The organism is Paenibacillus sp. FSL R7-277, from assembly GCF_000517965.1.
Taxonomy (GTDB): Bacteria; Bacillota; Bacilli; order Paenibacillales; family Paenibacillaceae; genus Paenibacillus_AQ; species Paenibacillus_AQ silagei.
The window spans coordinates 691,909-744,955 of the sequence record NZ_ASPX01000080.1 but is presented as its reverse complement, the minus strand read 5'-3'; the positions used below and the strand labels follow the sequence as shown (position 1 = coordinate 744,955).

Genomic DNA, 53,047 nt, shown 5'->3' with positions numbered 1-53,047 from the left:
GCCGTTGTTACCGCCGCCAGGATCACCGCCGCCGTTGTTACCGCCGCCAGGATCACCGCCGCCGTTATTACCGCCGCCAGGATCACCGCCGCCGTTGTTGCCGCCGCCAGGATCACCGCCGCCGTTGTTGCCGCCGCCAGGATCACCGCCGCCGTTATTGCCGCCGTCGTCAATCGCAAGCGTATGCCGCGCATAAATATCGAACCGGTCGAACGCAGGCGCGTATTGGCGCGGAACCGCTGTGTAAGGAGTGAAGCCTTGCGCCCCGGTTCCTCCATAAGGATTGGAGCCGCCGTCATACGTATTATTGTTGGAGAAACGGATGCTGTTGGTGCCTGCTTTCAGTTCAACATCAAAGGTCTGTGTGGCGAACTGCTGCCATGAGATGGTGTTCTTGAAGTAGACTGTCTGCGGCTCGCCGCCGTTGACGCTTACTTGCGCATAGCGTTCAACAACGTCATTGTTGTAGGCATGTGTCCCCGCACTTTCACCGTTCGCGTAGGTAACGACCAGTTTATAAGTGCCTGCTTTGGACACCGTGATGTCCTTAAGCTCCAGATACCGCTCTGCTCCGTCGAAGGAGGTAATGCCGTTCACATATTTGCCGCCGGAAGCGTATTTGGCAAAGGCATCCTCACGGATGAGCGGCAGCTCGGAGCCGGCCGGAGTACCTACGACCGTTGCCGCCTCTGCCTCAACGGAATATACAGAAGTCTGGCTGACGAAGGCTGCGTTAATATAATCGAGACTAAGCGCAGCGCTGGAACGTACATCAACCAGGTTAATGCCTGTGCGTAAGAAGGTTGGGACTGTAGCGGTCTGCCATTGTCCTCCAGTATCCGTAACAGGCAGATCCACGAGCGGCTTGCGGTCATGTTGAATTTGCATTTTGCCCGCGCCAGATGCGGCATAGCGGATCTGCAGATCATACATGCCGTCTTGCAGCACACTTACCACAAAGCGGGTATTGGCGTCCTGGCTGCTGCCGTAACCGGTCACATATCCGGCGCCCTCGAAGCCTTCAAGGCTGCTCTCTCTCGACAACCCCAGCGCAGGGTCGTAGTCGGCGAATTCAGCCTGCACACGGTAGTTGGGGTGTGCGCCCGGTAAGCCGCTATACGTTAGTTCGATTGCGTCAAGGGTGGATTCGCCCTGGCCTGCTTCTCCCGTATCCGGGTTGTATTTGCTGATGCCGATGGAATGCGTTCCTTGCGTCAGATCGGCAAAGATCGTATTGCCTCCCAGCAGCTGCATGTTGTAATCCGCACGCAGAACCACCTTCGTTGCCGGCTGATCGTCAATCTTGATGAACCATTCGGAATTGATGCGCTGATTCGCATCTCCGGTATTGGACTGATTGCGCAGGGTGGAGGTTGCGCCGCTGCCGCCAATCAGATCCAGACGGTAGCTCCCGTCTGCCGGAACCGTAACATCGGTCCACTTCACCAGGCTGTCCGCAGCCTTGATGCCTTGGACGTACTGGCCGTTCGAGGCGGAGCGTCCGGTACTCTTGCGCGGATAGTGATCCGTCAGGGTCACATTGGTCCGCACCTGCGCATTCTCAGCCTCGAAGCGCTTATAGAAAGTCTCCTTCGGGGCATGATCTACAGCCGGAGTAATGACTGCATAATACGCCGAGGTGTAATCGTTCAGGTTGACATCCAGTGTGACCGAGCCGTTCTTGACGGGATAATCACGGTCCAGGATCTGGGTAGGCTCTACGAGAAATCCGGTCAAGCCCGTATATCCAGCATGCCATACGGTGATATGCACCGCTTCTGCTTCTGTGAGGAAGGAGGGGCTGTCCCCATTGCCGGTCACGTTATTGAACACGATCTGGCCGTCTCCTTGTGTGCCTCCGAACGCGATACTGACCTGCTTTTTGTTGTCCTGAATGGAGCTTAGCCCGTACAAGCCGGGGCCGAAGGCATCATTCTCATGTCTGGCGTTGATGACCTCAATCTTGGCCATGTCGCCGCCCATCATATCGGCATACCACTTGTAGAGCCACCATGCCCCGTTAGGCTCGTTCTGCCCGGCGAGCAGGGACCCGTAGGAGTTGGCCGTGTTCCAATACGGCAGCATGCTGTTCATTTTCAGCTCATCATAACGTGCGATGTAATGAATCAGCGAGCCGCCTACGGCAATCTCCGAGGTAGCGGCATACTCGTTGATGTCCACCTTGATCGGGAAGGGAACCGTCCGGTCCGGGTACAGCTCTTTATAGCGCTGCACGGACCCCGCTTCCACCGTCCGGAAGGTGGCTACGTTCGAGGGAGCCTGGTTGAAGGCTTTGTCCCACAGCATATGCCAGCTGATAATGTCCGGAAGACAGTCATTCTCTACGCAGTAGGGAATGAAATCCTCGAATACCTTGGCTCCGTACTGGGTTAGATTCACACCTGAAATGACTGCGCCGGGGTCAATCTCTTTGATTTTCTTCGTTACCGCCAGCCAGTCGCTGTTGAATACGGATCTTGAGTTCTTGCCTGTCTGGTTATCCGCCAGCAGCTGGGGATAACGGGTATTGTTCTGCTCAGGCTCATTGAACGGGATATAGATGAATCTGGCATCCGCATCCCGCCCCGGATTCGCGGCCTCCCATTGCTGCTTGTAGGCCTTGACAGCTGTTGTAATCGGAATGACGGCTTCCTGAATATATTCGTCAGCCGTTCTGGACGGATAGTACCAATGCTGATAATAATCCTGCATGACGATATTGACAGCTTCCCCGCCGGCCTCGAAGAAGTAGTCCGACACCCGCAGCGCGTCGCCGGTCGGATGCTGGATGCCGTTCGGCGGCTTCTGGGAGATATGCGAGGGCTTAATTGGAATCAGTGTATTGATATCCGGCACATTCGGCTCGCTGATCGCATACAGTGCGCCGGAAGAGCCATGGAATACAGGTCCGAGCGAGCGGTCTGCCAGATCGACCGAGATTTTGGCCGGCTTGGCTGAAGTGTTCTCTTCATGCTTCGTCGCCGCATAGAGTGCGCTGACCTGAGTGGCATTTAACTGGACATTATAGATCCGCAGATCGTCGAATTTCCCCTTGATATCTCCATCCGAGGTATAGAGCGATCTGCCGAAATCGTTGAATTTCAGCGCGTTCAGATAATCACGCGAGAAGAAATGCTCCAGAACGGAGGGGATGGTCGCTCCTGATGAGCTTTTGCTCTGATCCAGACCTTTGATGCCAACAGGAACACCGTCCAGGTATACCTCATAGGCCCCGCTGCTGGTCATAGTGACGGTCACCTGCTGCCACTTGCCCTTGGCCGGGTTACGGTTCCACACGATATCGCCTTTGTAGCTGGCAATCTGACTTGGATTCGTGCCGGTATAGATCCGGTTGCTGAACGTGCCGTCCCCGGCGATGATAATGAACTCGGAGTCCTGCCAGCCGCTTACCCCGGCATTGCTCAGCCCCTTCTCGGCAATTGTGGAGGACAGCAGACGGTTATAGGCGTTAGCCGAAGAGTCGATGTTGGCCCAAAAGGAGATGGACAGTTCATCCTTGATCCTGCTGTAGAGCTGATCGGGCAGCTTCAGCCAGGCAGTACCGTTCCCGCCGCCGGGTAAAGAGAGGACGTCTCCGCGCTGGTCGTCATAGACAATGGCAGCTACACCCTTAAGCTCAGCGTGTTCAGTGGCCGCATCGGGGTAGACGCTGTTTACCACCGAGGTGCGGTCAAGCACCTGTCCGGGGCGAAAACTCCATTGGAACAGCGGGGCCGCTTCAGCAGCGGTCTTCATCTGGACTTGCTCAGGGGCAGTCTCCTGAACAGGAGCAACCTCCGGCAGTGCAGCAGCATCCGCCACCGCAGCAGCATCCGGCTCCGCCGGGGAAGCAGGGGTTTCATCGGAATCAGGTGCCGTAACCGGAGTGGTTACTAACTCCGAATCAGTCACCCATACAGAATCTTCCACAGGAACCGGGTCTGCGGCCGGAGCTGTGGAAGCGCTTGCCAAATTGGAGGGCAGGAGAGTCAGAATTGCCAGTATAGATATCAGTGAACGCTTAAGATATAGCCTCAATAGATACTCACCTCTTTTGTTTTTTGGGGATACCTGTCCTAATAGAACGGTCTGCGCACTTGAAACAATTCTCTATTCACTAACACTTATCTCCGCATAGGCACCGCAACCTCCCTGTCATGGCTGTTCGCTTCACCGAGAATGTTAAGTGAATGACCCTTACTATAAAATCAAGCTTTTTTACTGTTTTTGTTCCTTTCTTTACGTCTCTGGGTTACTGCCTGGAGCGGGCAGACAGGGAAGCTGAGGCGGGAGCCGTAGAATCCTGCCAGCCCTTTCCCTGTAATCCCCCTACATGTAAAAAAGGGAACGAAAAGAGTAAAAAAAAGACATGCAGAGCAGGGTGGCGGGAAAGCAGCCGGGAGTCTATCATTAAAGGTATTCTACAAAGGTATTCCACCAACTCTGCCGCCGGAGGTTATGACTTGAAAGCTCCCTTCACCTTGAAGCCCAGCCGCCGTTTTGTGAGCGTGAAGAACAAGATGCTGTTCTTTTTCCTGCTGGCCATTCTGATTCCGGTTGTGATTCTGTTCGCTAACTCCTATATCTCCTCCCAGCAGATGCTTGAACGTAAATATACGGACCTGCTGGCCGATGTGACGAGACAGTCGAATATCCGCATCGAGGAATTCCTGGAGGACACGAAGCAGATTTCGCTCATCGCAAGCTACGGGATTAACAGCTACATCTCAGCGGTCTCGCAGGAGAACTACCCGGTACAGAACTATCTGCACGACAGCTCCGTGACGAACGAACTGCAGGCCACGCAATTGCTGATGAATTACATCACTATGAAGGACCGCGCCATCTCTATCTATGTCTACAATCTGGTGAATGGCAGCGACCTCTATGTGGCCCCGAACAAACCTGTCGATTATACCTACAACCCCCGCAAGGAGGACTGGTTCACCGAATTCCTGCGTTCTGACGATATTACGCGCGATTTGCCGACCCGGCTGGACCTGCAGACCAAGGCGGACAGCAATTGGACGATCTATAATCTGCGCAAAATCTTCGATATGGAGAACGGCAAGCTGATCGGCGTAATGGCGGTAAGTGTAGACATAGATTTCATCAACCGGCTGAACAAGCGGATGGAGGCAGGCAACCGTTCGGCCTTCACCGTTACCGATGACAGCGGCATAATTATATTCAACAACAATTATAACCTGATCGGCAAGCCGTTCAGGACACTTTTCCCGGTCCGTGAGGAAGAACTTGCCGCAGGTTCAGGCAGGCAGATTGTCCGTGTATCCGGCAAGGACTATATTCTGATCCAGTCGCCATTTGAGGAACATAACTGGAAGACTTATATGTATATGCCCGTGGAAGAGCTCGCGGTGGAAGGTGATATCCTGAAGCGGAATCTGTGGACGATTGCTGTCGTGCTTATCCTGTTCGCCCTGGCCAGCTCGGTGTACATGTCGAATCTGATCACCCGGCCGATCAAGCAGCTGATCCGCAATATGACGCTGGTGGAGCAAGGGAAATTCGATAATCTCCCGGCGGTCCGCTCGAATGATGAGATCGGTGTCATGGCCAGCCGGTTCGAGCAGATGTCCGCTGAACTCAAGCAGCTGGTGGAGCGGATCTACGTGGAGCAGGAGCAGAAGGTCGAGGCTGAAATTCGCGCGTTGCAGGCCCAGATCAGTCCGCATTTCCTGTACAATACGCTGAATTCAGTCAAATGGATCGCCACCATGCAGCAGTCGGAGAAAATTGTTGAGATGACCGGAGCGCTGATCTCCATGCTCCGTTATACTGCCAAGACGGACAACCGGCTGGTGCCGATCCGTGAGGAGCTGGAGCACATCGGCCATTATATAATCATTCAGAAGGTGCGATATTTCAACCGGATCGAGTTCCATTCGGAAGTGGAGGAGACGCTTGCGGAGCAGGAGATTCCGAAGCTGAGCATCCAGCCGCTGGTCGAGAATGCGATCTTCCACGGAATTGCCGACCAGGAGGACGGGCTGCTGTCTATCGAGGTCAGGCGGGCCGGGAATGCTGAACTCACCATTACAGTCAGAGACAACGGTGCGGGCATGAGCGCTGAGGCGGCAGCGAAGCTGCGCAGCAGGCTGGGCGGTGCAGAGGACAGCGGCGGCATCGGCGTTATCAATGTGCATCAGCGGGTACGCCGGTTATACGGCGAGCCGTACGGGGTATCGTTCGAGAGCAGTCCGGGGCAAGGTGCAGTATTCGTAATCACAATTCCCATTCGGGACAGGAAGGGGGCCTATTGAGTATGTTAGGTGTGCTTATCGTGGATGACGAGCTGCTAATGCGTATCGGCCTGAAATCGATTATTCAATGGGAAGATGAGGGATTTACGATTCTGGGGGAGGCCGCAAACGGGCGCGAAGCGCTGGAACTGGCCGGGACGCACCGGCCGGATCTGATTATTACGGATATCAAAATGCCGGTGATGGACGGTCTGGAGCTGATCCGGGAGGCCCGGCGGCTGGACATCGGCGGGCAATTCGTCATCCTTAGCTGTCTGGAGGAATTCCAGTATGCCCAGGAGGCGCTCAGGCTCGGGGCGGCGGACTATCTGATCAAGAGCGATATGAAGCCGCAAGAGCTGGTGCATGTGCTGGAGACGGTTAAGAAGCGGGCGGTCCGCCTCTCCGCAGGCAGCTCCTCCGGAATGCCGCCCGGCTCCTACAAGGAGAGCATCGGGTATTTGAAGGAGACGCTCTTTAAGGAGCTGATCAGCGGCTTCAAGGCCGCCGGGGATGTGCGGGTTAACCGCGAATCTCTGCGCATCCGCCTGGCGGATGAGCCGATGGTGCTCCTGAAGCTGCGGATTAACCATTTTGAACAGCATAGACGCAAGTATGTGGAGCAGGATGAGAAGCTGCTGCGTTATTCAGTCACCAATATTCTTGAAGAGATTCTTCCGCGCAAGCGGGCGAAGGAGATCATTGTGATGAACTCTGCGGAATATGTGCTGCTGCTGGACCTCGGGCCGGAGGGGCGCATTGTCCGCGCGGAGATTGAACGCGCGGCCGCCAAGATTCAGGCGGCTATGAAGGATTTCCTGAAGCTGACGCTGTCCATCGGCGTCAGCGGTCCGGCTCCCGGCTTTGGCGGCCTGAAGCAGGCCTATCAGGAGGCGGACATGGCGCTTGACGAGCTGTTCTTCGCCAGCGGGAGCGGCCTGTCTTTCTATGATAAGGCCAGGAGCCGTCAGAGAAGGGGGGAGCGGCTGTTCATCGACAAGCCTTGCATGCGGAAGTTCAGGCAGGATACCGAGAGCGGAAGCGAAGGGGCGCTTGCCTTCCTGAACAGCCTGAAGGATACTATGCTGCTGGAGGGCTGCACGAAGCAGGCGGCGCGTTCGACCTACATACGGATGCTTGGCGCCATTCTGTCCTGCTTCCCGGCGCTTCCCGAGCCGAATGAAGCCGGGCTTACGGTGTACGAGAGCATTCTCCATGAAGAGAGTCTGGAGGGGCTGCACCAGACCGTCGCCGGTTATCTGGAGCAGTGCAGGGCGCAGATGTCGGAAGGCGAATCCTCCCGGAGCTATGCAGAGCAAGCGAGTGAACTCATCATGCAGCTGTATGCGGAGGATATCTCCCTGCAATCTGTAGCGGACCGGATCAACGTGAACGCCTCCTATCTCAGCAGGGTATTCAAGCAGGAGACCGGCGAGAACTTCGTCAGCTTCCTGACCCGGCTGCGCATGGAGAAGGCCAAGAGCCTGCTCAGGGACAGGAACATCAAGGTCTATGAGGTTGCTGAGCGTGTGGGTTATCCGAACACCGCGTACTTCAGCAAGCTGTTCAAGAAGCTGAGCGGGATGAGTCCCGAGGAATACCGGGGCTAGAAAAGTATTAGATTTAATTCAGTAAATAGGGTAAATCCCGCAGGTTCCGAAAAACGGAACTGCACTGGCCGGATGATTTGCTCCTAACGGACCTGAGAGACCCTATTCCCAGCAAAACGCCACCTTTTGCGGATTAACGGACCGAGGATCCCTTATCGTCTCTCTACGAGAGGTTTAGGAGTAGAGATTTCAAGAATAAGCTCCATGAGGTCCGTTACTTGCCCAAGTGGTAATGTTAAACCAGATTAAGCGCGCCTCAGTCCGTTACGCCGAGCTATTACGCCTTTAATGGACAACTCCCGTCTTCATCTGGGAATGGCACCTGAAGGGGCGCTCCACTCCTCTAGTCATTCAGGCAGGATAGTGGCCCATCCACCAGTATAAATCTGACGCTGTACTAGAACGGCAATTGTCAAAAAAAGAACAGAGTCTGTAAAAGAAGTGCATCCGCTGCGGGTGCACTTTTTGCCGCTTCCGGGGATTGGTCAAAAAAAGGAAATGTTCCGTAAAAAACAGCCATTTCGATACCTGCCCCCTTCACCTACTATTGGAAGTGCAGCAGATGCAGCACATCCTAAATGGAAGTTGGGGGTAATTCTAGTGAAGAAAAAAAGCTTAGCAACCGTATTGTCCATCCTGCTTGCAGCGGCCACCTTGACCGCTTGCGGCAGTGGCAACGGCAACGGCAACAGCAATACATCGGCTTCACCACCGGCAGAGGCAACGGATGCCGCAGCGGCCACCCAGGCGGCAAGCGGAGAGAAGGTCCAGCTGACCTACGCGATCTGGGATTCCAATCAGGAGAAGGGGCTGCGGACCATTGCCGATGAATTCGAGAGCAAGAACCCGGACATCAAGGTCGATATCGAGGTGACCGGCTGGTCCGATTATTGGACGATGCTTGAAGCGGGAGCCACCGGCGGCTCGCTGCCGGATGTCTTCTGGATGCATTCCAATGAGATCTACCGCTATGCGAATAACGGCATGCTGCTTGACCTGACAGACCGCATCAGTAAGAGCGAGGACGTCAAGCTGGAGAATTACCCGGAAGGACTGAACCAGATCTATAATCTGGGGGGCAAGCAATATGCGGTTCCGAAGGATTTCGACACCATCGGGCTGTGGTACAACAAGACGCTGTTTGACCAGGCGGGTGTGAAATACCCGGATGAGAACTGGACCTGGGATGATCTTCACAGCGCCGCGAAAGCGCTCACGAAGGATGGGGTATACGGCTTCCTCGCGCCGATGCACAACCAGGAGGGGTATTACAACTTCGTCTATCAGAATGGCGGCACCATTATTACAGCGGACAAGAAGTCAGGCTATGACGATCCGAAGACGATCGAAGCGCTGGATTTCTATATAAGCTTCGTACGTGACGGGCTGTCGCCGGAGGTGTACGGAGATGCCGAGCGTGCCGATCTGCTGAAGAACGGCAAGGCGGCGATGGGCCTGTTCGGTTCATGGAACCTGAGCGGGTTCACAGAGAACGAATTCATGGCGAAGAATTTCGATGTGGCCGTCCTGCCCAAGAAGGCTGCGCAGGCCTCCATCTACAATGGTCTGGGCAATGCGATTGACGCCAAGACGAAGCATCCGGAGGAAGCGTGGAAGTTCGTGGAATACTTAAGCTCCAAGACCGGCCAGGAGCGCCAGGCGGAGCTGGGCGTTGCCATCTCGGCGTACAAAGGTGCAGCTGACAAGTGGGTGGATTCGAACAAGACCTTCAACATCAAGGCATTCGTTGACATGGTCAGCTATGGCGTAATTCGTCCGTATTCCAATACAACGGCTGTCTGGGAAGACAAGGCTTATGAAGCGCTGAAGCCGGCGTTCTCCGGCAAGGTGTCCGTAGAGGAAGCAGCCCGTAATGCAGCGAAGGTGATGAATGAGAGTCTGGCGGAAGAGAAATAAGCAAGAGTCATATGCCTGCGGCAGCCTCAGGGCTGCCGCAAGTTTGATAGGAGAGGGAAGCAGATGAATCATACCGTCAAGAGGAAAATTGGAGCCAAAACCTGGAATGAATGGTCCTGGGGCTGGTTCCTGATTGCGCCAACGATGATCGGCCTTATCGTCCTCAACTTCATTCCAATAGTGCAGACCGCTTACCTTAGCTTCTTCAAGAGCGGAGATTTCGGCAGAGGCAATATTTACATCGGATGGGAGAATTACCGCAAGCTGATTCATGATCCCCAGGTATGGCATGCTGTCAGCAATACACTGCTCTACACCTTGCTGGTCGTTCCTGTCAGCATTGCCATCGCGATGCTGGTTGCCGTCCTGCTGAACGGTAAGCTCGCGGGCCGCTCGCTGTACCGCACGATCTATTTCATTCCGATGGTCGCCGCTCCTGCGGCAGTGACCATGGTATGGCGCTGGATGTATAACCAGCACTACGGCCTCATTAATTACGGGCTGTCCAAGCTGGGCCTTCCGGCCGTCAACTGGACGACGGACCCGAGGGTAGCGATCTTATCCATCGCGGTGATCGGAATCTGGAGTGTCATCGGCTATAATATGGTGCTGCTGCTCGCCGGTCTGCAGGAGATCCCGAAGGACTACTACGAGGCTTCGGATATCGACGGAGCCAGCCGGGTACGCCAATTTTTCGTGATTACCCTGCCGCTTGTAACGCCAACCCTGTTCTTTGTTGTGGTGACCACGATTATCCAGGCCATGCAAGTGTTCGATGTCATCTATATGATGATCGATGTGAGTAACCCGGCCTATGACCATACAGTATCGCTTGTGTATCTCTTCTATAATAACTCGTTCAAGTACTCGAACAAGGGTTATGGCTCAGCGATTGTAATGGTGTTGCTCGCGCTGATCATGATCATCACCTTCTTCCAGATGCGAGCGCAAAAAAAATGGGTCAACTACATGTAGGAGGCGGCATTATGGCCAAACATAAACAACTTAACCGTATCTTAGCCCACCTTGTGCTGCTCCTGGGAGCAGCCGCGATGATTCTTCCGTTCGTCTGGATGGTGCTGACCTCGTTCAAGTCGGTTACGGAGTCCACCTCGATGAATCCGTTTATCTTTTTCCCCAAGACCTGGAGGGCGGAGAATTATCTGGAGGTATGGCGGCAGAATAACTTCCTGATCCTGTACTGGAATACGTTTGCGATGATGGCTCTAAGGGTGCTGTGCGCGGTGATGTTCAGCGCGATGGCGGCGTATGCTTTTGCCAGACTAAGATTTCCGGGGCGTGACTTCTGCTTCAGTCTGGTGCTGTTCCAGATGATGGTGCCGACCCAGATCTTCATCATCCCGCAATATCTGATGGTCGATGCGCTGGGGATGCGCAATACGATCTTTGCCTTGCTGTTTCCAGGGCTGGTCAGTGCCTTCGGCACCTTCTTATTGAGACAATTCTTCATGGGCCTGCCTAAGGAGCTGGAGGAGGCGGCGAAGATCGACGGCTGCAATATCGGCCAGACCTTCGCCAGAATCATGCTCCCGCTGGTCCGCTCCGGTCTGGTGGCCCTCGGGATATTCACGGCCCTCTTCTCCTTCAAGGACCTGATGTGGCCGATGATCGTCAACACAAGCTCGGACGCGGCAACCCTCTCCTCGGCCCTGGCTAAGATTCAAAGCGCCTTCGCCGTGGACTACCCGGAGCTGATGGCGGCTTCCGTGCTGGCCATTTGGCCGATGCTGCTCATCTACATCCTGTTCCAGCGACAATTTATCGAAGGGATTGCAACTTCAGGGGGGAAGCTCTGATTGTCCGTTGACTGCAATCTATGGAATCGGTCAGAATATAACGATAGGGCAAGAACGTTACAGAAGCGAACGGAGAATAGATTAAGGAAGGGGAAGCGTCATGAAGAAGTGGAGACCCGGTATCGGGGGCAGCATTGTTCTGCTTCTGCTGCTGTTCATGATTGGCGGCTGTGATACCCGGAGCAGTACAGACGCTTCCCTGCTGTCTGGCGGAGGCGGAGCGGCAGACACCCGCGAACCCGTCATCCTCCGGTACTCCAGCTATCTGCTGGATACGGCGCAAGCAGGCAAAGTGTATTTTGATGCGATTGCCGAATTCGAGAAGCTGTATCCCCATATCCGGATCGATGCAGATTTCATCCAGAACAATAATTATACGGCGGGGATTAAGATCAGGCTGCTTGGCGGTGAGCCGATGGATGTATTCGATACGTGGTCGCCCAGCCTGTTCGAGGAATTCCGTGCTCTGCGGAGCGATATGTACCTGGACCTGACCGGAGCCGATTTTCTCAAGGAATTCTATCCGAACTCCCTGCTGCCGGTTACGGTGGGCGGCCGGGTATACGGAGCGCCGGAGGTCATGCACAGTGACGGGCTGCTCTACAACAAAACCTTGTTCGACTCTCTCGGGCTGGAGGTTCCGCGCACCTGGGACGAGTTCCTTGCGCTCTGCGTGAAGCTGAAGCAGGAAGGGCTTATTCCGGTGGCAATGGATGCGGAGTGGTCCACAGCCCAGTTCTTCTGGGGGTCTATCATGTCGGATAACGGGGCGGATGCCGCCTGGACAAAGAAGCTGGAGAGCGGGGAGATCCGGACCCATGATCCGGTGTTCGTGGATGCCATCCAGAAGCACCGGGAGATTATCGACCGGGGGTTCGTGCCGCCGAACTGGAAGAGCCTGAAGCATGAGCAGGCCAAGGATCTGGTCGGCACAGGCCAGGCGGCCATGATTATTACCGGAACCTGGGACATCCCCAGCATCAAGGAGCGGAATCCGGCTCAGGATATCCGCTTCATGATGGTGCCGGGCAGTGTGCGGACGGTGCCGAATATCAATGTCGGCACGTACCGGGTGATCAGCTCGCGGACGGAGCATCCCGAGGAGGCCAAGCAGTTCGTGGCGTTCATGAACGGCAGGGCTACGCAGGAGAAGCTGGCCGCAGGCGCTTTGGCAGTGCCTTCGGTCATCTCGGCCCCGACGGACCGGAGCGATTCGGTCTCGTCCATTGCCGCTGCGGTAACGCGCGAGGACGCCACGCTCTATTGGCCGCATACGGTATCGACCGAGTCGCTTCAGGTGAAGATTCTGGAGGGCGTCAACCAGTATCTTGCCGGACAGCCCTTGGAGACCGCACTGGCCAATATCCAGCAGGCGATTGATGAGGCTGCGGCCAAGCGGCGGAAATCTGAGTGACCTGAGCAGGAGATGGGAGATGCCTCTAGAATATAGTCAGGGAGGCAGTTGAATATATAGACTGAAAGGGTAGGACACAATGGTTAAATACAGAACGGCAGCTCCGCACGAACGCGAGGAATACATAGATTTGGCCAACCTTGCCTTCCGCTTTGATTTTGAGGTCCTGATGCCCAAGGCTTATGACACAAGTGTAGATTCTTCCGCCATGCATAAGGTTGCGGTGGACGAGCAGGGCAGGCTGCGTGCGCTGGTGGCTGTTTTTCCAGAGTCACTGACGGTATGTGATCATACGCTGCGCACCGGCTATCTGGGTACGGTATCTGTTCATCCGCGTGCTCGAGGCGAAGGGCATATGAGAGCGCTTATGAACCTGTGGCTTGAAGAGCTGCGGGGTACCTGTGATATGGTTGTATTATATGGACAGCGGCAGAGATATGAGTATTTCGGCTTCACGCTTGGCGGTGTCAAGTTCAAATATACCGTGGCAGAGGCCAATGTGCGCCATGGCTTAAGAGGGGTGAATGACACCGGAATAACCTTCAGTCCGTTGTTTGAGGTTGAAGGAGGAGCAGAATTTGCGCATAACCTGAACACCTCGCGGCTTGCTTATGTTGAACGCAGCTTAGAGCAACTGCCGCTGATTTTCGGTACACTCTGTCAAAAGGCACTTGGCGTTCTGGATCAGGGCAAGCTGATCGGGTATGTGGTTGTCAACGAAGCGGGCGATGATATAGCTGAATTCGCGCTGGAGAAAGCGGATGATATTCAGCGTACGATTAAGGCTTACATGGCCTACAGCAGAGCCGGGCGAATAACGTTGCATGCGCCGGAATATGACCTGCCGCTGAACACAGCGCTTGGCAGCATTGCCGAAGACTTCGTAATCGAGAATTCGGATATGTATCATATTCTGGATTTCGCCAATGTCCTGAAGGCTTACCTTACGCTGAAGTTCAAGACCACAGGCATTATCCCGGGAGAATTCTCTGCAGTAATGGACGGACAGCCGGTGACGGCGCGGGTGGACGAAGAGGGCGTGAGCGTCGAGCGGTCTGCCATGCCGGATGCAGTTGTCCTCAGCAAGCAGCAGGCTCAGACGCTTCTGCTTACCCAGCATGGCCGATATATGGCAGTGGAGGCACCCGCAGGCTGGTTCCCGCTGCCCCTGTTCTGGTACAAGATTGATAAATACTGAGTAATCATAGTTCTGGATAATCCTAAATAAGACAATGGACAAGCCGGGAGCGGACCCTTAGAGTCTGCTTCCGGCTTATTGTTATATACAAAACTAGTGCAGCATCAGATTTAAACTGGTGGATGGGGCGCTTGATGCCTGAAGGACTACAGGAGTGGAGCCACCCCTTCAGATGCTATTCCCAGACGAAGACGGGAGTTGTCCCTTAGTGGCGTTTGCCCGGCATAACGGACTGAGGCGCGCTTATTCTGGATGAAAGTCACCACCTGGGCAAAGGAACGGACCCCATGGACCTTATTTTTGGAATTTCTACTCTAAACATCTTGTAGAGAGACGATAAGGGCTACTCAGTCCGTTAACCCGCAAAAAGTGGCGTTTTCCTGGGAATAGGGTCTCTCAGGTCCGTTAGGAGCAAACTCGAACGGCCGGTGTAGTTTCGTTTTACGGAACCTCCGGGATCTGACCTATTCACAGAATTAAATCTGATGCTGTACTAGATGGACTTCCGGAATTCCGCCGGAGTCATGCCGGAGAAGTTACGGAACAGCTTGATGAAGTAGCTGACGTTGTCATAACCCAGCTGCTCCGCAATTTCAACGATGGTCAGGTTCGTCTGATTGAGGAGGTCACGGGCGTGCTCCATTTTCACCCTGGTTACATACTCAATGAAGGTCAGCCCGGTCTCCAGACGGAATAACCGGCTGAAATGGGTGGGGTTCAGGCCCAGACGCTTCGCCATCTCCTCCATGCCAACCTTCTCGCTGATATGATTCATTACATAACGTTTGGCTTCGGCTATTTCTTTGCGGACATTCTGCTTCCACATGGAGCTTAGCATGAGTATTTTATCCTTCAGGAATTCCTCCAGCCATTCCATGAGCTGCTCCAGCGTTTCGAATTCCTGGATCGAGCGCTGGAGCCGCTCACTGTTGAAGTTGCTGACGAAGTTCTGCATGACGACATATTTCAATTCCAGCTCCATCACCATCTTGAGCAGCCAGCTCTTCACACTCTCCACCGGATATTTCTGGTCCCCGATGTACTGCTTGATCTCCCTGACCTTGGCTGCAAGCTGTGAGCTGTCCTCCTGCTGAATGCAGTCCCTCAGCTGCTGAAGGATCTCCGAATAATGGATGAACAGGTCCTCGCCGCTGGTCTGGACAGGCGCAAGCTTCATAATCGCTCCCTCGGCGGTATAGAAGCGCAGGGCATGGGAATCCAGCAGCGCCTGAATCTGCTTCTTAATGTCGATCAGACTTGTAGTAGCCTCCCCGTAAAAGAAGGAAATTCCCATCCGCAGATGCAGCTTCGCCATTCTCTGGACATGCCGGAAGTGTTCACGGAACTCTTCATAAAGATTGCGGACGAGGATATGCGGCAAAGGAATGAACAGGATGAACTGCCTTTCCGTCAGCGCGAACTGGATAATGCCGTCTATCTCCAGGAATTCCTGCAGCACATTATCCATCACGAACTGCAGGTTCACCACTCCGCCGAACCGCCTCTCCAGCTCATAGGAGCGCTCCGGGACCGCCAGTACAGGCAGATACGGTGTGCCTGTGTGCAGGCTGATGCCCATCGCTTCGGCTTGTCCGTACCACTCGGCTTCATCCCAGACCGGCTGCTCCACGAACATGCGGATGAACCGGGTCCGGATGGCGGCATGGTTCTGGCTGACCAGCTTCTCCATCTGGAGATAGTGGTTACGGGATTTCAATTTCACCTCCAGCCGGGCCACCGCCTCCGTCAATACGGCAATCACCTGATCGATCTGCAGACTCTCCTTCAATATATATTCGGCCACGTTCAGTTTCACAGCCTTCTGGGCATATTCGAATTCCCCGTGGCAGGACAGGATAATCGTCTGCAGCTGAGGGTTCACCTCCCGCGCCTTCTGGATTAGCTCCAGTCCATTCATCGCCGGCATGCCGATATCCGTAAGCAGAATATCCGGCTGATGCAGCTGGCAGGCTTCCCAGGCCTGTCTGCCGTCCGAGCAGCAAGCCGATAGTTCAAGGCCGAGGGTGTCCCAGGGAATCGAAGTGCTTAAATACTCCAACACCGGATAATGATCGTCTGCCAGTACTACTTTATAGGTCATGATTATCTGCTCCTATCCGCTTCACGGGCATGATTAACTGTACGGTGGTGCGTAGCCCGTGAATGCTCTCAATGTTCATCTCGAAGCGCTCCCCGTAGATTAGCTTGAGCCGCTGGTAGACGTTGATTAATCCGATGCCGTGAGCGGACTCTGCCACTGGCGTCCCGTCAGCACTCAGGGCACCTAACTCCGCATCCTTCTGCCTGATGTGCTGAAGCAGGGCTGCGAGCGTATGCTCCTCCATTCCCGTGCCGTTATCCTCGATGGTAATGGTCAGCCTGGACTGAACGAGTCCGATGGTGATGACGACCCGCCCTCCGCTCTGCAAGAACCCGTGCTTGTAAGCATTCTCAATAATGGGCTGCAGGATGAACCGCGGCACCGTCTCCAGCAGCAGCTCTTTGTCCACATGCACTGCATATTCCGTAGGATATCTCATCGTGAACCGCATTAACTCCATATACTGCTTCGTGAAATCAAGCTCACTGGCAATGGAGACGAATTCCTCCCGGCTGGAGAAGCTGGCCCGCAGCATAGCGGAGAGGGAGCCGACGATCGCAGCATTCTCCTCATCCTGCTTCATCAGCAGCTTCAGCCGGATCGAACTAAGTACATTGAATAGAAAATGAGGGTTAATCTGGGCCTGCAGCATTGCAATCTCTGCCTGGCGCTTCAATTCCTGCTCCGTCTCCACCTGCCTGAGCATCAGCTGTACCCGGTCCAGCATGTTATCGAAGGAGTGCCCCAGGCTGCCGATCTCATCGGCTCCCCGGATGCCCGAGCGCACCATGAGATCCCCGTCCTCCACCCGGCGGGCCGCCTTGCCCAGGACAAGCACGGGCTTGGTGAATCTCCGCAGCAGAACCGTCAGCGCGAACAAGAAGCTGACCGCAAATATCGTCTGAATAATCAGGCCGGTCCGGTTAATCCCGTTCAACCTTTCCGTCAGCTGCTCATAGGGAGCGACACTGATGAGTCTCCATCTGGCAAACTTCAGCGGCAGTTCAAGGAGGAGCTGATTCTGCCCCTTGAACTTGACGATGTCAGGGAAGACCAGCTCATCTACAGGCAGCAGTTGATCAAAGCTTGTGCCTATCAGCTCCTGGTTCCGGTTCGACAGAATGTTCTCCTCTTCATCCAGCAGATACACATCCTCTTCCATTGAAGCAAACCGCTCACGGATCGAAGCCTCACTGCGGCTGACAATCAGGTAGGCGTAGGGAGCGGCAGTCGTTTCTTCTCTTAAGGCACGCGCTGTCATGAAGATATACGGCTGCTCAGCCTGCAGGGAGGTCAGGTAATTGTCTTCTGCTCCCATAAATAAGGTGTCATACGGCGGGAGCTGCTCCAGAGTGGAGAACCAGCGCCGCTTCAAAAATTGCCGGGGATCATAATCATAGAAGGAATAATCGGAATAGGCATGTCCTTCCTTATCCAGCAGAGTGATCCTCAGATCGATGGTGTCTCCGGCCACCTGCTCCAGGCGGCTGGTCAGGTTCCGCGCAGCTACGGGATTGGTCTTGGCATCCTCCAGCAGGGTCTTGATCTCCGGATCGAAATGGACGAAGTTCGACACCGAGACCATCTCTTCGAAGATTACATCAATTTGCGACTGGACAATCCTCAGGGACTGCGTGGACTTCTCCAGGGAATGCTCCCGGATAATCAGTTTGGAATAGACATTGGTAATATAGAGCATCCCCAGTGCCGGAATTACGAGGCAGGCAATGGAGGTAAGGATTAGCTTTTGCCGGAAGGAGAGCTGACTGAGCCTGTGCTTTTCTTTCATTAATATCCCTCCAGTAGTAGACCTTCACAGACTTATGGTACTTGATTCTGCGGTTCGGCTCATCCAATAATTTTTTCAATTTAGAAAAAATAATGCTATACAAAGTTTTCGCCACAGATAAATTCGTTGCATGTGCTATGAAATTTGCCCTTCTATAATAAAGCTACAAACATAAAAAGAGGTGGATAAAGTGGAGGTTATTACTGAAGAGGGGACGGCAAAACGGTCCGGCAGCCCCGGGATAAGCAAGATGCGCAAGCAATCCTTTTACGACAATATTGCAGGGTATTTATTCATTGCCCCCATGCTCATTCTGACCGTAACGCTGGTAATTATTCCGATTCTCCTATCCGGTGTGATCAGCTTCTCGAACTGGAACTTTGTATCCGGGCTGGACGGGTTTCAATTTGTCGGTCTGGATAACTACACCCGGCTGGTGCAGGACGAGTCCTTTCACCGCTCGCTCTATAACAATCTGATCATGATTGCCGTCGTTCCGGTCGCGATGTTCCTGGCGCTGGTGCTGGCGGTGCTGATCAACAAGGCAACGTATTTCAAAACCTTTTTCAAAGTGATCTATTTCATGCCCTTCATCTCGAGCTTCGTGGCCATCGCCCTGCTCTGGAGAGTACTCTATCACCCGAACAACGGTCCGATCAACGGCTTCCTCAGATCTATAGGGTTCGAGCATCCGCCCATGTGGCTGGCTGATCCCAAGTTCGCCCTGATCTCGGTCATGATTATTATGGTGTGGACTTCACTCGGCTTCAATATGGTCATCTATCTGGCGGGCCTTCAGAATATCTCACGGGATCTGTATGAAGCCGCCGATGTGGACGGGGCCTCACCGCTCAGACAGTTCTTCAGAATTACACTGCCGATGCTGTCGCCTACATCCTTCTTCCTGCTTATCACAGGAGTTGTCGGGTCCTTCAAGGTCTTCGATCTGATTATGGTGTTAACCGGCGGCGGCCCGGCAGGCTCAACCTCTGTCATTGTCTATTACCTGTATGAGGTGGCGTTCGTGAATCTGGAGTCGGGCTATGCTTCGGCGATGGGCATTATTCTGCTGATCCTCATCCTGCTGGTGACCTTGTTTCAATGGGTCGGACAAAAGAAATGGGTCAACTACTAGGAGGTATACACATGCGATCGATCAAGCTTAACCGTGTTATTGTTACCGTTTTCATGGGGGCTGCGGGCATCCTGTTCATCATGCCGTTCTTATGGATGCTCTCCGCCTCCTTCAAGCCCGAGCTGGATGTGATGAAATATCCGATAGAATGGATTCCCTCGAAATGGAATGCGGTGGAGAACTACAAGCAGGTATGGGCGGGAGCCGTGCCGTTCACACTCTATTACTGGAACACGACGAAGGTTACCCTGATGTCTACAGCGCTGTCGCTGATTATTTCCGCTATGGCAGCTTACGGCTTCTCCAAAATCATTTTCAAAGGGCGGGATATTCTCTTCCTGGTTGTCCTTGCCACCTTCATGATTCCGACGCAGGCCATTCTGGTTCCGCAGTTCATTATGTACCGCTGGCTTGGACTGTTCGACAGCCATTTCGGGCTGGTGCTGCTTGCCGCCTCCGGCGTGCTGGGAACCTTCCTGCTGAGACAGTTCTTCCTGGGAATCCATGATGAAATTATTGAATCGGCGCGGATTGATGCAGCGGGCCACTGGACGATCTTCATGCGGATTGCCATGCCACTGGTGCAGCCAGCCCTTGCTACCTATATGATTCTCCGCTTTATCTGGACCTGGAATGATTACCAGAATCCGCTGATCTTCCTTCGTTCCGATTCATTGTTTACCCTGCAGCTGGGCATCCGGAAATTCGCTGATTTCAGCGGCGAGTTCTACTCCTTGATGATGGCAGGTGCCGTATCAGCCATTCTGCCATTGTTAATTATTTTCATGATCGGCCAGAAGCAGGTGATTGAGGGAGTTGCGATGGGCAGTGTCAAAGGCTAGACTAATTACATTACAGGGGGCCAAATCATGTCAAAAGTAAAACGCAATCTATTCATCGCTGTACCGCTGTTATCTCTGCTGGTATCCGGTTGCGGAGGCGCGGGCAATGCAGAGAAGGAGCCGGCGGCAACAGGTGCCGGAACAGGTGCAGAACAAGCGGTAACCATTAAGCTTAGCAACTGGTATGCCAAAAAAATGGACAACTGGGATATCGTCATTGCCGAGTTCGAGAAGCAGCATCCGAACATTAAGGTGGAGTTCGCCTCTGCAGAGGACAACAACTCCAACGAGTATTATAAGAAGCTCGACCTGGCGGTGGCCGGGGGCGATGATCTGGATATCCTCATGTTCAGTAACATGACCTTCCTGTCCCAGCGTGCAGGGCTCGGCATGATCCAGCCGCTGGATGATTATCTGGCCAAGGACGGCATTAATTTCAAGGATGAATATACAGCCGATACCAGCATTGACGGCAAAATCTATGGACTGCCCGGCAAGTCCTCCCAGGGTCTGGTCATTATCAATGAGGATCACCTGAAGGAGGCCGGACTTGAGCTGCCTAAGGATTGGACCTGGGATCAGTACATGGAGTACGCCAAGGCGATGACGAAGAAAAACGGTGATAAAACCCGCTACGGCACCTACTTCCACAGCTGGATTCAATATGGATACATGGTGCAGAACTTCGGTCAATCGGTGAATGCGAATCTGACCACCGATGACGGCAAAAAAGCTAATATCGATAATCCATTCATGCGTAAGTCGCTTGAGCTGCGTCTTCAGGGAGAAGCGGAAGGCTCTGCCACACCGTATTCCGAGGTGGTCAGCCAGAAGCTGAACTACAGACCGCAATATTTCAATCAGGATACAAGTATGCTGGTCACAGGCTCCTTCCTGATCCCGGAAACCGGGGGGACTGAGACCATTCCTGCCAGTTTCAAAACGGTGTTTGCTCCGACTCCCAAGCTGAATGCTGAAGATCCGATTGCAGCGAATGTGAGCGGGGATGTCCTGAGTATATACAGCAAATCGAAGCATAAAGACGAAGCCTACACCTTCCTCCGCTGGTTCTCCACCGAAGGGATTGTGCTGCAAGGCAAGAATATCCCATCCTGGAAAAAAGCCGATATGAATGATGTGGTCGACCGGATCATTGCAGGCAGCAAAAACCCGGAGATGATTGATAAAGCCTCCCTGCTCTATGTTCTGGAGAATACCAAAGCTACTACAGCAGCTACAGCCGTACCTTATCACGCCGAGCTGGAGAAAGTGCTGCTGGAGGAGTTCGATAAAATGATGCTGTCCGGTCAAAGTATCGATGATACGATTCAGCATGCACAAACCAAGATTCAGAAGATTATTGATTCCAAATCCTGAATAAAAGAGAACAGAAAGCAGATAGGAGTGTTGTTCATGCTGTATCCAATCATGACGGAAACCCGCAGTCTGTATGATCTGGGCGGGGTATGGAATTTCAAGCTGGACGATGGCTCCGGCTGGGACGAGAGCTGGCAGGCATCGAAGCTCACAGATACGATCCCTATGGTGGTGCCCTCGGCTTACAATGATCTTGGCGTAAGCCCGGAGATTCGTAATCATGTCGGCTGGGTCTGGTATGAGCGGGAGCTGTCCCTTCCGCGTAACGTCATGAATGAGCGGCTTGTCCTGAGGTTCGGGTCGGCGACCCATAAGGCGAAGGTATTTATCAATGGAAGCTTGGTGATGGAGCATGCCGGCGGCTTCCTTCCCTTCGAGGGAGTGATTAATGACTATATCCGGCCTGGAACGAACCGGCTGACGGTAGCTGTTCATAACGTCGTGGATTACACCACATTGCCTGTTGGCCTGTACACGGAGACCGAAGGGCCGGACGGGAAGGTGAAGGTGAAGAACCAGCCGAACTTTGATTTCTTCAACTTTGCCGGATTGCAGCGGCCGGTGCGGATCTACTCTACGCCACTCACCTTCGTTCAGGACGTCACTGTAGTGACCGATTATAAGGAGGAGCAGGGGGAGGAGAGGCAAGGGATAGTCCGCTATAGCGTGGACATTAGCGGCGAAGCCGAGGTCCGGGTTACGGTACTAGATGAAGATGGGAACACGGTCTGCTCAGGGACGGAGCCGTCCGGTGTACTGGATATTCCATCTGTCAGACTATGGCAGCCGCTGAACGCCTACTTGTACACCCTGAAGATTGAGCTTCTGCAAGCGGAGCAGGTGGTTGATGTCTATGAGCTGCCGTTCGGCGTGCGGACGGTCCAAGTGAGGGACGGACAGTTCCTGATCAATGGCGAGCCCTTCTACTTTAAGGGCTACGGCAGACATGAGGATACCCCGTTCCATGGACGGGGCCTGGATGAAGCGGCGAACATTATGGATTTCAATCTGATGAAATGGTCCGGGGCCAACTCCTTCCGCACGGCGCATTATCCGTATGCCGAGGAAGTGATGCGTCTGGCCGACCGTGAAGGCTTCGTCGTGATCAATGAGACCCCGGCGGTAGGCTTGGATCTTAATTTCCTGGTGATGTTCTCAGGAGGTTCGAAGAAGGATACCTGGGCAGAGGTCCAGACCTTCGAGCATCACCGGCAGGTGATCCGGGAGCTGATTAACCGGGATAAGAACCATGCCTGTGTAGTGATGTGGAATGTAGCGAACGAACCGGCCTCCTATGAGGATGGGGCATACGAATACTTCAAGCCGCTGATTGAGCAGCTGCGGGAGGAAGATCCGCAGCACCGTCCGGTGACCCTGGTGACGCATATTGAGGCATCCCCGGCGAACGATAGAATCTCCGAGCTGATCGATGTGCTGGCCTTCAACCGGTATTACGGCTGGTATGTGGACGGGGGAGACCTGGAGTCGGCGAAGGTCAAGCTGCGGATGGAGCTGGAAGCTTGGAGCCGGCGGTGCCCCGGCAAGCCGATGATGATGACCGAATACGGAACCGATACCGTAGCCGGACTGCATGATGTGGAGCCGATCATGTTCACAGAGGAGTATCAGGTGGCGTTCTACAAGGCTAACCACGAGGTCTTCGACGAGTTTGCCGGTTTCGTAGGTGAGCAGGTATGGAATTTCGCCGACTTTGCTACCAGCCAGGGTATTATCCGGGTGCAGGGGAACAAGAAAGGCATCTTCACCCGTGACCGCAAGCCCAAGGCGGCAGCCCACGAGCTGCGCCGGAGATGGACGGAGATACCGGATTTTGGGTATAAGAAGTAGATTGAGTTTAAGTTGCAACGTAAGTTTGCAAGCCTTCAAGATTGCAAGCCTCGAAGCCTCGAAGCTTGCAAGTCTCCAACCCTTCAAGCCTCCCGTTATGGGGGGCTTTTTTATACAATAACCCCCGGCTCGGCTGGGGGCCTTATGTGATACGTTGCAAGAGGGAAGGGCGGATATAGTTGGAAAAAAGGCACTTAATTTTGCCGAAATCGAGGGTTGAGGGCAAGCAGTTTGAAAAAGTACACTTAATTCCTGGAATCCGATGGATTTAGCAGAAGTCGGGCTGAGTAAGCTGCATTTTTCCAACTAATTAGTTTACGTACCCCTTTACCGCCAAATTAGATGTACAATTTCCACTTGTATAAGTCCGCCGCCATGAGTCAGACGCTGTAAGTCCCCCGCGCTCTCAACTGTAAGCAACACTCTCTCGAATCTGTAAATCCCCAGCCCACTAATGATCCAGTCCCGCCTTCCGCAGACACTGCGCCTGCCCGCTCCACTTCCCGCGAGACATTCTACAGTTCCTGTTTGGCGTATCTGCCCGGGGACATGCCGGCCACCTTGGTGAAGCTGCGGATGAAATTGGCATAATCGCTGAAGCCGGATTGATAACAGGCCTCGGTAATGCTAAGCCCGTCGCGGAGGCAGGCCTTGGCTAACGAAATCCGGCGGTCCAGGATATAGGAACGGAGCGTTAAGCCTGTATGCTGTTTGAACTGACGGCTAATATAGGTGCTGTTCAAATGAAAGGTGCTGCTAAGCTGCTCAAGCGTGAGATTCTGGCCCAGATGGGCATCAATATACTCCATGGTCCTGCGGACCAGCTCCGGCATGATATCTGCAGGAACGATGCTTGTTCTATGAAACACGGTGTTGGTCAGCACCAATAATTGAGCAAGCATGCTGTTGGCGAGGATATCTGCCCCATACGCATCCGATGAGAGGACCTCCTCCAGATCGCCGGTCAACCTGAGAGCCTGCTGAAGCTCGGCTTCCTCCAGATGCACGATGTTGCCCTTACCCTTCGGGCGGTGGTCGAAGCACCAGGATAGGGGAGTAGCCGGAGTAGACAGGCGGTGCAGATAAGATTTTTGGAGATTGATCGTAATCCGTTCATATTCCGATTCATCCTGGCTGAAGGAACGATGCATTTCTTCCGGATTCAGCACAAGCAGATCTCCGCGCTGCAGGTGGTAGCAGCTGTTCTCAATATAGAACTTGACGTTGCCGCGCAGAAATAAGTACAGCTCATACGCTTCATGGCGGTGATAGAAGGTTCCCATATTATAGGTGGTTGTCCTGTGCAGGTAGAGGTAATCTTTATGGATAGGGTCATAGCGAAGCTCAAATGGCTCGTTCATGGGTAACCTCCGGATCATTTTGCGCAATAATAACAGCGGAACCTGCAATGATTCTTCTCTGGAACTACTTTAAAATGACATTATCCTAGCATGCAGGAATATGATTTGCAACCCTTTTATCGTATTACAACAGACTGGAGGTCAGGATAGTGGAACTGATCATAACGGCAAGAAGCAAGGCTCAGGAAGATCCTGAATATACCGGACTTAACGGGCATGGACTGCATGCATCCGTTGAGATAACAGGCGGGACAGGCAGTGCACAGCATCCCTTTCAGGCTCATGTACAGATCACGAATCTGAACGACACGCCTTGGTCAGGCGTTATTCATGTGGAGTTGCCGTTCGCCAAGGCTGATCCGCGCTTTTTTCTTCCCGCGTTTATGTATGGGCGCAACCGCGGAGAGGCTCCGCAGAATGTTCCGAATGAGTTCCCGCGGCTTAGAGACGGCCAGCCCGCGCGTCCTTCTTCTTCCTGGTGGATGGTGCGCAGCGACCGGCTGTCGCATCCGGCGGCGCTGGTATACGACACTGGCAAAGTGTACGGATTATGCGCAAGCCCTTATTTTATATACAGGGAGGGAGAGAAGAGCCAGTGGAAGCCTGGGCTAGAGGGAGAGTTCTTGCAGTATGGCGGCTTCACCTGCTCACTTGCCAAGGGAACGGTCGGCTATACGCTGGGGTATGAGAATGCTCCGCTTCTGTTCATCAAATCGCGTCTTGTCAAGGAACGGGCAGCGCTGGAGAACTGCTTCGAACTGGCGGCCTCAGAGTCAGTAGCGTTCATGCTGGATTTGTATGACTACAAGGCTGAGTCTGAGCTAGGCATCAATGCTGCACTGGAAGAGATCTATTCCCGCTATCATCAGCCCCCAAGACCCGGGAGCGGGATCAGGAGCGCTGCGGCCGATCTGTCGAAGGCCATCTATCAGTATGCGTGGCTGCCTGAGGACCGGAGTTACACAACCTTTGTCTATGAGGACAAGGAGACGGGCGGGTACCGGTACAATAAAATCATCTCCATCAGCTGGACAAACGGTCTGACTGTAGCCACTCCTATGCTGATGGCTGCGCTGCGGCTGGGAGATGATCCTATGCGCGGGCAGGCGCTCTCCTGCATTGAGCATATCATCGGGAACTCCCTGAACCCGGCTTCCGGTCTTCCCTATGAGGCCTATCAGGACGGGAAATGGAGCATTCACGGCTGGTGGTTTGACGGGATGCGCACGCCTGGACATTCCGCTTATCTATGCGGACAGGCCTTGTTCTATATTATGAAGGCCTATGAATACGAGAAACGGCTCAAGCATGTCGTTCACGAGGAGTGGGTGGACTTCGTGCGGAAGATTCTCCCTGTACTGGAGAGAAGCCGGAATTCGGACGGTGAATACCCTACGATTCTCTCCGAGCGAACCGGTGCCGGGCTTGAATACGATTCCTTCAGCGGAACCTGGATCATGGCTGCCATAGCCTACTATAGCTGGCTAACCGGAAACCGGTCGCATCTGGACAGCCTGAAGCGCAGTGAGCGGCATTATTATGAGACCTATGTGAAGCGGATGGAATGTTATGGAGCGCCGCTTGATGCAGATAAGGCGGTAGATTCTGAAGGGATTCTGGCGTACATCAGAGCGGTCAGATATCTGCACGCCCTCACTGGGGATGAGCTGTATCTGGATCATATGAGAGATGCCCTTGCTTACGAGTTCACCTTCAAATTCGCTTATAATTCACCGGTTAAAGTGCCGCCGCTCAGCACAGTGGGCTGGTCAAGCTCCGGGGGGAGTGTGACCTCCGTCGCCAATCCGCATATTCATCCCATGTCGAGCAGCGTGGTAGATGAGCTGTGTTATTATGTGAAGCGGCGTGAAGATCCGTATGTGAAGCAGCGGATGCTGGATACCGTCGGCTGGGGCTGTCAGACCTACAACCGGTATGACCGGGAGTTCGATCACGGCTTGACGGGCTGGATGTCCGAGAGATTCTGCCATTCCGAGGGGCTGGTAACCGAGACCTACAGTGACGGTTCACCGGCCAGCACCTGGTTCTGCCTGATGCCTTGGGCCAGCGGCAGTATTATTGAAGGTCTGGTTGGTGAGTACTGGGAGGCGGACAGCGAGTAGCGCCAGTACGGACGGAAGACATACGCTAAGAGGATAACGGTTCCCGGTTCAGCGGGAGGTTGTCCTCTTTCTTTGTTTCAAAAGAGTGCCCGGGCACTTACGGCAGCATACCAGCCCGGTATCTGCCCGGGGACATACCGGCCACCTTGGTGAAGCTGCGGATGAAGTTGGCGTAATCGCTGAAGCCGGACAGCTCGCAGGCGGCCGCGACACTCTTGCCGGAGGTAAGGTGGCTCATGGCCAGGGAGACGCGCTTGTTAACGATATAGGAGCGGACGGTAAGTCCCGTGTGCTCTTTGAACTGCTGGCTTATATATTTGCCGCTGTAATGAAATTCCTGCTCCAGCTGGGCGGAGTAAATCGGTTCGAGCAGATGCTCCTCGATGTAAGCCATCGTCCGGCGGACAAGCTCCGGCATGAGATTATGCGGCAGAGCGGCGGAGGACTGCTGCAGAGTGTTGATGAATACAAGCAGCCGGGTGGCATAGGAATCGGCCAGCAGATCCTGTCCGTACTCCTCGGAGTGCAGGCTATAGATCAATTGGTCCGCCAGTCTGGAATAGAAGGCGCACTGGTCGCGGGAGAGCCGGATCAGCGTGTTCAGCCCCGAGGGAAAGGCGTTGAAGCAGGCCAACAGGTTCGTGCGGCTGCTGGATAGCCGCCGCAGGGCGGATCTTCGCAGGTTCAGCCCGATCCGTTCATAGGTCTGGTTGTCGGCACAGACACAGCGGTGCATCTCACCTGGACGGATCAGAATCAGATCGCCGGGGGAGAGCTTGTAGCAGGACTGCTCCACATACATATAGGTATTGCCTCTCAGGAACAGGTAGATTTCGTAGGCATCGTGCCGGTGGTAAGGCTGAGCCGGGCTGAGCTGCTCCGTGGTGGTTGATTTGTGGAAGCAGATCATTTCTTCGGGGATCGGGGTGAACACATACTGGGCAAGCTGCTCCATGGCATCCATTCCTTTAATTGGATATATAAGGATTATCGGTATCCGCGCAATATAGTATCGCTGATATGCAACGACGACATATCAACTATTTAATATAATACAGGAATAGGAAGCGCTTGCAAGTGTTGCAAGGGAAAAGGACAAGCCTGTACAGGGTACAGCTGCCGCTTCGATTAGACAGGAGGTGCGACCAGAGGCAGAATTCGGCAGGAATGTTGTGCAGAAATCATATAATAAGGAGATGAAGCAATGAAATCAACGTTTAAAAAATCACTATGTACCTTGCTGGCAACGGTAACTATGTTGTCTATGCTGGTGGTGCCACCGCCACCCAAAGTTTCAGCAGCCAGCGATGTTACGGTCAATCTGTCCGCCCAGAAGCAGGTGATCCGCGGGTTCGGCGGCATTAACCATCCGAACTGGATCGGGGATCTGACCGCCGCGCAGCGGGAGACCGCCTTCGGGAACGGGGCGAACCAGTTGGGATTCTCCATTCTGAGAATCTCTGTGGACGAGAACAAGAACAACTGGTATAAGGAGCTGGATACGGCCAAGGCAGCCGTTGCCAAAGGAGCCATCGTTTTTGCTTCGCCGTGGAATCCGCCTAGCAGCATGACGGAGACCTTCAACCGCAACGGGAATACCTCAGCCAAGCGTCTCAAATATAACCAGTACGGCGCATACGCCCAGCATCTGAATGACTTCGTGACGTACATGAAGAATAACGGGGTTAACCTGTATGCGATCTCGGTGCAGAACGAACCGGACTATGCCGAGACCTGGACCTGGTGGACACCTGCCGAAGTCCTGAACTTTATGAAGAATTATGCCGGTTCCATCAATTGCCGGGTCATTGCTCCTGAGTCCTTCCAATATCTAAAGAATATGTCTGACCCGATTCTGAATGACTCCCAGGCGCTGGCCAATATGGACATTCTGGGTGCGCATTTGTATGGAACACAGGTGAACAACTTTGCCTATCCGCTCTTCAAGCAGAAGGGTGCAGGCAAAGAGCTGTGGATGACCGAGGTCTATTACCCGAACAGCAATAACAACTCGGCCAACCTGTGGCCGGAAGCGCTGGAAGTAGCCTACCATATGCACAATGCGCTGGTGGAAGGGGATTTCCAGGCTTATGTATGGTGGTATATCCGCCGCCAATACAGCCCGATGAATGAAGACGGCACGATCAGTAAGCGCGGGGACAGCATGGCCCAGTTCTCCAAGTTCGTCCGCCCGGGTTATGTAAGAGTTGATGCTACGAAGAACCCTAACACCAATGTCTATGTCTCGGCTTACAAGGGCAGTAACAAGGCAGTGATTGTCGCTATTAATAAAAGCACTTCGGCGGTCAGCCAGCGGTTCGTCCTGCAAAATGGCTCCGCATCGAGTGTGTCCCCATGGACCACAGACGCCAGCCGCAAGGTAGCCGCCGGCTCTAACATTAATGTGTCGAACGGCGCTTTCACCGCCCAACTGCCTGCGCTTAGTGTAACTACCTTTGTAGCCACACTCGGAAGCAGCAAAAGCTCAGTAACGGATGCAATCTATGACATTGAAGTAGATCCCGCCTTGGCTGAGGAAGTTCTTGCCCAGTAGAATACAGTCGCAGCATTTATGACTTAACCGAAGATAGAATCAGCATCCCGGCCTGTGAATCGCAGCTTGTATAGTGCGCTTACAGGCCGGGATTTTTGGTGCTTTCGGGTCATCGTTTAAATTTGAAAGAGAATAGTGTTATTTTAAAATGAATCGTGCATCCTTCTTCTATAAATGTACAATCTGATTTGTTAGGATATTACCAGGCAAAACAATGTAAGCGCATACAAGAGGAGGAATCTCTAGGATGAGTAAAAAGATCAGGAGAAAGGCACTCTCAGTTTCAATGGCTGGTGTGCTGCTGCTATCAGTCATTACCCCTATGCCATTCTCTAACACGCTTCAAGCTGCTCCGGCTGCTGCCATGCAGGCTGCTATTGCTCCGGCACAGGTAACCGCCGATTGGTACAAGAGCTATCAGACGATGGATGGCGTAGGAGCCGCCTATGCGTATACGGATTCCGTCCATATGCTGCAGCTCGCTTCGGCCGGCCATCAGGATACGGTCCGGCATCTGCTGGATCTGACCTTCAGTGAACAGAAGGGTACAGGTCACGACATTGTCCGGGTGATCATCGGTGACAACGGCGGCCTGACGACTTCCGGGGCTACTGCGGCAAGCCCGGGGTTCAACCCGCTCACCAGTCTCCTGGCCGATGTGAATAATCCCGGCTTTGACATTGAGGGGAATGCCATTCCCATGCGTGGAACAGCAGGACAATACGGCTACAAGATCGAAGCGGAGAACCGCTATTATGACGGCAATACCGACAGCATCTGGCCGGTTGAACCGGAGCATGCTCCTGGAACGCTTGTACCTGTGCAAGACTTTGTATGGGATTATCCCTCCTGGAATCAGCCGATCGGCAATGACGACGGCGGCCCGACCAATCTCCTCAGTAAGCCCGGTGAACAGCCTGTAGTCATCAAGAATTCCCCGCGTACCCGCAAAGAGCTGTTCGATATCGATCAGGTCTGGACCATGCGCCAGGCACAGCAGTATGGCGTCAAGCAATTCTACGCCTGCACCTGGACCGTACCCTACTGGATGAGCCAGTCCAACACCAATTCTCCAAGCAAAATTGTCCGTGGCGACATCGCCACCATTGGCGGAAAACCAGTCAAAATATACTATCAGGCCTATGCAGATTATCTTGTCAATTATATCCGCGGTATGTGGGAGCAGTATGGGATTCCGGTTACCCACATCAATCCCTTCAACGAAGTCGATCTGGCGGGCGGCTCAGCCGCTTACGTTACGGAATTGATTAACGGTTACATCGGACCTGCCTTGAAAAAATCGATGCAGCCTGGCGGCGACCTCTATGATATTAAGAACCCGGAAGGCAAGCTCATTGACTTCATTCCCCAGCTAGCCGCAGTGGACGGCACCAATCTGGGCGCTTCCTTAAGCAGAGGCGGCGAGGTGTTCTCGCAGACGGACCCGGATAATGCGCTCGACAAGAATCCCTATCTCGATGTATTCACTACCCATCTCTACGGTACAGTTGGCATCGGTACGGATGAGAACAAGCTGTACCACACCGGGGATTTCTCCAAGAATCCTCTGGATTATACCAAGGATGGAAGCAAGTATCCCGAATATCTTACTAAGTATAAGCTCTGGCAGGCAGAATTCATGAACCAGGACACCGCTGACGGTTCGGCTGGAGCGTATACGCAGCGCTACGGCAATCAGAATATCAATGACGCCGTACGCTGGTCCAATCTGATGACCAATATGTTCACCAGCAACCCGGGCTTCACCGGCTTTGTCTGGTGGAGCATGTGGGACAGCAACGGCGCGGACGGCTCTGACCTGATCCGCTTCGTGACGACCAACTCCCAGCAGGAGCCGGGACGGATCAGCACACTGACGGGGGAATACCGGTTGTTCAAGCGCTTTTACAGCTACGGGCATTTCTCCCGGTTCATGAATCCCGGCGATGTGCGCTTTGAGGTTACACGCGTACCGGCGCCTGATCTGAATGTGGTCGGCTTCAAGAATCCGGCTACGGGTGATTTCTCGATGACGATATCCAATGCCAACAATGATGACAGCGTTCAGCCGCTGGAATTCAATCTGAAGGACTTCCCGGCAGGAACAGATAGTGTGACGGTATTCCGCACCTCGGGAAGCGAGAACCAGAAGAAGCTGGGTACGATTCCTGTATCGGGCGGCAAATTCGTCATTAATATTCCGCCCGCCAGCGTTGTGACGGTTGTTCCGTCCAAGGGAACCTTTGCCACTTATCAGGGGCTGGACGGGGAGCGCGATATCTTCTCCACGCTGGAAGCAGAGGGGAATGACAACAGTGTGCCCGGCGACAGTGCAGGCCAAGCAGGCCGTGCCAATGAGGCAGTGACACTGGGTGCAGGCGGTTATCTCGCTTACAACAATGTGAATTTTGCAGACGGCTCGGCGAACGGCGGTGTGGTCCGCAGACACTTGCTGTATCTTACCGCCCAGACGAAGTCGGCGCAGGGAGGCAAGCTTGCTGCTTATGTGCTTCCGGTGGGAACCCCTGCCGGCAGCAGCGCCGATATCCTGTCCCAAGGTACGCGGGTCGCAGAGATTCCGGTACCGGCCAATGACAGCTACGGCAAATTCCAGGACATGGTCGATACAGGCGATCTTAGTGCTTACGGCCATAAGGATCTGTATATCGTGGCCGAACCGAATGGGACTGCGGGTACGATCACCGTTGACCGCTTCCTGTTCGGAGCAGGCGATTCCGACTGGAGTACTGCCGCCAACAATTCTACAGTATCCATTCCGGGCAATCTGCTGCTCAACGGGGATTTTGATACGGCAACCGCTTCCAATACAGACAACTGGTCTGCCGGACGTTACAACAAGGGAACCTTTGAGCCTGCTGCTGCAGGACCAGTGTTAACGGCGGATACCATACAAAGCTATTCGGGGCTGTCACGTTACTTGAAGAACAGCTCGACCTCGAAGGTTGCCGGTTCCAGCAAGCTTGCTGGCCGCATCGACGCTGCGCAGCAGTATGATGGAATGTGGCAGGATGTTACCGGTAAGCTGAACAAGGGAGAGAGCTATAACTTCAAGGGCTACTTCCTCTCGATGATGAGCCGCCCGGACAGCTATGATGTTGCTGCAGAGCATCCGGGTGATGTCGAAGCGGCGCTGGTGTATTACGACGGGAACGGGAATCAGCTCGGAATGACTCCGATCAATGGCCGCGATATGCCTGAACCGTACGCCGCCCGTGAAGCCGGTGATCCTGCATACTGGGCGGGCGGCAAGTTCGTCGGACGCATTCTTGAGGGCGGGCCGCTTAGCTTAAGCTCCTTCCAGCCCGTGGATGTGAAGGTGGCAGACTGGCATGAGACGCCTAATCAGCCATTCACGTATGAGGAACCCGCAGGCACAGCGAAGGTGGTCCTGGCGGTGTATGCGAAGGATGCGAACATCCTGTATGCTGACCAAATGTCGCTTACTCCTGAGGCGGTCGTGTCGCACAACCTCTTTATTGATGGCGTTCAGCCGTCTGATTTTGACGAAGCGAAGCATGAATATAAATATACAGTCACCGGGAACGCCATTCCGAAGGTTACAGCGGTAACCAGCGATCCGGCTGAGCTTGTGAGTATCTCGCAGGCGGACAGTGCGCAGGGCACGGCAGTGGTCCGGTTCGTCAAAGGAGAACAGATCAAGACTTATAAAATCCTCTTCAGTACGAACGAGGTGGTTGATTTCTCGAATGGACTTCCGGCAGGCTGGGAGGTCGTGAATCCGGCTGATCCGCTGAACGCACTTAGCTATAGTGCTGAGGGTGCGGCCATCCAGACCTTGAAGAGCGATACGGACTATCCGGGCAGCCATAATATGCTGCAGATGCCGGGCTCTGCTGAAGGCAACTGGACGCTGACAGCGAAGCTCACCGTTGACAAACCGCTGAATGATCCGTCCATGGGTGAGAATGCCCAGGTTGGACTTGGCATCAGCGCTACTGCAAGCGGAGAATTTTACAGAATCAATGCAAGGAAGGTCAGCAGCAATATCAAAGTCAATAATTCAGGCAAAATTGGCACCCAATCCTTCACCAACAATACGAACCAGACTAACCTGAGCGGTACTAATTATTTCTTGCGGATTGTAAAAGAAGGCAATGTGGTGCAAGGCTATTTCTCCACAAACAGTGGTGCTTCCTGGCTGGCGATGGGGAATCCTTCAACGTATACCCCGGACTTCTTCAAGGATGCCAAGGTGCAGTTGTACGGAACCAATACGAGCGCTGTAACGGACTTCAAAGTCACCTTCTCGGGGGTTACCCTGGTGAAGACCCTGGGAGAGACGGGGGAAATTACTGCAGATCAACAGGCTGTAGAGGAAGCGGCGGCCTTGATTGGCAACCGGATTACCGTTCCTAATGCAGTGGAGGGTGAAGATAACACTAAGCTGATGGCCAAAGCGCAGGCGATTCTGGATGGCAATGAAGCGCTGAAGCAACTGGGAGTGAAGACCGCTATTACTCTCCAGGGAGGCGGATTCACGCTGACTGTAACTAAGGGAAGTGTCAGTGTAAAGGTCAGCCCGTTCACTATTGCAGCGGGGATGAAGGCGGTAAGAGATTTCGAGGATGGGACCGTGCAAGGCTTCCAGCCGAAGGGAAGTGCTGGCGTGAAGCTGGATCTTACCAAGGAAGCTAACCACACCACGGGCGGCGCTTATGCCCTGAAGGTCACAGGCAGAGCGGCTAACCCGGACGGACCTGCGGTCCAGGTCAAGGATGCCGTCACCATCGGCAACGAGTACAAAGCGGCGGTATGGGTTAAGCTGATCAGCCCGGCAAGCGCACAGCTCAAGCTGACGGCACAGGTCAATGCACCTACGCCGTACTATGTCAGTCTGGCTACACAGACGGTCAGTGCAGGCGGAGACTGGGTGAAGCTGGAGGGAACCTACCGTTATCTGCATGATGATGTCACTTTATATGTAGAGAGCCCTAATAGCACTACTGCATCTTACTATATCGATGATTTCAGCTTCACAGACACTGGTCTGGAGAGCATTCTTCCGCTCCAAGAAGTGTATAAGAACGACTTCCTGCTCGGCAATATACCCGGCACTAATGATCTTAATCCGGGCAACGGGCAGAATGCGTTCTTCAATTACCACTTCAATGCCGTGACCTTCGAGAACGAGATGAAGCCGGACGCGCTGCAGAAGACCAAAGGTACCTTTACCTTCAACAAATCAGACGATATGGTTGCCAAATCCCGGGCGATGGGGGCGGAGGTCCATGGGCATGTGCTGGTATGGCATAGCCAGACTCCGGCGTGGTTCACGCAGCAGGTGGATGCCTTAGGCAATGCCGTGAAGGATGGGACGGGGAATCCGGTCTATCTCAGCCGCAGTGAGGCACTGGCAAATATGAAAACCCATATCCGTACGGTCATGGAGCATTACAAGGATTCGGTGATCTCCTGGGATGTGGTCAATGAGGCGATGCAGGATGGTCCTCCGGCCGTAACGGACTGGAAGGATGCGCTGCGTAAGTCACCTTGGTACTATTCTGTCGGCCCTGACTTTGTAGAGCAGGCATTCCTTGCCGCCAGGGAAGTGCTGGATGAGCATCCGTCGTGGAATATCAAGCTGTATTACAATGATTTCAACGATGATTTCCCGGAGAAGCGGGATGCCATCTATGACATGGTCAAAGAGATCAATGACCGTTATGCGCTGGCCCATCCCGGCAAGCTGCTGGTTGACGGCATCGGGCTGCAATCCCACTACGACATGAGAACCAAGCCTGCCAATGTGGAAGCGGCGATTGAGAAATATGCTTCCCTGGGCGTGGAGCTCTCCATCAGCGAGCTGGATGTGCTGGCAGGCATGAATTATTCCCTCTCAGCAGAGTGGGCAGAGAAGCAGGCGAACCTGTATGCCCAATTGTTCCAGATCTACAAGAAGCATGCGGATGTAATCGCGCGTGTCACCCTTTGGGGATATGCAGACAGCGCGAGCTGGAGAGCAGGTCAGAATCCGTTGCCGTTCATCAGCTCGCTGGCACCGAAGCCGGCGTATTATGCCATCCTTGATCCTGAGAAGTATCTGGCCGGGCATCCGCTCTATGTGACTCCAGAGACTAAGAGCTCTACGGCGCTGTATGGTACCCCTGACATTGATGGAAGCATAGACGACCTCTGGGCGAATGCGCCGGAGATCCAGATTGACAATCATCTGATGGCGACATCGGAGACCACAGGAACCGCCCGGACGCTGTGGGATGAAGAGAATCTCTATGTGCTGTTCCAGGTCAAAGATACGCAGTTAAGCAAAGCCAGCACGGATAAGACGAAGCAGGACTCCGTGGAAGCTTATGTGGACGAAGACCGTATCAACGCCTGGCCGTACCGCGAGGATGACGGGCAATACCGGGTCAACTATGCCGGAGAGCAGTCCTTCAAGTTCCTCAGTAATTCGACACCGGCGGTCTCACCGGGATTTGAATCGGCGGCGGTAACCGAAGGGACGGCTTATACGGTGGAGATGAAGATTCCATTCCGCACACTGAGGCCGGAGAACGGGACACAGATCCGGTTCGATGCGCAGGTGAACAATGCAACCGGATCCAATCTGATCGGCGTAGCTACCTGGAATGATCTGCTGGGCCGGGCTGCGAAATCAACAGAGGTGTTCGGCAACCTTACTCTCAGCGGCAAGGGAGACGCAGCTCCGCCTGTGTGGGCTGAGGGAAGCAAGCTTGAAGCCACCGGTATTACGCCTACAGGAGTTACCTTATCGTGGCCGGCTGCAATGGATAATCTGGGTGTTACCGGATACCGCATCTACAATGGGATCGATTCCGAGCCGGTGCTTGTAACCGGTATCGAACCGGTGGAGACCGCAACCGGAGCCGTATATCGTTATGAGGTAGCTGGACTGCTGCCGAACACGTCATATACCTTCAAGGTAGAGGCAGGCGATGCAGCGGGGAACTGGAGTAAGGACGGACCGTACGTTATAGTGACCACCCTTCCAGGTGAAGACATCACGCCGCCGGTCTGGGCGGAAGGAAGCACGCTTGCCGCTTCCGGTATCACGAGTAGCGGACTGACGCTGACCTGGTCGGCTACGGCCACAGATGACAGCGGCATCTACGGGTACCGGATTACGAATGGAACCGGAGATAAGCCGATTACGGTTACAGATGCTGTGTATACGGAGACCGTAACCGGTGCTGTATACAGTCATCAAGTAACGGGATTACAGCCGGGTAAGCAGTATACGTTCAAAGTAGAAGCGGGAGACACGGGCGGTAATTGGAGCGAGGGCGGGCCTTCTGTGTCAGCAACGACACTGCCTGCTACCGACACCACACCTCCGGTCTGGATGGAGGGAAGCAAGCTTGAAGCTTCACGGATCACAGCATCCGGTCTGACACTAACCTGGACGCGGGCTGCTGACGATACGGGAGTGACCGGCTACAAAGTCAATAGGGGAGCAGAGGAAATCGCTGCGTTGTCTGGAACAGAGCTGCGGTACGAGGTAACCGGGCTTGCCGCGGGAACAGAGTATCATTTCTCGGTGCAGGCCGGGGATGAAGCCGGGAACTGGAGCAAGAATGGTCCTGCCCTCTCTGTAACTACGCTGAAAGACAGCGGCGGTCCGTCTGAGCCGACGCCAACACCAACAACAAGACCAACACCGACACCGATGCCGACGCCAACACCAGTACCGACGTCAGTACCAACATCAACAGCTACGCCAACACCGACACCAACATCGACGCCGGGAGCAACAGGTACACCGGCTGCGTCACAGACACCAGCACCTACGCAGACACCAGCACCTACGCAGACACCAGTGCCAAGCAGCCCGTTCAAAGATGTAGGTGCCAAATACAGCTGGGCTTCGGAGGCGATTGACACACTGTACAGTCTGGGCATCATCCAAGGAACCTCCGCGGCCACCTTCAGCCCGGAGAAGAACATTACGAGAGCGGACTTTGTGCTGCTGGTAGTGAGAGCATTGGGTCTCGAAGCGGGATCCGGTTCCGGCTTTGCAGACGTAAGCCAGGGAGCCTACTATTATGAAGCGCTCAGTATTGCGAAGCAGCTGGGGATTATCAATGGAACAGACGGCAGCAACTTCAATCCGAAGGGCGAAATCTCGCGGCAGGATATGATGGTGATTGCAGCCAGAGCCTTGAAGGTGGTGAACAAATTATCTGCCGGCGGCAGTGCCGGAGACCTGGTCGGCTACACAGATAGAATGAAGGTGGCGAAGTATGCCATTGATAGTGTAGCGGCACTGGTCCAAGAGGGAATTGTCCGGGGAGACGGGAAATCCCTTCATCCCACCGGAACAGCCACGCGGGCGGAAGCTGCTGTCATGATCTTCCGGATATTGCAGAAGTAACACTCCATAGTTAGATCCGTAGAAGCACAACCCTTATGGCAGTCAACGTCTACAGACATCGGAAGATGGGATAGACGTTGGCTGGCCGGAGGGTTTTTTGAGTAGTATGAAGGCTAACAAGAACGGAATTAGTTGGATAATGTACACTTGCTGATGAACCAATAGACTCTATTACAATAGCAGTTGGGAAAAATACACTTAATTTATCCCATTTCATCCAAAGTAGCGGAACTGGAAAAATTAGATGCTGTTTATCCACTTGCTTCCGGACATTTCACGGAAACCGGCGAATTAAGATACACTTTTCCATTTGTTTACTGCTTGAATTACTCAACTATCCATCCTCTCTAATACATAGCATCGGGCATCCCGCATCCCGCAACTCTGGGTCTTCCCGCCCAGACCTGCCGCTACGCGTTTACCTTGCTGTTATACCGGAAGTACTAATATTTCCTCTGCATCTTCTTTTTTACAAATAATTAGTTTATCATTGCTTCATTCCAAAGATTAGGAGGATTTACTATGCGTGGAGTAATAAAACATATAAGCCGATTGTGTGCGGGGCTTATGCTGCTGGGTGCTGTATCATATGCGGGAGGGGAGCAGGCACTGGCTTCGCCTGTCCAGAGTGGACAGGTGATCGGGACAGGGGCAGCGGCTCTGGCTGCTGTGGACGTCAGTTCTTCCATTACAGTGCTGGGCAGCCCGTTCAAGAAAGCGGCTTATGCGCGTAATGTCTGGGACATGCAGCTTTTTGGCGGCAAAATCTATCTGGGCCACGGCAACAGCAGCAACAATGCGCCTTCGCCCAATGCGGGGCCGGTTCCAATCTATTACTGGGATCTTGCCCAGAATAAATTCTCTGTGCAGGATGTTACGTATACGAACCCGGCGACAGGCAAGGTGACCACCAATGTCTATGTCATGGATGAGCAGATCGACACTTTCAAGGTGCTGAATGGGGAGCTGTATATTCCCGGGCATGACTCCAGGGTACCAGGGTGGGCTTACGGGAATTTTTATCGGCTGAACGGGGATCACTGGGACCAATACATGAACATTCCCGGAGGCATCCATGTATACGATATGGCTTACTACAAAGGGAAGCTGTACGCAGCACTGGGCGCTAACGAAGGGCCCTTGATTTACGTATCTTCTAACGGAGGCAGCACCTGGACCCGCTTCGGTACCGTCTCGCAGTACGGGATTATGCGTGCCTACAATCTGTTCGAGCTGGGCGATACACTGTATGCGTCCTCAGCCACGGCAGGGAAGACCCAGGGGATTCCAAATGAAAAGGGGTATATGACCTCCATCAAGCAGAGCACAAGCGGGGGAATTCAGACGTCCAAGCTGACTTTTACCAGTACCCAGTTGTTCCCGGGTCTCAGCTTCGTTATCAAAGCGGGTGAAGTGAATGTTCCCGGTGTCAGCGGCCAGCCTTGGCTGAAGCTCCTGCGTACGACCCCGGTGAACGACCGGCTGCTCTATATTCCGGGTGTGATCTATAACGACCATCAATCTATCCCGCAAGGGCTGTACTCGGCAGCGGCCAACTTCCAGAATGTGCGCAAGGAGCTGTTGCCTGACTCTGCTGTAGTGCCTATGGATATTCTGGAGCGCGGGGAGACAGTATATGTGCTCGGTTATGTCAAGGAAGCCTCGGGACAATATACGAATTACGTCTACCGCAAAAGCACCTCCAGCTTCGCAGCCGGCGGGGAGGGCTGGAGCGAAGTCTTCCACTTCAGCCGGGACACGTTCGCCCGTTCCTTCGAGGAACAGGGTGGCGATTTCTATTTCGGACTGGGGAGTTATGCGGATGTCCTTCCGGCTTCCACCGGCACGATTCTGAAGCTGAGCGCCGGGTCTTATTAATGGCTACTCCCCAATAATCGCAATATCCGTGTTGATCCATTTGGCTGTGTCTACACTCTTGGCCTGTAGAAGCAGTGTGTTGATAATATCCTCGCCCCAGTTCTGCTCGTTCTGTGAGATCACACGGGTAATCTGGCCGTTATCCAGCGCTTGCTGCAAGGCCGGGGTCAGGCCGAGGGCGAGGTTATAACGCTTCAGCCCCTTGGCCTTCCAGACCAGGACAGAGCTGGTGCTGGAGACGAAATCCAGATTCACCAGCGCGCTGAAATGGGGATGATCCGAGATCATCTGCTCCAGCTGCCCGGCAGCCCGCTCCTCACTGCCGTCGTTGTGACGGATCTCCAGTACATCAATGTCCGTATGCTGAGTCAGGTAAGTCTCAAGTCCCAGCAGTCGTTCCCGGGTGCTCTGCATCCGGGACATCCCGGACTCCACCAGAATCATTCCTTTGCCGCTTAGCAGACGTTCCACCGTCTGTCCCATCACTGTGCCGGTTGCCCGGTTATCCGCCCCGATATAGGCTGCTCTCCGGCTGGCAGGCGAATCCGATTCGAAGCAGACCACGGGTATCCCTTGGGCGGCCGCCTTGTTAATCATCGCGGTGAGCGCCTGCGAATCCACCGGAGCAATCGCAATGCCGTCTACCCCCCGCTTAATCATCATCTCCATGATGCGGATCTGCTGCTCCAGATTGGCTTCATCGGGAGCTTGCACCAGCAGCTCTACATTATGCTTCCGCGCTACCGCTTCCGCTTTTCCGGTGATCATCTCGTAAGTGGCATTCACCATAGGGTAGATAATGCCGAAGGTCAGCGGAGGTTCTTCACCTGCACTTAACGGAGAATCTCCCGTTGTCTTCTCAGGAATATCCGCTGCTCCGGCTGCCTTAAGACAGCCGCCAAGCAGGAAGCCTGCCGTCAGCAGCAGGAGAACCACGGACCATCCCCTAAGCCTGTTTACGCTCACGCATGTCCCGCCCCTCTGCGGATCGTATGCAGCTGCTCCCCGGTATTTCCCTGCCTGCGGAATTCCATGGGCGTCATCCCCGTTACTTTTTTGAACAGATTGGAGAAATAATGCTGATCGTTGTAGCCGACCAGATAGGCGATTTCAAAGGTTTTGTGCCCCGTGGATTTTAGCAGCTCCTTGGCCCGGTCCATACGTGTAGCCGTCAGGAATTCCGTGATGGTCTGCCCGGTCGCCTGACTGAAGGTCTTGCTCAGATGGCTGGGACTGACCCTGACCACCTTGGAGATATCATTCAGGGAGAGCTGCTCCTTGTCGTATTGCTCACGGATATACTGCTTCACCCGGTCGATCAGCTCACGGTGCTTGTCTGCTCCTTCGGACCGCCATTCCCACAGCCGCTCGTACAGCTGCTTGAGATACTGAAGGCCGTCATCACTACTGGAGATTTGCTTCAGCTCTGTCTGCAATTCTTGGAGTATGCCGGCGTGGCCTGCGGCTGCGCGGAACCCGTTCTTCGCCGTCTGCACCAGCTCCAGGGTGATATCGTTCATCAGGTAACAGGCATATCCTGAGTTCCAGTTCATCTGCTCAAGCTCCTTGGACAGCTCCAGCAGGAAGCCGGACATCTGCCTGTGGTCGCCTGACTTCAGGAACTGGACCAGCCGGCTTCTATCGAGCAGAACCCCATGGGCGCTAGGGTCATAATACGCCTCAAGCATGGCGGCGGAATGCATTCTGGACATCTGCTTGAACATCCGGTCATTCTCAGCCTCCAGATAAGAGAGGTGAATGCCCTGAAGACGTTCGCAGACCTTGCCCCGGCTGACGGACAGCTCCAGCCCGCAGCCTTCCCTCAGCCGCTTCTTCGCAGCCGTGCACAGGTCATCCAGAGTATGGTTCATCCGGAGCGGATCACTGCCTTTATAGATCAGAACCATCTCCATGCGGCTGCGCTTGTAGATGAAGCTGTCGGCCGCCTCCTTGAGCAGGCCTGCTAACAGCGCCTCAGCATCCGGTGAAGCGGGGGGAAGCTCCGGGGACTCCTCCATATTGGGAGGATGCAGAGTAAATATAGCGGCGGCGTAGTAAGGAGCTGTTAACTGCAGCTCAAGCTGGGCCGCCGCTTCATAGGCGGCAGCGGTGCTGATCAGGCCTCCGCACAGATCGGCGAACAGATTCTCGGGGGTGTAGGCATATTTGTGCCTGATCCGTAATTCCTCATCAATCCGTGCGCTGACGCTGCGCAGAAGCTGCAGCAGGTCGGCTGCGCTGAATGGCTTCAGGCAGTAATCCTCGACCCCCAGGCGCAGCGCCTGCTGGGCATACTGGAAGTCATCATGGCCGCTGAGAATGATGATTTTGATCTGCGGGAATTTCTGGCGGACGACAGAGGTAAGCTCCAGGCCGTTCATGAACGGCATTTTGATATCGGTAATCAGAATGTCGGGCAGCTGCGCTTCAATAATAGGCAGCGCCAGCTCACCGTCGGGAGCGTCACCGCAATAGAGGAAGCCCTCCTTCTCCCAATCGATACATTCCCTTATATTCTCGCGGATCAGGATCTCGTCATCCACCAGCATAATCTTCTTCATCACTAGACCCCCCTGTTCTTGGGTATGCGAACCGTAATCTGTGTGCCATAGCCTTCCGAGCTGTCCAGACGGATACCATATTCGGGCCCGAAATACAGCCGCAGCCGCTGATGCACATTCTGCAGGCCGAAGCCGCCCTGGCCGGTGTCCTCGGGTTCCTCCGACTGAATGGGATGCTCAACCGATTCCCTTAGCGCCTCCAGCCGCCCGGCGGGGATGCCGATGCCATTGTCCGAGACCGTAAGCATAATGGTGCCTCCGTCGGTGTACCCGCCAATGCGGATGAGTCCCATGCCCCGCTTATTCTTAATTCCGTGATACAGGGCATTCTCAACCAGCGGCTGCAGGGTCATATTCAGAATCGGATACTCCTGCAGTTCCTCCGCCACCTCCACCTTGAACTCCAGGATGTCGTGGTAGCGCATCTGCTGGATGATCAGATAGCTCTGCACATGGGCAAGCTCGGAGCGGATCTGTATCCAGTCGCGCCCGTTGTTGAGACTAAGCCGGAAGAACGCGGATAACGCCTTCACCAGCCGGATCACGCCATCGTGATTCCCCGCTTCCGCCATCCAGACAATAGAATCCAGCGTGTTATATAGAAAATGAGGGTTAATCTGCGCCTGAAGCGTCCGCAGCTCTGCCTTTTGCAGCTGCTGCTGCTTACGGATGCTCTGGGCCAGCAGCTCTTTGATCTGCTCGACCATGATGTTGAAGCTCTGTCCGAGATCGGCGATCTCATCGGTACCGTCCGGCTTGACTTTGGCTTCCAGATAGCCACTTGCGGTCAGGCGCATCTTGTGCTGGAGCAGCTGGATGGGCCGGGTTAGCCGCCGGGTCAACAGATAATGGAGCGTGATCGCAAAAATAATGCTTAAGGCCACGCTGATAATAATCAGCTGCCTGATCCGGTTCGCCTCGGCCACGATCTCCTGCAGCGGGGCTATGCCGATAATCGTCCAGCCTGTTGCAAGCGACGAGGTATGGACGATGAACCGGGGCGGTCCGCCCATCTGAAGCACGAAGCTGCCGCTTCTGCCCCGTTCCCCCGCAGGAATCAGGTTGTCCTGAATAACGGCAAGTTCTCCCGCCCTCACAGGAGGAACATAGAGGGGATTGTTCTGCTCGTCCAGCAGGTAGAAGAATCCGGTAGTGCCGATCGTCACCTTGTCGCAGAACTCTTTAATGAAGGAATCGCTCAGATCCACAATGATATAACCGATGACCTCATGCGTAATCCGCTGCTTGACCGCCGTCATAATCGAGATCACGCCCTCGTCCCCGTAGGTGAATCCGTCCACCCGGTCATAGCCGGTTATCAGCGGCGGGGGCACCCGGAGGATCAGCTCCGGATTCTGGGATAACGCCTGAAAATGCGGATTGCGCAGCGGGTTGCTGGCCGACTGGAAGATTCCCCGGCGCTCGCTGATGCCTTTGCCGTACAGATTAATCAGGCTGATGTTGAGCACATTCTCATACTTGTAGGTGTCCCGGTAGAGGGTGAAGGTCTGCAGAATGTCCTTGGCCTCCTGATAGGTCTCCGACTGTGAGAACAGAAAGTGGATGACCTGAGGATTATTGCTAAGCTCCAGCAGACGCTCGGTATCCTTGAACAGGTTGTCCATATTCGTTCCCAGCATTTCGGCCTGAAGCATGCTTGAAGCCTTGCTGTGACTGGAAATGGATTGGTAGGATTTCTGGTAGGAAATGAGGCCGACGGCAATCAGCGGTATGGTGGACAGCACTATGAACAAAGCCAGCAGTTTGGCTCTAAGACTGGAGGAGATCCAGCGTGTAATCCGCATTATCGGGAATTCCCTTTCACAAGTAGAGTAGATGCCGTTCCTAACTCTATTTTATAACAAATATTGGAATACCGAAACAAAAAAGAAAGCGCAAACAAAATATCCACCTTTTGAATAAAAAAGTACACCAAAATACCTATTCGGAGGGAATAAACCCAAAATTAGAAAGTAAACGCCAAAGGCTGCCCGTATAATGCTCTTCTGTAAGCGTTCTATAATGGGCACAACACCGGAACAAGGTGAACGTCAAGGGGGAGGAATAAGGAGATATGAAGAAGCTTGGAAAAGTGGGGGCTGTGCTGGCCCTGACCCTGTCCATGACCCTGTTAGGGGCATGCAGCAGCAATAACGGCGGGAACACGGCGGCGGATGCGGGTAAGACAGACAGTGCAGCAACGAAGGCGCCGGCGGCCAATGCCACCAAAGAGGCCAAGGACATCACGCTCGGCTTCTCACAGGTTGGGGCGGAGAGCGGCTGGCGCAGCGCGAATACGAAGTCCATTCAGGATTCAGCCAAGGAAGCAGGCTACACGCTGAAATTCTCGGATGCCCAGCAGAAGCAGGAGAATCAGATTAAGGCACTGCGTTCTTTTATCCAGCAAAAGGTCGATGTCATCTCCTTCTCTCCGGTAGTAGAATCCGGCTGGGATACGGTGCTGAAGGAGGCTAAGGCTGCGGGCATCCCGGTTGTTCTGACAGACCGTGCGGTGGATTCCAAGGATACCTCACTGTATGTTACCTTCCTGGGCTCCGATTTCGTGGAAGAAGGCCGTAAGGCAGGGAAGTGGCTGACTGAGCAGTATAAGGACGCTTCCGAGGACGTTAACATTGTAGAGCTGCAGGGAACTACAGGCTCAGCTCCGGCTAATGACCGGATGGCAGGCTTCGCCGAGACCATCAAGGATAACCCGCACCTCAAGGTCATTGCTTCACAGACCGGCGACTTCACCCGCGCCAAGGGCAAGGAAGTCATGCAGGCCTTTCTGAAGGCCAATAAGGATATCGATGTGCTGTATGCCCATAACGACGATATGGCGCTGGGGGCGATTCAGGCGATTGAAGCAGCAGGTCTGAAGCCGGGCCAGGATATCAAGATTATCTCTGTCGATGCCGTGAAGGACGGCATGCAGGCGGCCAGTGAAGGTAAAATCAACTTCATCGTCGAGTGCAACCCGCTGCTTGGACCTCAGCTGATGCAGGTAGTTAAAGATGTGGTCGACGGCAAGCCGGTAGAGGCCCGGATCGTGACCGAGGAGACCACCTTCACTTCCGAGCAGGCCAAGGAAGCTTTGCCTAGCCGCCAGTATTAATCAGTAAGTCGGGTAGAAAACTTGCTCCGGCGGTCCTTGAACCGCCGGAGCGGTTGTCTATGGAGAAGAAGGAGTGGATATAGCTATGAGCACACAGCAGCCCATACTGCAAATGACCCGGATCCATAAACGGTTTCCGGGGGTGAAAGCTCTGACAGATGTGAGTCTGCGCCTGTTCCCCGGCGAGGTTCATGCCTTGATGGGCGAGAACGGCGCCGGCAAGTCCACCTTGATCAAGGTGTTGACCGGCGTCTATTCGATTGACGAGGGCCTTGTAGAGATGGAGGGCACAGCGATCTCCATGCGCAGCCCGCAGGAATCGCAGGCTGCGGGCATCAGCACCGTGTATCAGGAGGTGAATCTGTGCCCCAACCTGACCGTGGCCGAGAATATCTTCATCGGCCGGGAGCCGCGGCGGTTCGGCTGCATCCAGTGGAAGCAGATGAACCTGCGGGCAGCAGAGCTGCTCCGGGAACGGATGAATCTGCACATTGACGTCACCCTGCCTCTACAGAGCTACTCTGTAGCGGTTCAGCAATTGGTTGCCATTGCCAGAGCGCTGAATATCTCGGCGAAGGTGCTGATTCTCGATGAGCCGACCTCAAGCCTGGATCAGAACGAAGTGGATCAGCTGTTCCGCATTATGAGGAAGCTTCAGCAGGAGGGGCTGTCGATCCTGTTTGTGACGCATTTTCTGGACCAGATGTATGAAATCTCCGACCGGGTCACCATTCTGCGCGGCGGCGAGCTGGTCGGTGAATACATGGCGAACGAGCTAAGCCGCCTGGATCTCGTACTCAAAATGATCGGCAAGGAGCTTCATCTGCTGGATGAGCTGCCTGAGCTTGCGGCACAGGACAAGAACAGCCTGGGCGATGAGCTGCTGAGGGCGGAAGGGCTGGGCCGCCGGGGCGGAATCGAGCCGTTCGACCTGGCGATCCGCAAGGGAGAGGTCGTCGGACTAGCCGGGCTGCTGGGTTCCGGGCGGACGGAGGCGGCCCGCCTGTTGTTCGGTGCCGACAAGCCGGACTTCGGGCAAGTGATCTTGCCGTCAACTGGCGGCGGGGTGCACTCCCCCCGGGAAGCCATAGGACGGCGGATCGCCTTCTGCTCGGAGAACCGCAAGACCGAGGGGATCATCGGCGATCTGACAGTAAGAGAGAACATTATTCTGGCTCTCCAGGCCAAGGACGGGATGTTCAAGACGATCCCGCGCAAGCGGCAGGAGGAGCTGGCCGGAGAATACATCCGTATGCTGAATATCAACCCTCCCAGTCCGGACCAGCTGATCAAGAACCTCAGCGGCGGCAATCAGCAGAAGGTGCTGCTGGCCCGCTGGCTGCTGACGGAGCCGGAGCTGTTCATCCTCGATGAGCCGACGCGGGGCATCGATATCGGAGCCAAGGCAGAGATTCAGAAGCTGGTGCTGACGCTCTCCCGGCAGGGGATGTCGTTCCTGTTCATCTCCTCGGAGCTGGAGGAGGTGCTGCGGGTCAGCGACCGGATCGCCATTCTGCGCGACCGCCGCAAGGTGAAGGAAATTTCAGAGAAGGACATGAGCCAGCAGCAGATTATGCAGGCGATTGCGGGAGGCTGAACCGATCATGAGCTCAATAATGAAGCATCACTTATTCTGGCCGCTGTGCGTTCTGGCTGCACTGCTGCTGTTCAACCTGTGTTATTCGCCGGATTTCTTCTCGATCACCGTCCATGACGGGCATTTATACGGCAGCTTGATCGACATACTGAACTTCGGTGCCCCGCTGATCCTCGTAGCTATCGGAATGACGCTGGTAGTCGCTACCAAGGGGATCGACCTGTCGGTCGGTTCCATAGTAGCCATCTCGGGCGCTATCGCATGCTTGAGTATCAGCAGGGGAGCGGATCAGAACAGTCTGGGGCTGATCCTGACCTCGGTGCTGCTCGCCGCAGGCTTGTCCCTGATGCTGGGGGCCTGGAACGGACTGCTGGTCTCCGGGGCCGGGATTCAGCCGATTATTGCCACGCTGATTCTGATGGTTGCGGGAAGAGGCATCGCCCAGCTCATTACCGGCGGACAGATTATTACGGTAACCAGCACTAAGTATGCGTACATCGGGTCCGGTTCACTGGCGGCGCTGCCTTTCTCTATTTTTGTCGTAGCTCTGGTTCTGGTGATCGCTCTGCTGCTTACCCGGCGGACGGCCCTCGGCCTGTTCATCGAATCGGTGGGCTGCAATCCGGCCGCCAGTAAGATGTCCGGCATCCGTGCCCACTTAGTCATCTTGTCTGTCTATGTGTTCTGCGGCTTATGCGCCGGTATCGCCGGTCTGCTGCTTAGCTCGAATGTCTCCAGCGCTGACGGCAATAATGCCGGTCTCTGGTATGAGCTGGACGCTATTCTCGCCGTGGTCATCGGCGGGACGTCGCTGAACGGCGGCCGCTTCTATCTGACCGGCACCGTGATCGGAGCGCTGATCATCCAGACGCTGACCACCACCATCTATATGATCGGTGTGCCGCCGGAGATTACGCTGGTTGTTAAGGCCTGTGTCGTCCTGGCCGTCTGTCTGATCCAGTCGGATACCTTCCGCGCCGCGATTGCCGCCCGCTGGAAGTCGCGGCATTACCCCGCTGAGAAGGAGATGAGCCGTCATGTCTCTTAACCGCAAGTATATTCCGATCGTTGTCACCATTCTGCTGTTCATCGTCATGTTCACCGCCGGTTCCTTCCGGTACACCGGGTTCTTCTCCCTTCAGGTGCTGATGAATCTGCTGGTGGACAACGCTTTTCTGCTAATCACGGCGGTGGGCATGTCGTTCGTTATTCTGTCCGGCGGCATCGATCTGTCGGTCGGCTCGGTGATTGCGTTATCCACGATGGTCTCGGCAAGCCTCGTGCAGCAGCAGGGCTGGCCGCCCGCCGTGGTCATCCCGCTGGTACTCCTGATGGGGGCCGTATTCGGCACGGTCATGGGAGCGATTATTCATTATTTCTCCATCCAGCCGTTCATCGTCACACTGGCCGGAATGTTCCTGGCCCGGGGCTTATGCTATGTGATCAGCATCGATACCATTACTATTGATAATACCTTCTATACCGCCATGGCGCAGACGCGAATTCCGCTGCCGGGCGGCAGCTTCCTCTCCATCAGCGCGGTTATCGCTATACTTGTCGTAGCAGCCGCTATCTTCACGGCCCACTATACCCGGTTCGGGCGCAATGTGTATGCCCTTGGGGGCAGTGAGCAATCGGCACTGCTGATGGGGCTGCCTGTGGCGAGAACCAAGGTGCTGGTCTATACGCTTAGCGGGCTATGCTCGGCGCTGGCAGGCGTGGTGTTCACCTTTTACATGCTGTCGGGGTACGGGCTTCATGCCGTCGGCTTCGAGCTGGACACTATCGCGGCGGTCGTTATTGGCGGCACACTGCTGACCGGAGGTGTAGGATATGTGCTGGGCACCTTCTTCGGTGTACTGATTCAAGGCGTAATTCAGACGATTATCAGCTTCGAGGGCACACTCAGCTCCTGGTGGACGAAGATCGTCATCGGCCTGCTGCTGTTCATCTTCATCCTGCTGCAGAGGGTGCTAAGCTCCAGGCGGCTGACTTTAAAAGAATAAGCACTGCGCATGGAGAGACAAATTATACTTGTCTCTCCATTTTATTGCTATATAATTGTAATCGCTATCATATGGAAGGGGGGATCTGCTTGCGAACGGTAAACGAGTGCCTGGTGCTGCTGTTCTTCGTCCTAACACTGATGCTGACGGGCGGCTGCACGGGTGGCGGAAATAACGGCGGGCCACAGTCGATTCCCATGTCCGAGCCTTCTCCTGCGGCCCTTACAGGCCTGCTGCCATCCGCAGCGGAGATTGCCGCTGACAACGAGCCTATCGTGCTGGGCTTCTCCCAGCTCGGGTCGGAGAGTACCTGGCGGGAAGCGAACACCGCCTCGATCCGCGAAGCCGCCGGGGAGGCGGGGATTACGCTGCTGCTGAAGAACGCCGAACAGGATCAGCAGCAGCAGTTCGAGGCCATCCGCTCTTTTATCCGCAGCGGGGTCGATGTGATCGCCATTGCGCCTGTGGTGCAGACCGGCTGGGAGCCGATTCTGCTGGAGATTAAGCAGGCCGGAATTCCGGTGATTATCCTGGACCGTTCAGTGAATGTACCGGACAGCTCGCTCTATGTCACGTTCATCGGCTCTGACTTCTACGAAGAAGGGGTGAAGGCGGCCAAGTATGTGAGGGACAAGATGCGCCATCACAGCGAAGAGATCCGCATTGCCGAATTGCAGGGAACCGTAGGCTCAACGCCGTCCATCGACCGCGGGCGAGGGTTCCGTAAGCTGATCGCGGATCAGCCGAACCTGCGGATTACCCTGAGCGCCCCGGCGGATTTCACGCGCAGCGGTGGTCATGAGGTGATGAAGACCTTCCTGCAGCAGCCGAAGGAGAAGTGGCCCCGCGTACTCTATTCCCACAATGACGATATGGCGATCGGCGCGGTAGAGGCCATTAAGGAGGCCGGGCTTGTGCCGGGGGAGGATATAATCATTGTGTCGGTGGACGGGACGCGGCGGGCATTCGAGCAGATGGTGGCGGGAAGCATCAACGCGGTGGTCGAATGTAATCCGCTGCTCGGGCCTTTGCTCATGCAGGCCGTGAAGGAGATTATGGCCGGCCGGACCCTGCCGAAGCGGATGGTGACCCCGGAGGATATATACACCCAGGAGCTGGCTGTAATAGAGATCAACAACCGCAAATATTAAGACAAAAAAACCAAAAAATTTCAACTTTTCAAACAAAAATCTACATTGTTCATTGGGCAGAAGTATATTAAGATGATCTCGAATAACAAATATTAGTAGATTCATTCAAGTAATTCAATAGGAGGGGAGGATTGTGAGCTTCCGGCATAAGTAACGCATCCGATTGAAAGGGTTTACAAAAAAATGTAATGGAGGAGAATGCCGATGTTCAAAAAGCTCTCGGTGCTTGCGATCACCTTTGTTCTGCTGCTGGGCTGTCTGCCTATGCTGTCTGCTCAGGCGGCAGGGAATGCCACAGCCAAACAGCCGGGAAATTCCAATCCGCTGATGGACCACAAGCTGGGTGCCGATCCCTTCGCATTGACGTACAACGGAAGAGTCTATATCTATATGTCGAGTGATGCCTATGTCTATAACAGCAACGGAACGGTAAAGGATAATGATTTCAGCGCACTGAACAAAATTAATGTCATCTCTTCGGCAGATATGGTGAACTGGACAGACCATGGCGCCATACCGGTAGCCGGAGCCAATAATGTTAACGGTTCTGCGGGTATTGCCAAATGGGCCTCGCTCTCCTGGGCGCCTTCAGCAGCCGTGAAGAAAATCAACGGACAGGACAAGTTCTTCCTGTACTTCGCCAACGGGGCGTCAGGCATCGGGGTACTGACAGCCAACTCTCCGATTGGCCCATGGTCCGATCCGTTGGGTAAAGCGCTGGTGACAGGCAGTACACCGGGAATGTCCGGGGTGACCTGGCTGTTTGACCCGGCGGTGCTGGTCGATGACGACGGCAGCGGCTACCTGTATGCGGGCGGGGGCATCCCCAACACTTCGGACCCGGCATCCATCGCGAGTCCCAAGACAGCCCGCGTGCTGAGACTCGGTGCGGATATGACCAGCATTGTTGGAAGCGCATCCACTATTGATGCTCCCTATATGTTCGAGGATTCGGGCATCCACAAGTACGGCGGCAAGTATTATTACTCGTATTGCTTCAACTTCTCCGGCACGCACCCGGCTGCCTATCCGGCAGGCGAAATCGGGTATATGGTCAGCAACAGTCCGATGGGGCCATTTACGTACACCGGACATTTCCTGAAGAATCCTTACACCTTCTTCGGGGTAGGCGGCAACAACCACCATGCGGTATTTAACTTCAACAATGGGTGGTATGTAGTCTATCACGCTCAGACTGTGGCGAAGGCTGTCCTTGGTGACGGCAAAGGCTACCGTTCTCCGCATATCAACAAGCTGGTTCATAATTCGAACGGAACCATCCAGGAGGTTCAGGGAGACATGGCGGGCATAGCCCAGATTGCCAATCTCAATCCGTACACCCGGGTGGAAGCCGAGACGATCGGCTGGAATGCAGGCATTACAACGGAACGTACGCAGGCTGCGGGCGGTCCTGTCAGCAATATGAATGTGACCAATATTAACAATGGAGACTGGGTTGCTGTGGGCAATGCCGATTTCGGCTCCTCTGGTGCTTCCAGCTTCAAGGCGAATGTAGCTTCCGCCACAGGCGGCGGTAAAATCGAAATCCGGCTCGACGGCGCAACCGGCCCGCTGGTCGGCACGCTGAATGTTCCTAATACAGGAGGAGCCCAGTCCTGGCAGGAGGTACAGACTACGGTCAGCAATGCGGCAGGAGTGCACAGACTCTATCTGGTCTTTACCGGATCAGGCTCCGGCAATCTGTTCAACTTTGATTACTGGCAGTTCTCGACGGGCGGTGATGGCGGCACGACGCCTCCTCCGGTGAGCAAGGTGGAAGCAGAGGATATGACGCTCAGCGGGACCTATGCGGGCAAGATCACTTCCCCTTTCAGCGGAGTGGCGCTGTACGGGAATGATGACGCTGCTGCGTTCAATCAATATTATGCCTACGGCACGCATAACTTCTCGGTCCGGGGGGCTTCTAACAATTCCTCTACGGCGCGGGTGGATCTGCTGATCGGCGGTGTGAACGTTGGCTCCTTCAATTTTAGCGGCACAACCCCTTCTGTACAGACGTTGACCAATGTGGCCCACGCCACCGGCAATCAGGAGGTCAATCTGGTCGTAACTACGGACAATGGAAGCTGGGACGCCTATGTGGATTATATTGAATGGAGCCAGTGACGAAGCAATGGGGCGGGAGGAATGGGATTATGGCTAAAAAGGCAGGGCTGTACCTGCTGGCAATTTCGCTCATGCTTGGCATCCTGTTCAATCCTTCTACGGCTGCGGCGGCGACCTTCACCAACCCGTTTATCTATGCCGATGCCCCGGACAATGATGTCATCAGGGTAGGCAATGTGTATTACATGACCAGTACCACCATGCATATGACCCCCGGAGTCCCTATCATGAAGTCCTATGATCTGGTGAACTGGGAAATCGTGAACTATGTCTACGATACGTATGCGAACGGGGATGCCCAGAACCTGAACAACGGACAGAATGAATATGGCAAGGGTTCCTGGGCCAGCAGCATCCGGTACAATAACGGGATCTACTATGTGTCCTTCGGGTCCAACTCAACCGGCCGGACTTATATCTATCAGACCTCGAATATTGAAAATGGCCCCTGGACCTCATCGGTCCTGAACAGCTATTATCACGATGCGTCGCTGCTGTTCGACAATGGCCGGGTCTTCCTGGTATACGGAGTGGATAATATCAGCCTGATTGAGCTGACGGCAGATGCCAAGGCGATTAAGTCTGGCGGAATCAGTCAGGTCATCATCCCGAATTCCAGCAATATTGCCGGTTCGAGCTTCATCGTGAAGGCCGAAGGCGCGCATATCCAGAAGATCAACGGCTATTATTATGTGTTCCTGATCTGCTGGCCTTCGGGAAGCGGACGCACCCAATTGACCTACCGCTCCACCAGCTTAACTGGAGGCTATACGGGGCAGGTGTCACTTAACGACTCGGGCATTGCCCAGGGTGGAATCGTGGACACGCCATCCGGCTCCTGGTACGCGATGCTCTTCAGAGACAGCGGGGC

The 53,047-nt window shown here is 54.4% G+C and carries 30 protein-coding genes (1 of these 30 cut by a window edge); 22 read left to right on the top strand and 8 right to left on the bottom strand.

Annotated features, from left to right (window positions below; all coding sequences use genetic code 11):
• Nucleotides 1-4,038: LamG-like jellyroll fold domain-containing protein (locus tag C173_RS25360; RefSeq protein WP_036729993.1), on the bottom strand; the 4,038-nt coding region annotated here is incomplete at its 3' end.
• Nucleotides 4,039-4,463: 425 nt separating this feature from the next.
• On the opposite strand from C173_RS25360, the gene C173_RS25355 reads away from it, so the two are divergent.
• From C173_RS25355 to C173_RS25325, 7 genes are all read left to right on the top strand, one after another.
• Entirely contained in the window at nucleotides 4,464-6,284 is a 1,821-nt protein-coding gene (locus C173_RS25355; protein WP_235192014.1) for a sensor histidine kinase, read from the top strand.
• Between the two features lie 2 nt (nucleotides 6,285-6,286).
• The gene (locus C173_RS25350) at nucleotides 6,287-7,873 is read left to right on the top strand and encodes a response regulator (RefSeq protein WP_036729990.1); all 1,587 of its coding nucleotides are present in this window, start codon (nucleotides 6,287-6,289) and stop codon (nucleotides 7,871-7,873) included.
• Between the two features lie 600 nt (nucleotides 7,874-8,473).
• Entirely contained in the window at nucleotides 8,474-9,790 is a 1,317-nt protein-coding gene (locus C173_RS25345) for an ABC transporter substrate-binding protein (protein WP_036729987.1), read from the top strand.
• A 63-nt stretch (nucleotides 9,791-9,853) separates the two neighbouring features.
• Nucleotides 9,854-10,765, top strand: a complete 912-nt coding sequence (locus C173_RS25340; protein WP_036729984.1) for a carbohydrate ABC transporter permease — start codon at nucleotides 9,854-9,856, stop codon at nucleotides 10,763-10,765.
• Nucleotides 10,766-10,776: 11 nt separating this feature from the next.
• Nucleotides 10,777-11,607, top strand: a complete 831-nt coding sequence (locus C173_RS25335; RefSeq protein WP_036729981.1) for a carbohydrate ABC transporter permease — start codon at nucleotides 10,777-10,779, stop codon at nucleotides 11,605-11,607.
• Nucleotides 11,608-11,707: 100 nt separating this feature from the next.
• The gene (locus C173_RS25330; protein ID WP_036729978.1) at nucleotides 11,708-13,021 is read left to right on the top strand and encodes an ABC transporter substrate-binding protein; all 1,314 of its coding nucleotides are present in this window, start codon (nucleotides 11,708-11,710) and stop codon (nucleotides 13,019-13,021) included.
• 79 nt (nucleotides 13,022-13,100) lie between these two features.
• Complete coding sequence (locus C173_RS25325) at nucleotides 13,101-14,219, top strand: GNAT family N-acetyltransferase (protein WP_036729975.1); 1,119 nt, start codon at nucleotides 13,101-13,103, stop codon at nucleotides 14,217-14,219.
• 493 nt (nucleotides 14,220-14,712) lie between these two features.
• Here the strand turns inward: C173_RS25325 and C173_RS25320 are convergent, their stop codons facing one another.
• Both C173_RS25320 and C173_RS25315 read right to left on the bottom strand, forming a co-directional pair.
• Nucleotides 14,713-16,320, bottom strand: coding sequence for a response regulator transcription factor (locus C173_RS25320; RefSeq protein WP_036729972.1), 1,608 nt, complete (start codon nucleotides 16,318-16,320; stop codon nucleotides 14,713-14,715).
• Nucleotides 16,310-18,109: a sensor histidine kinase gene (locus C173_RS25315; RefSeq protein ID WP_036729969.1), complete on the bottom strand. Its 1,800-nt coding sequence runs from the start codon at nucleotides 18,107-18,109 to the stop codon at nucleotides 16,310-16,312. Before C173_RS25315 ends, C173_RS25320 begins: the two co-directional genes overlap by 11 nt.
• 250 nt (nucleotides 18,110-18,359) lie before the next feature.
• Here C173_RS25315 and C173_RS25310 point away from each other — a divergent pair, with 250 nt between their 5' ends.
• Genes C173_RS25310 through uidA form a run of 4 tightly spaced genes read left to right on the top strand, consistent with a single transcriptional unit; the run spans nucleotide 18,360 to nucleotide 23,311 of the window.
• Nucleotides 18,360-19,244 (top strand): carbohydrate ABC transporter permease, encoded by an 885-nt coding sequence (locus C173_RS25310; RefSeq protein ID WP_081751333.1) that lies wholly within the window; start codon nucleotides 18,360-18,362, stop codon nucleotides 19,242-19,244.
• A gap of 11 nt (nucleotides 19,245-19,255) precedes the next feature.
• Nucleotides 19,256-20,086, top strand: a complete 831-nt coding sequence (locus C173_RS25305; RefSeq protein ID WP_036729963.1) for a carbohydrate ABC transporter permease — start codon at nucleotides 19,256-19,258, stop codon at nucleotides 20,084-20,086.
• A 27-nt stretch (nucleotides 20,087-20,113) separates the two neighbouring features.
• Nucleotides 20,114-21,463 (top strand): ABC transporter substrate-binding protein, encoded by a 1,350-nt coding sequence (locus tag C173_RS25300; protein WP_051478369.1) that lies wholly within the window; start codon nucleotides 20,114-20,116, stop codon nucleotides 21,461-21,463.
• A gap of 36 nt (nucleotides 21,464-21,499) precedes the next feature.
• Nucleotides 21,500-23,311 carry a beta-glucuronidase gene (gene uidA, locus C173_RS25295; RefSeq protein WP_036729957.1) on the top strand — a complete coding sequence of 604 codons (1,812 nt, stop codon included), beginning with the start codon at nucleotides 21,500-21,502 and terminating at the stop codon, nucleotides 23,309-23,311.
• Nucleotides 23,312-23,826: 515 nt separating this feature from the next.
• Here the strand turns inward: uidA and C173_RS25290 are convergent.
• Nucleotides 23,827-24,672 (bottom strand): AraC family transcriptional regulator, encoded by an 846-nt coding sequence (locus tag C173_RS25290; RefSeq protein ID WP_036729954.1) that lies wholly within the window; start codon nucleotides 24,670-24,672, stop codon nucleotides 23,827-23,829.
• Nucleotides 24,673-24,821: 149 nt separating this feature from the next.
• On the opposite strand from C173_RS25290, the gene C173_RS25285 reads away from it, so the two are divergent.
• Nucleotides 24,822-26,795, top strand: coding sequence for a hypothetical protein (locus C173_RS25285; RefSeq protein ID WP_036729951.1), 1,974 nt, complete (start codon nucleotides 24,822-24,824; stop codon nucleotides 26,793-26,795).
• A 97-nt stretch (nucleotides 26,796-26,892) separates the two neighbouring features.
• Here the strand turns inward: C173_RS25285 and C173_RS25280 are convergent, their stop codons facing one another.
• Nucleotides 26,893-27,759, bottom strand: a complete 867-nt coding sequence (locus C173_RS25280; protein ID WP_081751327.1) for an AraC family transcriptional regulator — start codon at nucleotides 27,757-27,759, stop codon at nucleotides 26,893-26,895.
• 240 nt (nucleotides 27,760-27,999) lie between these two features.
• Between C173_RS25280 and C173_RS25275 the strand changes: the two genes are divergently transcribed.
• From C173_RS25275 to C173_RS25265, 3 genes are all read left to right on the top strand, one after another.
• On the top strand, nucleotides 28,000-29,349 hold the full coding sequence (locus tag C173_RS25275) for a glucuronoxylanase (protein ID WP_036729945.1): 1,350 nt from the start codon (nucleotides 28,000-28,002) through the stop codon (nucleotides 29,347-29,349).
• Nucleotides 29,350-29,596: 247 nt separating this feature from the next.
• The gene (locus tag C173_RS33065; protein WP_081751326.1) at nucleotides 29,597-37,741 is read left to right on the top strand and encodes an endo-1,4-beta-xylanase; all 8,145 of its coding nucleotides are present in this window, start codon (nucleotides 29,597-29,599) and stop codon (nucleotides 37,739-37,741) included.
• 522 nt (nucleotides 37,742-38,263) lie between these two features.
• Entirely contained in the window at nucleotides 38,264-39,619 is a 1,356-nt protein-coding gene (locus tag C173_RS25265) for a hypothetical protein (protein ID WP_155991633.1), read from the top strand.
• Nucleotides 39,620-39,622: 3 nt separating this feature from the next.
• On the opposite strand, the gene C173_RS25260 is transcribed toward C173_RS25265, so the two are convergent.
• The 3 genes from C173_RS25260 to C173_RS25250 are packed head-to-tail and all read right to left on the bottom strand — an operon-like array spanning nucleotide 39,623 to nucleotide 43,985.
• Nucleotides 39,623-40,585: a sugar ABC transporter substrate-binding protein gene (locus tag C173_RS25260; protein WP_235192013.1), complete on the bottom strand. Its 963-nt coding sequence runs from the start codon at nucleotides 40,583-40,585 to the stop codon at nucleotides 39,623-39,625.
• A complete protein-coding gene (locus C173_RS25255; RefSeq protein ID WP_051478367.1) occupies nucleotides 40,582-42,180 on the bottom strand; it encodes a response regulator transcription factor in 1,599 nt (532 codons plus the stop codon). Before C173_RS25255 ends, C173_RS25260 begins: the two co-directional genes overlap by 4 nt.
• Before the next feature lie 2 nt (nucleotides 42,181-42,182).
• Entirely contained in the window at nucleotides 42,183-43,985 is a 1,803-nt protein-coding gene (locus C173_RS25250) for a cache domain-containing sensor histidine kinase (protein ID WP_036729936.1), read from the bottom strand.
• Nucleotides 43,986-44,254: 269 nt separating this feature from the next.
• Between C173_RS25250 and C173_RS25245 the strand changes: the two genes are divergently transcribed.
• From C173_RS25245 to C173_RS25215, 7 genes are all read left to right on the top strand, one after another.
• On the top strand, nucleotides 44,255-45,295 hold the full coding sequence (locus C173_RS25245; RefSeq protein WP_036729933.1) for an ABC transporter substrate-binding protein: 1,041 nt from the start codon (nucleotides 44,255-44,257) through the stop codon (nucleotides 45,293-45,295).
• Nucleotides 45,296-45,380: 85 nt separating this feature from the next.
• Nucleotides 45,381-46,892, top strand: a complete 1,512-nt coding sequence (locus tag C173_RS25240; protein ID WP_036729930.1) for a sugar ABC transporter ATP-binding protein — start codon at nucleotides 45,381-45,383, stop codon at nucleotides 46,890-46,892.
• Between the two features lie 19 nt (nucleotides 46,893-46,911).
• Nucleotides 46,912-47,940, top strand: a complete 1,029-nt coding sequence (locus tag C173_RS25235; protein ID WP_036730241.1) for an ABC transporter permease — start codon at nucleotides 46,912-46,914, stop codon at nucleotides 47,938-47,940.
• The gene (gene yjfF, locus C173_RS25230; RefSeq protein WP_036729927.1) at nucleotides 47,930-48,898 is read left to right on the top strand and encodes a galactofuranose ABC transporter, permease protein YjfF; all 969 of its coding nucleotides are present in this window, start codon (nucleotides 47,930-47,932) and stop codon (nucleotides 48,896-48,898) included. The genes C173_RS25235 and yjfF overlap by 11 nt, the downstream gene beginning before the upstream one ends.
• Before the next feature lie 89 nt (nucleotides 48,899-48,987).
• Nucleotides 48,988-50,049 carry an ABC transporter substrate-binding protein gene (locus C173_RS25225; RefSeq protein ID WP_235192012.1) on the top strand — a complete coding sequence of 354 codons (1,062 nt, stop codon included), beginning with the start codon at nucleotides 48,988-48,990 and terminating at the stop codon, nucleotides 50,047-50,049.
• A gap of 204 nt (nucleotides 50,050-50,253) precedes the next feature.
• A complete protein-coding gene (locus C173_RS25220; RefSeq protein ID WP_036729925.1) occupies nucleotides 50,254-52,176 on the top strand; it encodes a carbohydrate-binding protein in 1,923 nt (640 codons plus the stop codon).
• Between the two features lie 29 nt (nucleotides 52,177-52,205).
• Nucleotides 52,206-53,047 carry the 5' portion of a glycoside hydrolase family 43 protein gene (locus tag C173_RS25215; RefSeq protein WP_036729923.1) on the top strand. 721 nt of this gene lie beyond the right edge of the window, so only the first 842 of its 1,563 coding nucleotides appear in the window; it begins with the start codon at nucleotides 52,206-52,208; its stop codon lies beyond the right edge, outside the window.

Coding starts and splice junctions, on each gene's coding strand:
- C173_RS25325 (WP_036729975.1), top strand. CDS start 13,101: ATGGTTAAATACAGAACGGCAGCTCCGCACGAACGCGAGGAATACATA.
- C173_RS33065 (WP_081751326.1), top strand. CDS start 29,597: ATGAGTAAAAAGATCAGGAGAAAGGCACTCTCAGTTTCAATGGCTGGT.
- yjfF (WP_036729927.1), top strand. CDS start 47,930: ATGTCTCTTAACCGCAAGTATATTCCGATCGTTGTCACCATTCTGCTG.
- C173_RS25280 (WP_081751327.1), bottom strand. CDS start 27,759: ATGGATGCCATGGAGCAGCTTGCCCAGTATGTGTTCACCCCGATCCCC.
- C173_RS25300 (WP_051478369.1), top strand. CDS start 20,114: ATGTCAAAAGTAAAACGCAATCTATTCATCGCTGTACCGCTGTTATCT.
- C173_RS25305 (WP_036729963.1), top strand. CDS start 19,256: ATGCGATCGATCAAGCTTAACCGTGTTATTGTTACCGTTTTCATGGGG.
- C173_RS25340 (WP_036729984.1), top strand. CDS start 9,854: ATGAATCATACCGTCAAGAGGAAAATTGGAGCCAAAACCTGGAATGAA.
- C173_RS25255 (WP_051478367.1), bottom strand. CDS start 42,180: ATGAAGAAGATTATGCTGGTGGATGACGAGATCCTGATCCGCGAGAAT.
- C173_RS25335 (WP_036729981.1), top strand. CDS start 10,777: ATGGCCAAACATAAACAACTTAACCGTATCTTAGCCCACCTTGTGCTG.
- C173_RS25290 (WP_036729954.1), bottom strand. CDS start 24,672: ATGAACGAGCCATTTGAGCTTCGCTATGACCCTATCCATAAAGATTAC.
- C173_RS25240 (WP_036729930.1), top strand. CDS start 45,381: ATGAGCACACAGCAGCCCATACTGCAAATGACCCGGATCCATAAACGG.
- C173_RS25315 (WP_036729969.1), bottom strand. CDS start 18,109: ATGAAAGAAAAGCACAGGCTCAGTCAGCTCTCCTTCCGGCAAAAGCTA.
- C173_RS25310 (WP_081751333.1), top strand. CDS start 18,360: ATGCGCAAGCAATCCTTTTACGACAATATTGCAGGGTATTTATTCATT.
- C173_RS25275 (WP_036729945.1), top strand. CDS start 28,000: ATGAAATCAACGTTTAAAAAATCACTATGTACCTTGCTGGCAACGGTA.
- C173_RS25350 (WP_036729990.1), top strand. CDS start 6,287: ATGTTAGGTGTGCTTATCGTGGATGACGAGCTGCTAATGCGTATCGGC.
- C173_RS25320 (WP_036729972.1), bottom strand. CDS start 16,320: ATGACCTATAAAGTAGTACTGGCAGACGATCATTATCCGGTGTTGGAG.
- C173_RS25250 (WP_036729936.1), bottom strand. CDS start 43,985: ATGCGGATTACACGCTGGATCTCCTCCAGTCTTAGAGCCAAACTGCTG.
- C173_RS25245 (WP_036729933.1), top strand. CDS start 44,255: ATGAAGAAGCTTGGAAAAGTGGGGGCTGTGCTGGCCCTGACCCTGTCC.
- C173_RS25220 (WP_036729925.1), top strand. CDS start 50,254: ATGTTCAAAAAGCTCTCGGTGCTTGCGATCACCTTTGTTCTGCTGCTG.
- uidA (WP_036729957.1), top strand. CDS start 21,500: ATGCTGTATCCAATCATGACGGAAACCCGCAGTCTGTATGATCTGGGC.
- C173_RS25235 (WP_036730241.1), top strand. CDS start 46,912: ATGAAGCATCACTTATTCTGGCCGCTGTGCGTTCTGGCTGCACTGCTG.
- C173_RS25265 (WP_155991633.1), top strand. CDS start 38,264: ATGCGTGGAGTAATAAAACATATAAGCCGATTGTGTGCGGGGCTTATG.
- C173_RS25330 (WP_036729978.1), top strand. CDS start 11,708: ATGAAGAAGTGGAGACCCGGTATCGGGGGCAGCATTGTTCTGCTTCTG.